Raw genomic sequence first — 55,396 nt, forward strand, 5'->3', positions numbered from 1 at the left:
GAGCTGGAGATCCCGGCCGACTCGCCCTTCCACCCCGGCGAGCGGTGGACCCCGGAGCTGGGCCATGCCTTCTTCGCCGCGCACAGCGGCAGCCCGGCGACGCTGATCGACAGCGAGCTGATCCGCTACCTGGGCATGCCCGCGCAGGCGATCGGCTACAAGATGGGCGAGCGCACCTGGCTCGCCGGGCGCGCGGCCGCGCGCGCCGCGCACGGCGACGCGTTCGACCTCAAGGCGTGGCACATGGCGGCGCTGTCGCTGGGGTCGCTGGGGCTGGACGACCTCCTCGCGGAGCTGTCGGCGCTCTGATCGGCACGCTGACCGCCACGCGCGGGGCGGGGGCCGTCCGCGGCGTCCGCCCCCACGTGCCGCGGCGGCGCGGGCGCGGTCCGAAGTGTGCCTGCCGGGGCGGGTGACCAGGGCGTAGGGTTCGGGACAGGGGGGGCCGGTGCAGGCGTGCCGGCTCCCGCTTCCCTGCGTTTGGCGACAAGGCGGTCCGGTCCGATGACTCTGCACGCTTCCCACGACGGCGGGAGCCTGGTGCTCACGCAGGGCCGGCTCGTCCTGCGCGAGCAACTGCCCGAGGCCGCCGCGGTGCTCGCCGAGGGCAAGCCAGGCGACTTCACCTGGATCGACAGCGTGCCCGGCGACGGCACGTCCAGCGCGGCCACCATGACGGTCGTCTCGGCGAGCGCCGGGGTCTACCGGCCCGGCTGGGGGCTCTTCGTCATCCAGCGGGCCGACGACCTGACCGCGCTCGGCGGGGTCGGCTTCCACGGGCCGCCGGACCGCGGCGCCGTCGAGATCGGCTACGACCTGTCGCCGTCCGCCCGCGGCCGCGGCTGGGCCACCGAGGCGGCCCGCGCGCTGTGCCAGTGGGCGCTCGGCCAGCCCGACGTGATGGTCGTCCTGGCCACCACCGAGCCGGGCAACGCCGCCTCGCAGGCGGTCCTCGCGCGCGTGGGCTTCACCCGGGTCGCGGACCGCGGCGAGCTGTGGGCGTACGAACTGACGGCGCCGCCCGGGTAGGGCCCACGGCTACGGAAGGCTTACGGGTTACGGGTTACGGGTCACGCGGTCCCGGGGTCCGATTCGGGGCGCCGTTGGTCCGGCGCGGGGCTCAGCCGGCGGCGGAGCGCATGCGGACGCTGGAGCCGTCGCGGCCCTTGTCGACCTCGAGCTGCGCGGGGATGCGGTGCCGCAGATCGGCGACATGGCTGACGATGCCGACGGCCCGGTCCCGTTCGCGCAGCCCGTCGAGGACGTCGAGCACCTCGTCCAGGGTCCCCTCGTCGAGGCTGCCGAAGCCCTCGTCGATGAAGAGGGTGTCCAGCCGCATGCCGCCCGCCTCGTCGGTGACGACGTCGGCCAGGCCGAGCGCCAGGGCGAGCGACGCGAAGAACGTCTCGCCGCCGGAGAGCGTCGAGGTGTCGCGTTCGGTGCCGGTCCAGGCGTCCACGACCACCAGGCCGAGGCCGGACTTGGCGCGGTTGCCGGCCCGGGCGTCGCTGTGCGCGAGCGTGTAGCGGCCGGCCGACATCCGGTGCAGCCGCACGCCCGCGGCCGCGGCGACCTGCTCCAGGCGTGCCGCCAGGACGTACGTCTCCAGCTCCATCCGGTAGCGGTTCTCCGCCGAGGTGCCCGCCGCGAGGTCCGCCAGCCGTCGGAGCCGATCGAACTCCGCCCGGGCCGGGGCGAGTTCCCGCACCCGCGCGGTGGCCAGGCGGCTCAGCCGGTCCAGTTCCCGGCAGCGGGTCGCGGCGGCCGACTCCGCGGCCGAGGCCGTCCGCAGCCGCCGCTGCGCCTGTTCGGCGGCGTGCTCGGCGCGTTCGGGCGCGGCGGGCGGCAGCGCGGCGGCCGCCGCGGGTTCGGGTGCGGCCAGGCCCTCCTCGACCGCGGCCTCCTCCCGTTCCCATGCGGCCATGTCCCGTTCGGCGCGGGCCACTTCGGCCGGTGGCAGCAGCGCCGCCGCCGCCTCGTCGGGCGACGCGAACCCGGCCTCGCGCACGGCCGCAGCGAGCGCGGCGCGTGCCTCATCGAGCTGCCGCCCGCACTCCGCCCGCTCCCGTGCGGCATCGACGGCGCGGTCCAGCAGGCCGATCCGCGCGGCCAGGTCGCCGCGCCGGGCCCGTACGGTGGCGTGGCCGCCCCGCGCCTTGGCCAGCTCGGCACCCAACTGCCGGTGCTGCTCGTCCAGTTCCTCCCGCCGGGAGGTGCGGGCGGCGGTACGGCTGAGGGCCTGCTCGCGCTGGGCGGAGCGGCGCTCCTGCTCCTCCTGCGCGCGGGCGAGGTCGCGGCGCGCCTCGGCCAGGCCCCCGGCGGCGCGCACGGCGGCGGCGTGCTCGGCGGCCGACTCCGCGTGGGCGGCGACGAGTTCGGCGTAGGAGGCGGTCCCGGCGGCGGCCGCGGCCGCCTCGTGGGCGGCGCGCAGGCGGGCCGTCGCCTCGCCCGCCGCCGCGTGGGCCGCACGGCTCCGCTCGTAGGCGGCGTGGGCGGCGTCCTCGTCGGCGGAGGTCACCCGGCGGCCGGCCTCGGGCCGTGCGGGCGCGGGGTGTTCCGCGGCGCCGCACACCCGGCACGGCTCGCCGTCCACCAGGCCGTCGGCCAGCTCAGCGGCGATCCCGGCGATCCGGGCCTCCCGTGCGTCCTGCCACGCCTCGCGGGCCTGCGCGGCCCGGTCCCGCGCGTCCCGTCCGGCGTCCTGCGCGCGGGCCAACTGCGCTGCCAGCCGGTCGCGTTCGGCCGCCGCGTCGCGCCGGGTCAAGGCCGCCTCCACCCGCCCGGCCAGGCCCTCCGCCCGAGCGGCAGCCTCCGCGGCGGCCTCCACCCGGCCCTGGAGCCGGCCGCGCTCGGCCGCCCACCGCTCCAGCCACGCCTGCGCCTCCCGTACGGCCCCCTCGTCCGCGCGCTCCTCCCGGGCCAGCGCCTCCCGGCGGCGCCCGATCTCCTCCAACCGCGCCTCCGCCTCCCCGGCGGAGGCCAGCCCGCCCAGCTCCTCCCGCAACTCCCCCACCCTGTGCGCCATGACGGCCACGCGTGCGTCCTCGGCGCCCTCCGCCGCGCCGAAGCCCGCCTCCCCGGCCGGACGGCCACCGCTCCGCCCGGCGCCGAGCGCCTGCGCCAACTGCCGTTCCACCGGGGCCGACAGCGCCTGTACCGCGGCGTCACCGGTCCGCTGGGCCGGGACCTCGCCCGCGTCCGCGACGTGTTCGCCCGCGGCCCGCAACCGGTCCGCCGCTTCCTCCTCCGCGGCGCCTGCCTCCTCGTAGCGGGCGGCCGCCTTGGCGTGGCGGGCGAGGGCGGGGTCGACGGCCAGGGCCCGCCGGGCGCGGTCGAGGCGGGTCCGGGCGGCGTCCCGCGCCGGGCGCTGCTCCTCAAGGGCCCGCGCCCGGTCGCGGGCTTCGCGGTGCCGGCGCTGGAGGGCGGCCACCTCGCGTGCCGCGGTGGCCGTCTCGGCGGCGGCGCGGTGCCCGTCCTCGGCGAGGCGTACGGCCGTACGCGCGATGTCATACCGCTCGCGGGCGTCGCAGCGGGCGAGCGCGGCATCGGCCAGCAGGGCGGCGTCGAGGGCGGCTTCGGGGGCCGCCGCCGGGGGGCCGGCGCTGTCGTCCCCCGCGGCCTGCCGCATCCGGGCGGCGATCTGCCGCAGTTCGTCGTCGGCCGCGGCGAGCCGCCGGTCCGCCTCGTGCCTGAGGTCGCGCAGCCGCCGCTCGACGGCCTTGAAGCGGCGCGTGTCGAACAGCCGCCCGAGCAGCGCGGCGCGCTCGACCGCGCCCGCGCGCAGGAACGTCGCGAACTCGCCCTGCGGCAGCAGCACCACCTGGCAGAATTGCTCGCAGCTCATCCCGACGAGTTGCCGCACCTCCTCGCCGATCTCCTGGTGCGACTTGGACACGCCCTGCCATGTGCCGCCGACCTGCTCGCGCAGCAGCGTGACCGCCTTGTCGACGGTGGTGCCGGTGCCGCGCTTCTTGGCGCGTGTCTGCTCCGGGCGCCGGGTGATCTCCAACCGGCGCCCGGCGAGGGTGAGTTCGAGGACGACCTCGGTCGGGGTGCCGGCCGCGGCGTGGTCGCTGCGCAGCCGGTTCGCCGGCCGGGCGCCGGGCACCTGGCCGTACAGGGCGTAGCAGACCGCGTCGAGCACGGAGGTCTTGCCCGCGCCGGTGGGGCCGTGCAGCAGGAACAGCCCGGCGGCGGACAGCTCGTCGAAGTCGACGTGCTGGGTGCCCGCGAAGGGGCCGAACGCGGTGAGTTCGAGGCGGTGCAGGCGCATCAGTCGGCTTCCGTCCGTACGGCGTCGGCCCGCACCTCGTCCAACGCGGCGCGCAGCACGCCGGTTTCGGCCGGGTCGGGGGCGGTGCCGCGGACGTGGGCGACGAAGTCCTCGGCGATCTGCTGGTCGGTGCGGCCGCGCAGCCGGCGGGCGTAGGAGGCGAGGTCGTCCTCGTCGGCGCGGTCGGGTGCGAAGGCGAGCGCGAGGACGTGCGGGAAGCGCTCCGCGAGCGCGGCCATCGGTTCGTGCGGGCGGTGGGCGTCGGTGAGGGTGGCCTCGACGAAGGAGCCGGTGTGCGGTTCGAGCGCGGGGTCGGCGAGCAGGTCGTCCAGGCGGCCGCGCAGCCGGGCCAGCGGGCGCGGCACGGGTGTGTCCAGCCGCCGGGCGCCGACGGCGCCTTCGGGGTCGAGGTCGACCAGCCACATGCTCTTCCGGTGGTGCTGCTCGGAGAAGGAGTAGGCGAGCGGCGAACCGGAGTACCGTACGCGGTCGTTGACCGTCTGGCAGCCGTGCAGGTGGCCGAGCGCGACGTAGTGGACGCCGTCGAACAGCTCGGCGGGCACCGCTTCCACGCCGCCGGCGGTGATGTCGCGCTCGCTGTCGCAGGGGGCGGCGCCGGTGACGAAGGCGTGCGCGACGACGACGGCGCGGGTGCCGGCGGGCCGGGTGGCCAGATCAGCGCGCACCCGGTCCATGGCGGCGCCGAGGACGGCGGTGTGGTCGGCCCGTTCGGCGTCGAACTCGGCGCGGACCAGGGCCGGTTCGAGGTAGGGCAGGCCGTAGACGGCGACGTCGCCGTGCGGCGGGTCGGGCAGCAGCACCGGCCGGTGGCAGGTCGCGGGGTCGGTGCGCAGGTGGACACCGGCGCGGTCGATCAGCCCGGCGCCGACGCCGAGCCGCCGGGCCGAGTCGTGGTTGCCGGAGGTCAGCACGGTCGGCACGCCGAGGTCGGCGAGGGCGTGCAGGGCCTGGTCGTACAGCTCGATCGCGGCCAGCGGGGGCACGGCGCGGTCGTAGACGTCGCCCGCGACGAGCACCGCGTCGACCTGCTCGGCGCGCACCGTGGCCACCAGGTGGTCGAGGAAGGCGCGCTGGGCGCCGAGCATGCTCACCCGGTGGAAGGACCGCCCCAGGTGCCAGTCCGAGGTGTGCAGGAATCTCACGCCGCCACCGCCGCGAACCGCACCTGTTCCCCTCCCCTTCCCGGGCGTCCGCCCGCCGACCTGCACCGTACTACCGATCTCCGTCGATCTCCGCGCGGTCCGGCCGCACACCCCGGTGGGCCGCCCGCGATCGGCCGGGGCGCGGCGGTGTCAGCCGGTGCCGGGCGGCGTCGGCCCGGCGTCAGGTGACGTCCACGTAGGCGCTGCCCTCGGCGGTGCAGGTGGCGGCGCCGGAGGTGGCGTCGGCGAGCCAGGACCGGAAGGCGGCGACATCGGCTTCGGGCACGCCGAGGTGGAAGGTGACGGCGGCGCCGTACTCGACCTCGCGCACGGTGTGCCCGGCGGCGCGCAGTTCGTTCTCCAGGCGTCCGGCACGCTGGTGGTCCGCGGTGACGGTGAGCAGCGTGAGCAGCCGCCGCTGGAGGGTGCCGACGGTGTCGAGCGCGGCGGACACGGCGCCGCCGTAGGCCCGGGCCAGGCCGCCCGCGCCGAGTTGGACGCCGCCGTAGTAGCGGGTCACGACGGCCACGGCGTCGCGCACCTCGCGGCCGAGCAGCACCTGGAGCATGGGGGTGCCCGCGGTGCCGCCGGGCTCGCCGTCGTCGCTCGCACGGTGCAGGCGGCCGTCGGGGCCGATGACGTAGGCGAAGCAGTTGTGCGTCGCGGCCGGGTGCTCCTTGCGGACCGCGCGGACGAACTCCTCGGCGGCTTCCTGGCTGGCGGCCGGGGCCAGCGCGCACCGGAACCGCGAGCGTTTGATCTCACTTTCGTACACGCCCGGGCGCGCCACCGTCAGATACCGATCTACCACCCGTTCAGCGTAGTGCGGCGGGAATCGGGGCGTGGGGCGGGGCGTTGATCAGGGCAGGACGCGCGGGAAGCGCGCGGGCGGTCGGGAGTTCGAGGCGAGAGGGCCGGTGAGCGGTGTGAACGGGGACGGGTTCGGCAGCGGGTACACGGACTATGAGGACAGGGCCAGGGCGCGCAAGATCCTGACCGACAGCGGTGACACCTGGGCGGTGGTCGGGCTGTCGGGCAACACCACCCGCCCGGCCTACCAGGTGGCGGCGGTGCTCCAGCGGTTCGGCAAGCGCGTGGTGCCGGTCCATCCGAAGGCCGAGACGGTGCACGGCGAGCGGGGGTACGCGAAGCTGGCGGACATCCCCTTCCCCGTCGACGTGGTGGACGTCTTCGTGCACCCCGCGTGGGCCGGCGCGGTGGCCGACGAGGCGGTGGCGGCCGGCGCGAAAGCGGTGTGGTTCCAGCTCGGCGTGATCGACGAGAAGGCGTACGAACGGGTGCGCGCGGCCGGGGTGGACATGGTCATGAACCTCTGCCCGGCCATCGAGATACCGCAACTGCCGCGCGCCTAGCGCCCGCGCCGCGGACGGTGCGGTCCCCGGTCCGCGGCGGGCGGGCGGCAGGTGCCTCAGGTGGCGGTGGGGGTCTCCAGGCCGGGCAGGTCGAGGCGTTGTTCGGGCGGCACGCTGTCCGGGCCGGGCGCTGCGGGGCCGGGCGCTGCGGGGCCGGGCGCTGCGGGGCCGGGGGTGCGCAGCGGTGGCTGCCAGCCGGTGTCGGGTGCCCAGCGGCGCACGATCCGGGCGGGGGCGCCGGCGACCACCGCGTGGTCGGGGACCTCGCCGCGGACCACGGAGCCGGCGGCCACCACCACGTTGCGGCCGAGCCGGGCGCCGGGCAGCACCACGCTGTCCACGCCCAGCCAGCTGCCCGCGCCGATCTCGACGGGCGCCGCGTGGGGCCACTGCTCGCCGATGGCCTGGTCGGGGTCCTCATAGGAGTGGTTGGTGCTGGTCACGTAGACGTTGGGGCCGCAGTAGACCTTGTCGCCGATGACGATCGGGGCCAGGGCCACGATGTGGCTGTCGCGGCCGATGACGACGCCGTCGCCGATGCGGATGACCGGGTCGGGGCCGTAGTCGAGGTCGGCGGGGGCCAGGCCGACGGTGAGAGTGACCTGTTCGCCGATGATGCAGCAGGCGCCGAGGTGAATCCAGGGTTCGCCGAAGACGGTGCCCTGGGGGAAGGCGAGGCGGGTGCCCCAGCCGATCCGGCCGAAGCGCAGCAGCCCGGGGCGCTCCGCGGTGACCGCGCCCGCGTTCTGCACCCGTCGCCAGGCGCGGTGCACCAGGCGGGTGGTGGCGCGCCGTCGCCAGGCCGCGGCGCCGGACAGCAAGGAGAAGAACACGTTCTTGTTCTCGGGCACACGGCCACCGTATACGGTGCTGCGGGGCCGTGGTGGAGCGGCGCGGGATCGGACGGGAGCGGGCATGGCGGAGTCGCAGTCGGCGTCGGAGTCGGTGGAGCACGCGGGTTCGGCGGCCGGGGCGCCCGGGGCGCTGGTCGCGGGGGTGGCGGGCCGGCAGCCGCGGCTGGACCCGGGGGCGTATGCGGCGCCGACGTCCGTGGTGCTCGGTGACGTGGTGCTGGGCGAGCGGGCGAGCGTCTGGTACCACGCGGTGCTGCGCGGCGACTGCGAGCAGATCCGGATCGGCGCGGGCTCCAACATCCAGGACAACTGCACGGTGCACGCCGATCCGGGGTTCCCGGCGGTCGTCGGCGCGGATGTCACGGTCGGGCACAACACGGTGCTGCACGGGTGCGTGGTGGAGGACGGGGTGCTGATCGGGATGGGGGCCACGGTGCTCAACGGAGCGCGGATCGGCGCCGGTTCGCTGGTGGCGGCGGCCGCGCTGGTGCCGCAGGGCATGGTGGTGCCGCCGAACTGCCTGGTCGCGGGGGTGCCGGCGAAGGTCAGGCGGGAGCTGACCGAGGAGGAGCGGGAGGTGCTGCGGCTGAACGCGGCGCACTACGTGGAGTTGGCCCGGGCCCACCGGGAGGCGCTGGGCTGACCGGTGGGCCGGGCGGGGTCACCCGCGGGAGGGGGTCACTCGCCGGAGGGGGCGACGGCCACTTCGCGTTCGGCGGCCGCCTCGTGCTCGGCCTGCACCTTGGCGGCGCGGCGCCGTACGTAGAGGAAGGAGCCGAGGCCGACCAGGACCGCGATGGCAAGGCCCACGTAGCCGAAGCGGGTCAGCCAGGGCTCGGCGACGACGCCCACGTAGTAGATGATCGCGGTGATGCCGCCGGCCCAGACCAGGCCGCCGAGCGCGTTGGCGATGAGGAACTTGTGGTAGGGCATCTTCAGGACGCCGGCGAGCGGCCCGGCGAAGATCCGCAGCAGGGCCACGAAACGGCCGAAGAAGACCGCCCACATGCCCCAGCGCTGGAAGGAGCTTTCGGCGGTGGCGATGTGGCCGGGTGAGAAGTGGCTGGGGAAGCGGCGGCCGAGCCAGTCCAGCAGGGGTCGGCCGCCCTTGTGCCCGATGGCGTAGCCGATCGAGTCGCCGACCACCGCGCCGAAGATCGCGCACGCGCCGACGATCCAGGGGCTGACGTGGCCCTGGGAGGACAGCAGCGCCGCCGTCATCAGCACGATCTCGCCGGGCAGCGGGATGCCGAGGCTCTCCACCCCCACCACGAGACCGACCATCAGATAGACGGCGACCGGCGGAATGCCGTCCAGCCAGTCCTGCACGTGCACAGCAGGTCCCTCCCCGGGGTGGCGGTCGAACGCGCGCCCGCAGCGCGCTTCCTGGAAGCCTAACCGACCGGGCGCACGTCCTGTCCGCTCAGCGGTGCGCTTCCGGTCGGCCGGCCGCTCCCCCGCCGCGGCGGGGACGTCAGCTGTTGGGGCGCAGCGTCCAGACGACGGTCATCCGGCCGGTCTCGGCGCCGTCCTCGCGGGTGAGGACGACCTCGACCGGGAACTCCGGGCGCCGCCCGGTGTCGAGTTCGGCGACGACGTCGGCGGCGGGGCGGCCGAGAGTCGCGGTCGCGCGCACCTGCCCCCGGGCGATCTTGGTGTAGGTGACCTCGACCCGCACCGGCAGCGGGACGGCGCGGGAGAGCTGGTCGCCGAACGCGCCGATCACCACGGCGCCGGAGGCGGACTCCCCGGCGGTGAACATCGCGCCCGCGTGCGGGCCGCCGACGTGGTTGCGGTACTCGGGCCGGTCGGGCAGCGCGACGACCGCGCGCTCGGCGGTGGTCTCCAGGTATTCCAGGCCGAGGGTGCGGACCATGGGCACGGTGGAGCTGAGGATTTCGCCTATGGGGGGCAACGTGTCTGACATGGCCGCATGTTACCAGTCAGTATCCTGGTCCGGCGTGGAACCCGACGGGCCTCTCCCCTAGTGTTTCGAGCCATGTGGCCAGGAGACCAGCAGCACGGGGGAGAGCAGAACCCGCAGGGCGGCCCCCCGCAGCACCCGCAACAGCCGAACACGCAGCAGCAACCGCAGCAGGGGCAGCCGCCGCAGTCCCCGCAGGCCCCGTACGGGTATCCGCCCAACCCGTACGCGCAGCCCGGTTACCAGCAGCCGCCCACCCCGCCGTACGGGCAGCCGCAGCAGCCGCCCACACCTCCGTACGGCCAGCCCCAGCAGCCGCCGGCGCCGCCCTACGGTCAGCCGCAGCAGCCGCCCGCACCTCCGTACGGCCAGCCCGCGCCCGGCGGCCCCTATCCGCAGTCCGGCTACCAGCAGCCCGGGCAGGCTCCGGCCGGCGGCTACCCCACTCCCCAGAGCTGGGGCCCGGCGGTGCCCGGCGGCCCTGGTGGACCCGGCGGCCCCGGCCTGCCGCCGGAGAAGGACAACCGCAGGCTGACCATTGCGATAGCGATCACCGCCTCGCTCGCGGTCATCGCGGCCGTGGCGGTCGGCGCGGTCTACCTCACCGGCGACCACGGCAAGAAGGACGACGCGAAGGGGCCCGCCACGCCCACCGCGACGACGCCCGCGAAGCCCACCGCCACCCCCTCCCCCACCGACACCTCGACCGGCGGCGCGGACGACAACGACAACCCGCGCAACGGCGGCACCGAGATCAAGGCGGTGATCCCCGGCTGGCAGGTGGTCCGCCGCGACCAGCGCAACGTCGCCTTCGACGTCCCGCCGGGCTGGACGGTCGACAGCGAGGGCATGAGCGTCGGCTTCAGCAACGACAAGGGCGACCCCGAGGTCATCATGAGCGCCCCCGCGTACTACAAGCACGCGTGGTGCAAGTCCTCCGACGGCGAGGCGGACCGCGCGGCCGTCGGCACCAAGGGCGGCAGCGGCGCGAAGAGCCTGAAGGACGCCGCCGACAACGAGGCCGAGGCGTGGGCGTACTGGGCCTACCAGGTCAAGGGCAAGGGCACCTTCTCCAAGGCCCAGGACAGCAAGGCGTTCTCCAACAGCTACGGCATCACCGGCTGGCAGGCCGAGGCCACGGCCACCAACGTCGTCAAGGCCAACAAGTGCGAGCCGCCGAGCGGTGTCGCCTACACCGTGGCCTGGACCGACCCCTCCCAGACGAAGCCGACCCCGGTGGTGTGGGTGCTGTACGCCGACACGGGCGTCTCCGACGCGCTCACCAAGGCCACCGTGGACAAGATCAAGAGCACCATCCGGCCGATCAAGAAGTAGCGCGGCGCGGCCGCGAGCCGATAACGGTTGGCGCTTCACCCGGTCCTTCCTGGATAGTGCCCGGGTGAAGCGCACCGCCCCCGGCTCCCGTCCCCGCCCCGGCACCGCCCGGAAGCTGCTCGGCCGGCTGCCGGCCCTGCCCGAGCCGCCCGCGTGGGCCGGGCGGGACTTCCGCCTGCTGGTCAGCGCATCCCTGGTCGCCAACATCGGCAACGCCGGCGCCACGATCGCCGCCGCGTACGCGGTCATCGACCAGGGCGGCAGCGCCACCGACGTGGGCCTGGTGGTGGCCGCCCGCACTCTGGCGCTGGTGGTCTTCCTGCTGCTGGGCGGCGCCATGGCCGACCGGCTGCCCCGGCAGCGGGTGATGGTCGGCGCCAACCTGCTCAACGCCACCTCGCAGGCCGCGTTCGCGGTCCTGGTGCTCACCGGCTCGCCCGCGCTGTGGACGATGGCCGCGCTGGCCGCGGTGGGCGGCACCGGGCAGGCGTTCTTCTCGCCCGCCTCCGAGGGCATGGTGCTGTCCACGGTGGACTCCGCCCACGCGGGCAAGGCGTTCTCCGTCTACCGGCTGACCATGAACGGCGCGATCATCGGCGGCTCGGCCCTGGGCGGCGCGCTGATCGCCGCGATCGGCCCGGGCTGGGTGCTCGCGGTCGACTCCGCGGGGTTCCTGTGCGCCGCGGCGCTGCGCGGCCGGCTGCGTGTCCCGGCCGCTCCGCGGGCCGCCGGGTCGGGCAGCAGCATCGTCGGCGAACTGCGCGAGGGCTGGCGGGAGTTCGCCGCCCGCCCGTGGCTGTGGGGCATCGTGATCCAGTTCGGCATCGTCAACGCCGTGGTCACCGCAGCGGAGACCGTCTACGGCCCGCTGGTCGCCCGCGAGCACCTGGGCGGCGCCGCGCCCTGGGGGCTCGCGGTCGCCGCGGGCGGGGTCGGCACCTTCTGCGGCGGCCTGCTGATGGTCCGCTGGCGTCCGCGCCGGATGCTGCTCGCCGGCACCCTCGGGATCTTCCCGATGGCGCTGCCCGCGGCCGCGCTCGCCGGCGCCGTGCCGGTGCTGCCGCTGTCGACCGCGACCTTCGTCGCCGGGGTCGGCGTGGAGGTCTTCGCGGTCGGCTGGATGCTGGCGCTGCACCAGGAGATCCCCGAGGACAAGATGTCGCGGGTGTCGGCGTACGACTGGCTGGGCTCGATCTCGCTGACCCCGATCGCCACCGCGCTGTCCGGTCCGGCCGCGAACGCCTTCGGCCGTACGAACGCGCTGTGGGGCTGCGCGGCCATGGTGCTGCTGCTGACCGGCGCGGTGCTGCTGGTGCCGGACGTACGGCGGCTGGAGCACCGCCCGAAGACGGTCACGGTGCCGGTCGGACCCGCCGGCGCCGCGCCGGTACCGGCCGGGCAGGCCGCCGCACCTGTCGCGGACGGGCCGGACGCCGCACCCGTCGCGGACGGCCCCGCAGGGGCGCCCGGCGCGAGCTGAGCCGGCGTCCGCGCGCCGCCGGCCCGCGACGCCGGCCGGGCCCGGCAGCTCGCCGAGGAGTTCGACGGCGCGCACACCGTCGTCGGCGACCTCGCCGTGTCGGCCTCCGCTCAGCCGACCGTGAACGCCCCGCCCGGCGGCTCGGGCGAGTCGGCCGCAGCCGCGTCCCGCACCGGCGCGCCCGGGAACGCCCGCACCGCCTCCGCCGTCCCCAGCACCCGCGCCGGGAACGGGTCGGCGGCGCACCGCCGCGCCACGGCGGCCAGCGGCAGCTCCCCGCGGGTGGCCGCGAGTACCGCGTTGCCGTACCGCCGCCCGCGCAGCACCCCCGGCTCCAGCAGCACGCACACCTCCGCGTCCGCACCGAACGCCGCCCGCAGGGTGGCCAGTTGGGAGCCGAGGAAGGTGAACGGCGCGGCGTCGGCGAGGTTCGCCACGTACAGCCCGCCGCCGCGCAGCACCCGGGCCGCCTGCGCGGCGTACTCGAGCGTCGTCAGGTGCGCGGGGACCCGCGAGCCGCCGAAGACGTCCGCCACGAGCACGTCGGCGCTCGCGTCCGGGCGCGCGGCCAGCCACTCCCGCGCGTCCGCGACATGGGTGCGGACGCCGGGCGCGTCCAGCGGCAGGTGCTCCGCGACCAGCCCGGCAAGGCCCCGGTCCGCCTCGATGACGTCCTGCGCCGCGCCCGGCACGGTCCGGGCGAAGCGGCGCGGCAGGGTCAGCGCGCCGCCACCGAGGTGGACCACGTCCACCGGCGCGGCCCGCGTGTCGCACACCGCCTCGACGACGTACGCGACACGCCGTACGTACTCGAACTCCAGGTGCTCGGGGTCGGCCAGGTCCACGTACGACTGCGGGGCGCCGTCCACCGTCAGCAGCCACGCGTCCGCGCGGTCCACGTCCGGCAGCAGCTTCGCCACCCCGAAGTCGACGGTCCGCATCACCGCCACAGCTTCGCCTTCCACTCCGCCATCCTCCCGCACCCCGCGCCCGCGCACCGACCGCCCCGCCCCGCCGCGCTCCCCCGTCCGTTGCTCACCCGCTCCCCCGCTCTCCCCGCTCTCCGTCGGGTGACGCAACCGTCGACGGTTCTTCATCCTCCGGTGACGTACGGGAATTCAGCACGTGGGAGACTTTGTTCCGTTGGTAAACTTAAAGTCCGTCCCCACCCCCGTTCCGTAAAGGACCCCTCCATGCCCCTGGCCATCCTCGCCCTCGCGGTGAGCGCCTTCGGCATCGGCACCACGGAGTTCGTGATGATGGGCCTGCTGCCCAACGTCGCGGGCGACCTCGGTACCTCCGTGCCCACCGCCGGTTACCTCGTCTCCGCCTACGCGCTCGGCGTCGTCGTCGGTGCGCCGCTGCTCACCGCGCTCGGCTCCCGTGTCCCCCGCAAGCGCATGCTGCTCCTGCTGATGGGGCTGTTCACCGTCGGCAACCTCGCCTCGGCCTTCGCGCCGGGGTACTGGGCGCTGCTGGGTGGCCGGTTCCTGTCCGGGCTGCCGCACGGCGCGTTCTTCGGCGTCGGCGCGGTCGTCGCCTCGCGGCTGGTCGCCGAGGAGCGGCGGGCGCGCGCGGTGGCCGCGATGTTCCTCGGGCTGACCGTCGCCAACATCGTCGGGGTGCCCGCCGCCACCGCGCTCGGCCAGCACCTCGGCTGGCGCGCGACGTTCGTGGTGGTCTCCGCGGTCGGCCTGGTCGGCCTCGCCTCGCTCGCGCTGCTGGTGCCGCGGCTTCCCGTCGAGGAGCACGTCGGTGTGGGCCAGGAGATCCGGGCGCTGCGCGAGCCGCAGGTCGTACTCGGCCTGCTCACCGCGGTGTTCGGGTTTGCCGGGGTCTTCGCCGTCTACAGCTATCTGGCCTCGATGATGACCGAGGTCACCGGTTTCGCGGACTCCTCGGTGACGCTGCTGCTGGCGCTCTTCGGCATCGGCATGACGCTCGGGGCGCTCGCCGCCGGTCCGCTCACCGACCGCGCGCTGCGCCCGACCCTCTACGGTTCGCTCGCCGCGCTCGCCGTGGTGCTGGTCGGCTTCCACTTCGCCGCGCACTCCAGGATCGCCGCGCCGATCGCGGTGGTGGTGCTGGGCGGGGTGGGCTTCATGACCACCACGCCGCTTCAGATGCTCGTCATGAACAAGGCCCGGCACGCCCCGACCATCGCCTCCGCCTCCAACCACTCCGCGTTCAACCTCGCGAACGCCGGCGGCGCCTGGCTCGGCGGCGTGGCGATCTCGGCGGGCTGGGGCTGGACCTCGCCGACGCTGGTGGGCGCGGTGCTGGCCGTGGCGGGACTCGGGATCGCGGTGACCGCCGGGCTGCTCGACCGCCGGGCCGGGGCGGCAGCGTACTCGACGTCCTCGGCGTCCTCGGTGGTCGCAGGCGGCGGGCCGCGGGTGCGGCAGGACGTGCAGGAGCACGCGTAAGGCGTGTCCTCGACGGGGGGAGCCGGCGCCCGGCTCCCCCGCACGGGCCCGCCTCGGCCCCGCCCGGCCCGGGAGCACACGTCGAGAGCCGCACGCGGTCGGCACGCGGTGCGGACGCGGCGCGCGGCGGGCGACCGGCGCTAGTCGGGGCGGACGGAGTACAGCAGCGGGGTGTTGCGGGAGGCGAGGAATGCCTCCAGGGACTCCCCGCGCATCGCCGCGTAGATCTCGGGGTTGGAGACGCCGACGACCGCGCCGAGCTTCTCCAGCATGAAGAAGATGACGCCGTAGTGGATCAGGCCGCTCCAGTCCCGGCGGCGGACGAGGTCGCGTTCCTCCTCGGTGAGGGCCGCCGCCTCGAACGCCGCCTCCTCGTCGGCGAGGAACCGTTCGCGGTACTCCCGGTCCACCATGCCGTGCAGGAACTTGTTGAGCCGGTACGCCTTGACGCCGGCGGCGATGTCGTAGGGGTAGGTGCCCGGCAGCCGCTCGATCCCGGCCAGTTGCTCGGCCATCCGCGCCCGGTGGCGCTCGGCGGCGGCGCTTTGCAGCCCGATGTCCCCGTTCTCCAGGACGAGCGTCGCGACGCCGGTCATCGAGGGCAGGTCGTAGGAGCTGTACACCCGGCGCACGTCGGCGGACAGGGCGCCGCGCATGACCAGCCACATGATCACCTCGGCGCCCTCGAGCCCGCCCAGGGTGGCGTACTCGGCGTGCGTCATCCCGGCGAGCGCCTGCGGGTCGGAGGTGACGGCGTCGAGGAAGCGGCGGTCCCACTCCGGGTTGTTGAAGCCCGCGCGCTCGCCGTGCACCTGGTGGGACAGCCCCCCGGTCGAGATCACCGCGACCGACATGTCCTGCGGGTAGCTCTCGACGGCCCGCCGGATCGCCTGCCCGAGCTTGTAGCAGCGCGCCGCCGTGGGGATCGGGAACTGCAGCACGCCGATCTGGAGCGGCACCACGGGCACCGGCCACGCGTCGCCGGGCCGGTCGAAGAGCACGGACATCGGTGAGAAGAACCCGTGGTCGAGCGGCTTGTCCTGGAAGAAGGCCATGTCGAACTCGTCGGTGACCAGGCTGGAGGCCATGTGCCGGGCCAGCGCCGGCTCGCCCGGCACCGGGGGCAGCCGGCGCGCGCCGCCGCCCTCGTCGGCGACCGCGTACCGGGCACCGACCCCGAGCGTGAAGGCCGAGTAGTGGTCGAAGAAGAACGAGGTCATGTGGTCGTTGAAGACGTAGACGACCGCGTCGGGCCGCTTGTCCTCGAGCCACTGCCGGACCGGGGCGAAGGCGTCCAGCAGCTGGTGCGGCGCCCCGTCCTCGACACCGCGGTCGTGGGCGAAGCCGATGGTCGGCGTGTGCGACGTGGCGATGCCGCCGATGATGCGGGCCAAGGCGATCTCCTCCGCTGGAGCTGGGGTGGAGCCGAGCCTATGGATGACCGCAGGTCATGTGAATTGACGAAATCGGCCCGGTTGAATAACTTCCCGTTATGGAAGAGCTGCCCGGTACCGATGCGCTCCCGGACACCGCGCTCTCCCGGCTCCGGCTGCGGCATCTGACCTGCTTCGTCGCCATCGCCGAGGAGCGCACGCTCGCCGGTGCGGCGGTACGGCTGGGGCTCAGCCAGCCGGCCGTGTCCAAGACGCTCGCCGAGCTCGAACTCGTCGCCGGGCGCCGCCTGGTCGACCGGGGCCGCTCGGGCGCCGCGCTCACCGACGCCGGGACGCGCTTCCTGCGGCACGCCCTGGAGGTGACGCGGGCGATGGCCTCGGCCTCCCAGGCACTGGTCCGCGAGAGCGCCCCGGGCCTGGCGCCGCTGCGGATCGGCGCGCTGCCGACCGTCGCCGGCGGGGTGCTGGCCCGGGCGCTCGCCCGGCTGCACCGGGAGCGTCCGCACGCCTGGGTGCAGGTGGTGTCCGCGGCGAATCCGGAGCTGGTGGCCGCCCTGACCGCCGGGCGGATCGACTGCGCGGTCGGCCGCATGGCCGAGCCGAGCACCATGCGCGGGATCTCCTTCGAACTGCTCTACACCGAGTCGCTGGCCGTCGTCGCCCGCCCGGGGCACCCGCTGGCCGCGGCCGGCGCCGACCGGCCGACCGACCCGGCCGCGCTGCGCGGCTACCCGCTGCTGGTACCCGAATCCGGCACCGCGCCGCGGCTCCAGGCCGACGCGCTGCTGCGGTCGATCGGCCCCGGCACCGCGACGCGCTGCACCGAGACGCAGTCGCTCACGGTCGCCCGCGCGGTGGCGGTGCAGTCCGACGCGGTGTGGATCACCTCACGGCACGCGGTACGACTCGACGTGGAGCAGGGGTGGCTGACGGCGCTGGACGTCCCGGTGCCGCAGAACGCGGAGCCGGTCGGCATCCTGCGCCGCAGCCGCGCCCGCCCCACGGACCTGGCCGAGGAGGTCTTCGAGCTGATCAGGGCGTCGATCTGAGCGGTGCGCCGGTACGTCCAAGGGCGCCGGTACGTGCAGGGGCGCAGGTACGGAAAGGGCCCGGCCGGGGCCGCGGGTCAGGCCGCGAGGGTGTGCAGCGCCGCCGCGCCCAGCGCGAGCAGCGCGAGGACCTTCACCGACTCGGTGGCCACGTAGACGTGGTGGGCGCGGGAGCGGAGCAGCTCCTCGCCCGCAAGGACGCGGTCGGAGCGCCGGTTCAGGCCCGGCCGGATCGCGAGGAGCTGTGCGGCCAGCGTCGCCGCCGCGACCGCGGTGGGCACCGCGACCGCGACCGGCGGGCCGCCGGCGGCGACGGCCGCGACCACCCCGGCGGCGAGCACCGCCTCGATCCGGTTGAGCACCCGGAAGACGATCCGCCCGATGCCCAGCCCGACGGGCACCGTCACACCCGGGGCGCGGAACTTCAGCGGCGCTTCCAGGAACGAGATCCCCAGGACCATCCCGCACCAGGTGAAGGTGAGCGCGGCGGCCACCGCCGCCGAAGTGGCGTTCATCGTACGGGCTTTCCTCTGCTTTCCTCTGGTTACCTCTGCTTACCTCGGCTTGCCGTCTTCCGCCGGCGTGCCGGTTACTCCTGGCCGAGCCAGAGGTCCGGGCCGAAGACCTCGTAGTGGACGTCCCTGGCCGCAACCCCCGCGCGCAGGAGGTCGCCGCGGATGGCGCGCATGAACGGCAGCGGCCCGCACAGGTAGGCGGTCAGCCCCGCGGGCAGGTCCAGCGCGGTCAGGTCGGCGCGCCCGGCCGCCGCCTCCGGTGCCTGGTCGCCCGGCTGCTCGTACCAGACGTGGAAGGCGGCGTTCGGCAGCGCGCGGACCAGCTGCCGGTGCTCCTCGCGGTGAGCGTGGTCGGCCGGGCCGCGGTCGGCGTGCACGACGGTGACCTGGCGCTTGCTGCCCTGGGCGGCCAGCCGGCCGAGCAGGGACAGCATCGGGGTGCTGCCGATCCCGGCGGACGCCAGCAGCAACGGCCCGTCGCTGCCGGTCAGTTCGAGGTCGCCGAACGGCGCGGAGACGGTGAGCACGTCACCGGCAGCCGCGTGTGCGTGCAGCCAGGAGGAGACCTCGCCCTCCGGCGCGGCGCCGCCCCGCACGCGCTTGACGGTGATCCGCCACTCCTGGCCGCCGGGCGCGCCGGACAGGCTGTACTGGCGTATCTGGTGGGCGCCGTCGGCCAGTTCGACCCGCACGCTGACGTACTGCCCGGGGCGGAAGTCGCCGGCGGGCGCGCCGTCGGTACGGCGCAGGGTGAAGGAGGCGGTGTCGGCGGTCTCCTCGCGGCGCTCGACGATCTCCATCGGCCGCCAGGTGCCGCCCTCGGGCACGCCGGCCTCGCGGTAGAGGCGGGCCTCGAGAGCGATCAGCGCGTTGGCCATCAGCCAGTACACCTCGTCCCAGGCGGCGGCCACCTCCTCGGTGACCGCGTCGCCGAGCACCTCCACGATCGCCGCGAACAGGTGCTGGTGGACCAGCTTGTACTGGTCGGCGGTGATGCCGAGCGAGGCGTGCTTGTGGGCGATCCGGCCGAGCATCGCGTCGGGCCGGGCGTCGGGGTGCTCCAGCAGCATGCCCGCGAAGGCGGCGATGGAGCCCGCCAGCGCCTTCTGCTGCTCGCCGTTGGCCTGGTTGCCGCGGTTGAACAGGTCGCGCAGCAGCTCCGGGTGGTCGGCGAAGAGCCGGACGTAGAAGCGTTCGGTGATCTCGCCGATGGCGGCGCCGACGACGGGGAGGGTGGCGCGTATGACGGGGGTGGACTGCTCGGAGAGCACGGTGACTCCTCAGGAGAATACGTATCTGCTGTGCGCGTTTCAGGTGGACGGATGCCGCCTGCGGCGGCGGCGCCTCACGGAGCCCGGTGGCCGACCAGTCCGATGAGGACCGGTCCGGTGGGCGACTCCACCAGGTCGTCCACCGTGAGCGGGTCGAGCGTGGCGTAGAAGGCCTGCTGAGCCGCGCGCAGCGCCTGCCGGAGCAGGCACGCGGCCCGCAGCGGGCAGGGCGGGCCGGACGGGCCGCCGTCGCAGGAGACCACCTCCTCCTCGCCCTCCAGCTCCCTGACCAGCCATCCCACCGAGGCGCGGCGTCCGAGGGCGGTCAGCTCCAGCCCCCCGCCGCGCCCGCGCCGGGTGTCCAGCACGCCCAGGTGCCGCAGCCGCGTGATGGCCTTCGCCATGTGGGCGTGGGGTACGTCCACGGCTTCAGCCACCTCGCGGGTGGTGAGGTTCTCGGCCGGCCCGGCGGCGGCCAGCCGCATGACGGCGCGCAGCGCCAGGTCCGTGAACTTCGTCAACCGCATGACCCGAAGCTATCAAAGACGCATGTAAGGTTCGTATTCAGGGGGGTCGGAACCGGCCCGGCCCGGACCCTCAGGCGCCCCGGCGGCGCACCCACCCACGCATCGGACGGACGAGCACTCCATGGCGGACCCGACCACGGACCCCCGCAGTTCAGGCGACCCACACGGCGCTGACGTGCCCCGGGTGCTGTGCGACCTCGGCGCGCTGTCCGCCGCGGCCGAGTCCGCCGGGGCCGACGGGGCCAACGGAGCCCACGACGCCGACGGGTCCGACGAGGGCGCGGCCGCACCGGCCGGGGCGCTGTGGCGGCTGACCGAGCCGGGCCGCCAGCTCGACGCGAACCTCGTCCATCTGCCGCCGGACGCGCGGGTCGAGGCCCACACCGAGAGCGACCTCGATGTCCTACTGGCGGTCGTCGCCGGCGGCGGCACCCTCGGCGGTGCGCCCGCCCCGCAGCCGCTCGCGCCCGGCAGCCTGGTGTGGCTGCCGCACGGCGCCGCGCGCTCCCTGGCGGCGGGCGCGGCGGGCCTGTCGTACCTGACCGTCCACCGCCGCCGGCCGGGTATGAAGATCGGGCGCCGCACGGACACCTGACAGCCGCCTGCGCGTGCGCGGCAGTTGACGCGCGGCGGCCGCGCTGCGCGGCCTGCCGGCCGGCTCGGTTAGGCTCGGCGGATGGCGAAGCCCGGGGCCGACCTGACGCCCGAACCGCCGGGCCCGCGCGCCCGTGGCATCCGTGACGTCCGCGAGCTGCGGGACCTGCGGGGCCTGCGCCGGGCCGCGGCGCGCACCCTCGTACGCTGCTCGCGCGGGATGATGGCGCCCTGGACGCGCTTCGGGCTGCTCGTCGCGGTCCTCGCCGCCGGGATCGCCCTGGTGCTCGCCTGGCACCCGCAGCAACTGCTCACCCACGGCTGGCCGCCGCGGACCTCGGGCGCCACCGCTGTCCTGGTCTTCGCGGTGGCGTACGGCGTCGCGACCGTCGTGTTCGTGCCGCGCCCCCTGCTCAACGCCGCAGCCGGGGCGCTCTACGGCATCCACGCGGGGCTGCCGGCGGCGATCGGCGGCACCGTGCTCGGCGCCGGGCTCGCCTTCCTGCTCGGCCGGTTCCTCGGGCGCGACGCCGTACGGCCACTGCTGCGCGGCCGGTTCGTGCTGTCGCTGGACCGGCAGCTCAGCCGGCACGGCTTCCGCAGCACCCTCGCGCTGCGGCTCTTCCCCGGGGTGCCGTTCGCCGCCGCGAACTACGCGGCGGCGCTGTCCCGTATCCGGCTGGCGCCCTTCCTCACCGCCACGGCCGCGGGCAGCGCCGCGAACACCGCCGCCTACGTCGTCGCGGGCGCCCGGGCCGCGTCGCCGACCTCGCCGGCGTTCCTGCTCGCGCTGGGCTTCCTCGGGGTGACCGCGGTCGCGGCCACCGCCTTCGCCCGGCGCCGCACGCGCGGCGCCCCCGCGCCCGCGGACGGGCTCGGCGATGCGCTCGGCGACGGGCTCGGCAAGTGGCCGGACGAGGCGCCCGGCGACGAGCCCTGCGAGGTCAGCGGCCCTGCGGACGCTGCCACTCCTCCAGCGGAATCCGCTTGATCTCCAGGATGTCGCCGAGGGCGCCCCACTCGTCCTTGCCGAGCCGGGCGAGCGGCCGCAGCGCGCGGATGTCCGGCAGCCCGTCGGCCATCACCGCTTCCGAGACCGCCGCGTACACCACGCGCCCGAACACCACGGTCGAGTCGCCCAGCCGGACCGTGCTGTGCAGTTCGCACTCCAGCGCCACCGGCGACGCCGCCACCCGCGGCGGCTTCACCCGCGCGCTGGGCTCGCGGGCGATCCCCACCTCGTCGAACTCGCTCACCCCGTGCGGAAAAGCGGTCCCCGTGGCGTTGATCTCCTCGAAGAGGTGCTCCGGCGCGAGGTTCACCACGAACTGCCCGGTCTGCTCGACGTTGCGCACCGAGTCCTTCCGCCCCACCGACGTGAACTGCACGATCGGCGGGCTGACGCACGCCACCGTGAAGAAGCTGTGCGGTGCGAGGTTGTCGGCCGTACCGTCCCGGTTGGTGGTCGACACCCAGGCGATCGGCCGCGGCACGACCACCGAGGTCAACAGCCGGTAGAACGCATTCCGGTCCGTCTGGGCAGGATCGAAGTCGATACGCATGCGGCCAGTATCCACGCGTTCGGCGTCGCCCCTACCAGGGGATCGCGCCGCGACCAAACCTTCGGTTCTCCGGACAGTGCCCGGTATCGGACGACTGCTGGACCAAAAGCCGAGCCCGTGACCACCACCCCACCGCCCCCTTGGGACGATCTCACCATCCCGCCCCATACCCGCCAGCGCGGCGTCAGCGCAGCCCGCCGGAGGCGAAAACAACGTCGCCCGTGATCCATGCGGCGTCCTGGGAGGCAAGAAGAGCCACCACGGAGCCGACATCGCCGGCTTTTACGACGCCGACCCACCCATCCCGCCCGCGGTGGCGAACCACCGACGATAGGCCCGGTCTCCTTCGAGAAGCGCCTTGCGGCCACGAGATCGGGGCTGTAAGACGTTCGGGTCTGTTCCGTAGTCGGTGGTGACGGCGAGTGCTCGCCTGTGATCATCGTGCGTGCATGATGCGAACACACTTGTGGGAACGGTGTTTTCGGGCTTGTCCGCGTTGGTCATCGAGGATGTGGCGGACGGCGGCGAGATGGTCCGGGTTTCGGCCCGGACCCGGGATGTTCCCGTTCCCTGTCCGGCGTGCTGGGTGCTGACGGGGAGGGTCCATGGGTATCACGGCCGGACGGTGCGGGACGTGCCGGTCGATGGCCGGCAGGTCGTGGTCCGGGTGAGGATACGACGGCTGGTCCGCCCGGTTCGTGGCTGCGGTCGGCAGACCGTCCGAGAGCAGGTCCCCGGGCTCCTGGAGCGCCAGATGTACGGCCGCGCGAGCTTCCCCCTCCTCCGCCACCGCATCCTCCTGGGCTGACCACACCCGCCGTCACCACCGACTACGGAACAGACCCGAACGTCTTACAGTCCCGTTTCCGGAGAGTACCGGGTGGCGCGCACCGGCTTGAGGGTCGATCAGGTGACATCGCGGGTGTGCTTGACGCCAAGGCAGCGACCACGGAGCAGCATGGTGACCTCATGCAGTCGTCTCATCATCGTTGGTGAACGGGAGGGAATGCCCGATGCGCGAGGGTCCGCTGGCTGGTCGCTATCCGGTAGTGGCGGCCATGGTGGTGCTCGCCCTGGTGCCTTACCTGGCCCTGTCGGCGGCGCTGGGGCCGCTCACCCCGCATATCGCCGAAGAGCTGGGTATGAGCGTGCAGGCGATGAGCGTGACGACGGGCATGGCCAATGCCGGTTACGCGGTGGGGACGGTGCTGGCTGTGCAGTTCGCCCAGCATCTGCACCAGCGGCGGATGCTGATCGTCTACGGCACCCTGCTGGTGATCGGTTCGGTGCTCACCGCCGCGGCCGTCGACCCCTCGATGTTCATCGTCGGGCACCTCCTGCAGGGCCTGTGTACGAGTCTGCTGCTGATCGCCGCCGCGCCGCCGCTGATCATCGGCTATCCGCCGGACAAGTTGCGCGGGACCGTGGTGATCCTGAACGTGTGCATCTTCGGGGCGGTCGCGCTCGGTCCGGTGCTCGGCGGCATCCAGGCGAACGCGCACGGCTGGCGGCCGCTGTTCTGGATCATCGCCGGCATCGCCTTCGCGGCGCTCGTACTGTCCTTGCTGACATTCCAGGACACGCCGCCGGTGAATCCCGGGGCTCCGATCGACTATGTCGCGCTCGGGCTGGCGACACTGGGCTGCGCGGCCTCGTTCTTCGGCGCCTCGTGGCTGCTCACGCACCGGTTCCTCGATCCCACGGCGTGCGGGCCGCTGCTCGGGGGGCTGCTGCTGATCGTCGCCCTCCTCGTTCACGAGTACACGGCGAAGTATCCGCTGCTGTGCGTCAGGAGCCTGGCCAGCACACTCCCGGTCGCCGGCATCATCGCCGCGATCTGCGCGGCGGCCGCGTCGGTGTCGGCGATCTCGCTGACCCTGGCCTCGCTCGCACCCCGCCACAGCCCGCTGCACCTGGGGCTGCTCTACCTTCCCGAGTTCGGCGGCGCGGTGGTCACCGCGGCCGCCTTCAGCGTCATCTTCCGCACCCGCGCGCTGCACTACTACGTCCTTGTCGGCATGGGCTTCCTCATTGCGGGCATCGTGGCCATGAACGCCGCCGCCCCGCCCACTGCCGTGCTCACCGCTGTCGGCTCCGGACTGGTCGGCATCGGCGTCGGCGCCTCGGTCGTCCCGGCGCTGTTCATCGCCGGCTTCTCGCTGCGCTCCAACAACGTGCAGCGCGTGTTCGCGATCATCGAACTCGTCCGGGCGGTCGCGGCGTTCCTGATCGCCCCGATCCTGCTGTACATCGCCGCCACCGTCGGCCCCGACCTCGACGCGGGCACCAGGACGGCCCTGTGGATCTGCTTCGGCATCTCCGTCGCGGGCGCGGCGATCGGCGTCGCCCTGTACGTGGCCGGCGGGGTGCGCCACCCGCCCACGCCGGCGGTGGACGAGTGGATGGGCGGTCAGCAGCCAGGATGGAACTCCCCGCCGCTCTTCGCCCGGTTCCGGGAGGGCATCAACCCGGACGACTACTGCCCCTGACAGGTGCGCAGGTGGGTCGTTGATGTTGTCGTGGGTGGAGATCCGCACAGCAGTTCCTGGGCAAGGGGTCAGCAGCACAAGCGGGGAGTTGACCGTCCGGTTCCTGCTTGCCGCAGCTCAGCCGCCCGCTACGATCCCGGACATGCTCGGCTCCCGGGCTGCCGGAACGGATCACCGCCCGACGCCACTGGGCCGGCGCAGCTGGATCAGGTCCCAGCGGTTGCCGTACAGGTCCTGGAAGACGGCAACCGTGCCGTAGGGCTCCTGCCGGGGCGCTTCTTCGAAGACGACCCCGGCTGCCCGCATCCGCTCGTAGTCGTGCTCGAAGGCGTCGGTGCTCAGGAACCAGCCGACCCGGCCGCCGGTCTGGTCTCCGATGCGCGTCTCCTGCCCGCCGGTCACGGCCCTGGCCAAGAGCACCGCGGTCTCCCGCGCGCCCGGCGGAGCGACCACCACCCACCGTTTGCCCTCGTCGATCCGGGTGTCTTCCAGGAGCTCGAAGCCGACGATGTCCCGGTAGAAGGCGATGGCCTCGTCGTAGTCCCGCACGACAACGGTCACCAGTCCGAGATGAGTCATCAGGCGATCTTGCCTGCTGGCCATACGGACGCGCCAGCCCAACCCGGCAGCCCTTCCCGGTCAGAGCACCGGCTCCGTTACCGCCTTTCCCCGGGCAGGCCAATCCGTGGTCGTCCGCATCCTCTTGCCCACGCACACCTCCGCGAGAAGCTCACTGCCTTGACCTTCAGAAGAGGCCCGCGCGGGCACCGACGCCGGCGTGCCGCCCGCTCTTCTCCCCGCCCCGGCCCATCGGATGGGTCCCTAGGCGACCCCGGGCTCCGGGAGGAAGCGGGCCGGGTCGAAGTGGCTCAGGTCGGTGGCGGTCCCACCCCGGACGGTGAGTTCGGCCATCAGGTGTCCGATCGCCGGGGCCATCTTGAAGCCGCGGCCGGAGAACCCGGCGACGACGACGACCTCCGGTGTGCCGGGCAGCGGGCCGAGGACGGGCTGTCCGTCGGGGGTGAAACCGTCCATGTAGACGTTGAGGCGGGTGGGGTGGGCGAGCAGCCCCGGGAAGTGCTCGGTGACCAGGTCCGGCAGGCCGCCGAGTTCGAAGGCGCAGAGCCTGCCGGTGGGCGACCCGTTCGGCGGCGACGTCGCTCTGGGGCCGATCATCGACGCCGGTCAGCGCGACAAGATCCACCGCCTGGTCACCGGAAGTGTCTCGCAGGGAGCCAGGCTCGCGGCGGGCGGCACCCACGAGGGCCTCTTCTACCGGCCGACGGTACTGGCGGACATGGCGCTGACGGCGCCGGCCTTCACCGAAGAGGTCTTCGGCCCGGTGGCGCCGGTCACACGCGTCGGGTCCGTGGAGGACGCGGTCAGGATCGCGGACAGCGAGTACGGGCTGTCGCTCGGCATCGTGACCAGGGACGTGATGCGCGGTCTGGCGGTGGCCGAGCAGATCCCCACCGGGATCGTGCACATCAACGACCAGACGGTGAACGACGAGGCGGTGGCGCCGTTCGGCGGGGTGAAGGCATCGGGTACGGGCTCCCGTTTCGGCGGTGCGACCGCGAACATCGAGGCATTCACCGAGACCCGCTGGATCACCATGCGCGGTAGTGCCGCTCGCTACCCCTTCTGACCGGGTGTCCCGGCCACCCGGCGCAGCCCGCCGCCGGGTACGTCGAACCGGCCCGGGACGCGACGACGCCGGCCAGGTCCGCCTGTGCCGGCGTCGTCTTCCGTTCGGTGGGAGGTCCGGCCGCGGGGCGCGGTCAGTGCAGTTCGATGTCGAGGCGTGCGCGCAGTTCGTCGACGGTCAGGCCGTAGGTCCTGAGCACGTGGACGCCGTCGGGGCGCAGGTCGAAGGTGGCGACCTCGGTGTAGACCCTGCTGACGCAGGCGACGCCGGTGAGCGGGTAGGTGCAGCGCGGGACCAGCTTGGGTGCGCCGGACTTCGTGAAGAGCGTCATCATCACGTAGACGTCCTTCGCCCCGATGGCGAGGTCCATCGCTCCGCCCACGGCGGGGATGTCGTCGGGCTTGCCGGTGTGCCAGTTGGCCAGGTCGCCTCGTTCGGAGACCTGGTAGGCGCCGAGCACGCAGACGTCGAGGTGGCCGCCGCGCATCATGGCGAAGGAGTCGGCGTGGTGGAAGTACGCGGCACCGGGCAGTTCGGTGACGGGGGCCTTGCCGGCGTTGGTGAGGTCGGGATCGATCAGGTCGCCCTCGGCCTTGGGCCCCATGCCGAGCATGCCGTTCTCGGTGTGGAGGACCACGCCGAGGTCCGCGGGCAGGTGGTCGGCGATCCGGGTCGGCTGGCCGATTCCGAGGTTGACGAAAGCCCCGGCGGGGATGTCCCGGGCGATCACGGCGGCCAGTTCGTCCACGCCGAGCGGGCGGTCCGCGGCCACCGGTACGCCGCCTGTGGTGGACGGGCCGGTCGCGGCGGTGGCGTCGGTGCTCATCGTGCCCCCTGGACGGTGTAGTGGCGGGACGGCACCGGGACGATGCGGTCGACGTAGAGGGACGGTGTGACGACGGCTTCCGGGTCGAGGCCGCCGAGCGGGACGACCTCGTCGACCTGGACGACCGTGGTCGCGGCGGCGGTCGCCATGACGGGTCCGAAGTTGCGGGCGGTCTTGCGGTAGACGAGGTTGCCCACCGGGTCTGCGCGGTGGGCGGCGATCAGGGCGTAGTCGCCCTTGATCGGGTATTCCAGGAGGTAGTCGCGTCCGTCGATGGTGCGGGTCTCCTTGCCCTCGGCGAGCGGGGTTCCGACCGCCGTCGGGCAGTAGAAGGCGCCGATCCCGGCGCCGGCGGCGCGCATCCGCTCGGCGAGGTTGCCCTGGGGCACGACCTCCAGCTCTACCTTGCCCTCGCGGTAGAGAGCGTCGAAGACGTAGGAGTCGGTCTGCCGCGGAAAGGAGCACAGGACCTTGCGGACCCGCCCCGCCGCCAGCAGGGCCGCCAGGCCCACGTCGCCGTTGCCGGCGTTGTTGGAGACGATCGTCAGGTCCTTGGCGCCCTGCCGTATGAGGGCGTCGATGAGGTCGAACGGCATGCCTGCCAGGCCGAAGCCCCCGACGAGCACGGTCGAGCCGTCCTCGATCCCGGCGACGGCCTCGTCGGTCGATTCCAGCACGACGGCGCGGCTCACTTCGACACCTCCGGGTTCTCCAGGACGACGGCCAGCCCCTGGCCGACTCCGATGCAGATCGCTGCCACGCCGTACCGCTCGCCGCGCTCCTTCAGGACCGCGGCCAGCGTCGCGAGGACCCGGCCGCCGGAGGCGCCCAGCGGGTGCCCGATCGCGAGGGCCCCGCCGCGCTGGTTGACGACGCCGGGGTCGCGCAGGCCGTCCTTCAGCCAGGCGTCGACGCAGGCCAGCGACTGGACGGCGAATGCCTCGTTGAGTTCGACGGCGCCCACCTGGTCCCAGGTGATCCCGGCGCGGGCGAGCGCCCGGCCGGCGGCCTCGACCGGCGCGTAGCCGAAGTCCTGCGGGTCCAGCGCGGCCGCGCCCCTGCCGGCGATCCGGGCGAGCGGGTCGCGGCCGACAGCCGCTGCCGCCGCCTCGCTGCCCAGCAGCACCGCGGAGGCGCCGTCGGAGAGCGGGGAGGCATTACCCGGGGTGATGGTGCCGTCCGGCCGGAACGAGGGTTTGAGGGAGGCGAGCTTCTCGGTGGTCGAGTCCGGACGGATGCCCTCGTCGCGGAAAAGGCCGGCGACCGGGGTGACGAGTGTGTCGTAGAAGCCGTCCTGCCACGCCTGGTGCGCGAGCCGGTGGGAGCGGACGGCGAACTCGTCCTGGCGCTCGCGGGAGATGCCGAAGCGCTCCCGGAGCTGCTCGTTGCACTCCCCCAGCGGGACCGTCCACTCCTTGGGCATCCGCGGGTTGACCAGCCGCCAGCCCAGCGTCGTCGACACGGCGGTGACGTCGCCCGCCGGGAAGGCGCGTGACGGTTTGGGCAGCACCCACGGAGCCCTGGTCATCGACTCGGCCCCGCCGGCGAGGACGACTGCGGCGTCGCCGGTCTCGATCGCCCGGGAGCCGATCATCGCGGCGTCCAGACCCGAGCCGCAGAGCCGGTTGACGGTCGTGGCGGGCACGCTCGTCGGCAACCCCGCCAGCAGCGCGGCCATCCGGCCGATGTTGCGGTTGTCCTCGCCGGCGCCGTTGGCGTTGCCCCAGACGACCTCGTCGATCGCGGTGGGGGCCAGCGACGGCGCCTGCGCGAGCACCGCGTTGACGGCGGTGGCGGACAGGTCGTCGGGCCGTTCGTCGGACAGGGCGCCGTTGTACCTGCCGAAGGGCGTGCGGACGGCGGCGTAGAGGAATGCGCTGCTCATGGCTCGACGCTAGACGCCCACGCCGATATCCGGAAGTATCAGTTCCGTCGTTGATTGAGATGCTGAGGATATGAATCTACGCCAGCTCCGGTATTTCGCCGCGGTCGCGGAAGAACGCCACTTCGGGCGCGCGGCCGCCCGGCTCCACATGGCCCAGCCGCCGCTGTCCCAGGCGATCCGGCAACTCGAGGGCGAGCTCGGGGTCGAGCTCTTCCACCGCACCACGCGCCGGGTGGACCTCACGGACGCCGGCCGCGCCTACCTCGACCGGGTGCGGGCGGTCCTCGCCGGGATCGACGAGGCCGCCGACCACGCCCGCCGGGTCGCCGCCGGCGTGGTCGGCCACCTCACACTCGGCTGCGTGGGCTCGGCCACGTACAGCCTGCTGCCGACGCTGTCGCGCCACCTCACCGCCGAACTGCCGGGCATCGACTTCGCCTTCCGCGGCGAGATGCTCGTGCCGGACCAGGTGGGGGCGCTGCACAGCGGCGCGATCGACGTGGCCCTGTTGCGTCCGCCCGCCGCCGATCCCGCGCTGTCGGTCCATGTCCTGCGCAAGGAGCGCCTGGTGGCGGCGCTCCCCGCCGAGCACGCGCTCGCCGCCGAGTCCCGGGTGCGGGCCGCCGACCTCGCCGGCGCCGACCTGATCGTGCACCTGGCGGACCGGCACTCGGTGATGCACGACGTCGTGCTCGACCTCCTGCGGGACGCCGGCGTCGAGCCCTGCATCCGGCACGAGGTCGGGGAGACGTCCACCCTCGTCACCCTCGTCGCCGGCGGCCTGGGGGTCGCGGTCGTGCCCGAGCCGGTCACGGCACTCGCACTCAGCGGTGTGGTCTACCGGCCCCTCGCGGGATCGGCGTCGATCGAACTGGCCGTCGCGCACCGTGCGGACCGCCGAGAGCCGCACCTGGCCCGGGCGGTGGAGGTCATCCGCGGTCTGTTCTGAACCCCCCGGCGGGCGTCAGCCCTCGGCCAGGACCCGTGCGGCGACACCGAATGCGGTGTTGGCCGCCGGCACCCCGACATAGACCGCCGACTGCAGCAGCACCTCGACGATCTCCTCCCGGGAGAGCCCGTTGGTGAGCGCGGCCCGCAGGTGGAACTCCAGTTCCTCGAAGTGGCGTCCGGCCACCAGCGCGGTCAGCACGGCGATCGAGCGGTCCCGCCGGGCCAGGCCCGGGCGTGTCCAGACCGACCCCCACGCGTACCGCGTGATGAACTCCTGGAAGTCCCGGGTCACGTCACCGGTCCGCTCGATCGCGCGATCGACGTGGGCGTCTCCGAGGACCGCGCGGCGCACTTTCATGCCGGCCTCGTGCACGGGGTCGCGGGCCGGTACGCAGACGAAGAAGTCGGTGAGCAGGTCGGCGACCGTGCGCGGCGCCTCGGCCGGGGCGAGGTGGGCCACGCCGTCGAGTTCCACGAACCGCCCGCCGGGTACGGCCGCCGTCTCCTCCCGGAGCACCGCGGCCGGGGTCGCGGCGTCGTGGCTGCCTCCCAGGGCGAGGACCGGCACGCCGATCGCGGACAGCCGGCCGCGGATGTCGAACGCGGCCAGGGCCTCGCAGACGAGGGCGTAGCTTTCCCGGTCGGTGTCCTGGAGCGAGCGCAGCAGGGCCGTGCCGGCGTCGGGTTCGCGCTCCAGGAACCCCGGGGCGAACCAGCGCTTGGCGGACATCTCCACCACGGCCGGTGTGCCCATGGAGCGCACCCGCGCCGCCCGCTCGTGCCACGACCGGTCGCTGCCGATCCGCGCACCGGTGCACAGCACCGCGGCTCCCGTCAGCCGGTCCGGTGCGTCGAGGGCGAGTTGCAGTCCGACCGCGCCGCCGACCGAGTCGCCGGCGTAGCCGAAGGTGACCGCGCCCAGCGTGCGGTCGACGGCCTCGACCACCCCGGCGGCCAGATCGGCGATGGTGAAGGGGTCCTGCACGGGCGTGCCGCTGCCGTGGCCGGGCAGTTCCCAGCCGACGACGTGGAACCGCTCGCCGAGATGGGCGGCGGCACGGCTCCACAGCGCGGTGACGGAGGTGCCGAGCGACGGCCCCACCACGAGGGTGGGGCGGCCCTCGGCGCCTGCCAGCTGGACGAGGGAGAGCTTCACGGGAGGTCCTTCCACAGGCGGCGGGCGCGCCCGAGTGCTGCGTCGGTGAGGGCGTCGGCCGCGCCGAGGTAGGGGCCCTGACCGCCGCCCATGCTGCGCTGCTCGGCGGTCAGCTGGGAGGCTGCCTGGCCGGCCCGCGCGGTCATCCGGTCCGCGTCGACCACGAGACCCTCCACCAGGACGGCGGCCTGCGAGGCGGCCACGACGGTGCGCCGTGCCAGGAGCCGCAGGGTGTCCCACTCGGCGTGCCAGGCGCCGTCCGGCCGCTCGTCGACGTAGCAACCGGCGGCGGTGTGCAGGGTCGCGGCCAGACCGGGCGCCGCCAGGGCGTGCCGTCGCAGCAGGACGGACAGCACCGGGTTGCTCTTGCCGGGCATGGTCGAGGAGCCGCCGCCGTCGGCCTCGCGCAGTTCGCCCAGCTCCGGGCGGGACAGCAGGGCCACGTCCCCGGCGATCCGGCCCCAGGCGTCCGCGCAGGCCACGAGCGCGTCGGCGTGCTCCGTCAGGACGGAGCGCTCGGTGTGCCACGGCGCCGACACCGGCAGACCCAGCCGACCGGCGGTGTCCTCGACCAGCCGCAGTGCCCCGTCGGGGCCGCCGGCGAGGGCGTCCGGCGCGGCCAGGGTGCCGGCGGCGCCCCCGAGTTGCACAGGCAGCGGGGCGCACCTGGTGAGCCGGTCGGCGGCCGCGGTCACCCCGTTCAGCCAGGTGGCGGCCTTCAGCCCGAAGGTGATCGGCACGGCGTACTGCGTCAGGGTGCGCCCGGCCATGACGGTCGCTCGATGGGCGCGGACCAGTCCGGCCAGTGCGGCGGCCTGGCGGGACAGCTCCCCTTCGACGGCGCGCACGGCGTCGCGCAGGCACAGCACGAGGGCGGTGTCGAGCACGTCCTGCGACGTCAGGCCCCGATGGACGTCGCGCGATTGCCGGCGCAGCGCCGACACCAGGGGGATGACCGGGTTGCCGCCCGACTCCGCGCCGGCCGCGACGACGTCGGCGTCCGGCGCGACCAGGGACACCGGCGCCGCGAGCCCGGCGCCGGCCAGCGCGTCCAGCCAGGCCTGCTCGACACGGACCATGGCGGCGAGGAACGCGGCGTCGGTGAAGATGTCGCCGGCTCGCTCGCCGCCCGGCCACAACAGATCAGCCATGGGTCAGGAAGACCGTCTCGCGCTCGCCCTGGAGGTGGATGTCGAACCGCAGTCCGTCGGGTTCCTTCACGGCGACCAGGGAATCACGTTCTCCGGCCGGCAGCGACGACAGCAGCGGATCGGCCGCGTTGGCGGGGTGGCCGGGCAGGTAGACGCGGGTGAAGAGGCGGTCGAGCAGCCCGCGGGCGAAGACGGTGACCGCGAAGAACGGGGCCCTGCCCTCGTCGGTGGCGCCGGGCAGCACCGTGGAGAACGAGTAGTGGCCGGTCCGGTCGGCCTCGCACCGGCCCCAGCCGGTGAAGGTCCAGCCGTCGCGGTGCAGCGAGCCCGGCTCCCGCGGGACGTTGCCCTGCGCGTCGGGCTGCCAGATCTCCACGAGCGCCTCCCGGATCGGCTCACCGGCGCCGTCGAAGAGCGTGCCGTGCAGCCGGACCGCGTCGGCGCGGCCGGCGGGCACGAGTTCGCTGTCGCCGTCGTAGGGAAGCGCGTAGCCGAAGAAGGGGCCGACCGTCTGTCCGGGGGTGATCACTGCGCAGCCTCCTCGGGCTCCATCAGGGTGCGGCCGCTGCCGGTGAGGACGACGTCCCAGCGGTAGCCGGTGCTGAACTCGGGCACCGTCAGGTCGTGGTCGTAGGTGGCCACGAGCGCGTCGCGCGCCTTCTGGTCGGTGATCGACTGGTAGATCGGGTCGAGCGCGAAGAGCGGATCACCGGGGAAGTACATCTGGGTCACGAGCCTCTGGGTGAACGCGTTCCCGAAGATCGAGAAGTGGATGTGCGCGGGCCGCCAGGCGTTGCGGTGGTTGCCCCACGGATACGGTCCCGGCTTGATGGTCAGGAAGCGGTAGGACCCGTCCGCTCCGGTGAGGCAGCGGCCGACGCCGGTGAAGTTGGGATCGAGCGGCGCCGGGTGCTGCTCGTGCTTGTGGATGTAGCGGCCGGCGGCGTTGGCCTGCCAGATCTCGACGAGCTGGCCGGCGACCGGCCGCCCGTCGCCGTCGACGATCCGGCCGGACACCGTCATCCGCTCGCCGATCGGCTCGCCGGAGAAGTCCGGCTCGGGCCCGCGGCCGGCCCCGATGGTGAGGTCGGCCTCCAGCGCGTGCACGTCGCGGTGGCCGAAGCAGGGAGCCCAGCGCTCGATCGTCTCGGGGTCGGCGTGCCGGGGGTTCTTGGTCGGGTGGCGCAGGACGCTGGAACGGTACGGCGGATAGTCGATCCGCGGCTGCGGCACGGCGTCCTGGCCGGGGGCCGCTGCTATCTCGGCGATCTCGGCCGAGATCTGCGCTTGCGTGGTGAAGCTCATAGCCGTCACCCTGGCGCCGCCGCGGTGTCCGCATCCACTCTGGACTTCCACTGAGCGGAAGGAGGCCCCGATGTCGACGCCTTCCGTCACCGCGCGCGTCTTCGCGCTCCTGGGGGCCTTCGGCGAGCGCCACCGGTCCCTGCGGCTGACCGACATCGCGACCCGGTCCGGCCTGCCGCTGAGCACCACGCACCGGCTGGCCGCGGAACTGGTGGCGTGCGGAGCCCTGCGCCGTCTCGACACCGGCGCGTACGTCGTCGGCCGGCGGCTGTGGGACCTCGGCATGCTCGCCCCGGTCCAGACCGGTCTGCGCGAGGCCGCCTCGCCGTTCCTGCACGACCTCTACGGGGCGACCCTGGAGACCGTGCACCTGGCGGTCCGCGACGGGACCGAGGTGCTGTACGTCGACCGGCTCGCGGGCCACGCGTCGGTCCCGATCGTGAGCACCATCGGCTCGCGCCTGCCCCTGTACTGCACCGGGGTCGGTAAGGTCCTGCTCGCGTACGGGCCCGCCGAGGTGCGGCAGACGGTCCTGGGCGAGCGGCTGCGCCGGTTCACGCCGTACACGGTGACGGCCCCGGCGCGGCTGCGGCAGCAGCTCGACCGGGTGCGCGCCGACGGCTTCGCCACGACCGTCGAGGAGATGTCGCCGGGCGCCTGCTCGGTCGCCGTACCGGTCGTTGTCGCCGACCGCGTCGTCGCCTCCGTCGGCTTCGTCGTGCCCGACCTGCGGCGCACCCGCCCGCGGCTGGTGGCGGCCCTGCGTGTCGCCGCCCGGGGAATCGCCCGCAGCCTCGCCTGACGACGCCGCAGCACCCTGAGTCGGGGGCCGCGCGCGGCGGTGCCTGCGTTCGGGACCCAGCGCGGCGCGGCCGGCGAGCGCTCCGAGGCGTGCGGCCGGTCCGGCGTTTCCGGTCGCCCACCGCAACGGCTGTCCCGCCGGGACGGCGCACGGATCGTCGTCCTCCTGCTCCAGCTCGCCGGCGGTCCGTCGCCGGCGGGGTTTCGGTCACGCCGGCGGTGTCGGGTCCGTGGTCGTGTGGAGGCCGTTCAGGAGCATGTCGAGGCCGGTGACGAACTGGTCGCGGTCGTCGTGGCCGCGCAGGTCCTCCACGGCGCCGGCCAGGAAGGGGTACTCGTCGGGGTCGAGGCTGCTCCAGCGCTCGCCGGCCCGGGCGAGGAAGTCCTCCCGGCTGGTGACCGCGCCGACGGTGACGGCCGGCGCGATGATGCGGGCGCCGACTCCGGTGACGTAGTAGAAGATCACCGTGGAGACGGCGAACTGCCGCTCCGCGGGCAGCCCGGTGCGCGCGACGAGCGTGCCGATGCGATCGAGCAGGCGCAGCCCGTGGTGCAGGGCGGTGGGCGCGGTGAGGTGGGAGGCGGCCCACGGGTGCCGGTCGAGGCCGTCGAAGACGGCGATGCCCAGCGCGCGCAGCGCGGAGCCGGCGCCTTCCGCGGGGAGCTGAGCCGCGGCCATGGCGTGGCCGAGCACCTGGTCGGCGGCCAGCGCCACGAGCTCGTCCTTGTTCGCCACGTGCCAGTACAGGGCGCCGGTGCCGGTCTGCAGCCGTTCGGCCAGCAGCCGGAAGGTGAGTCCTCGCTCGCCGAGTTCGTCCAGCAGGGTGATCGCCGCGCCGACGACGACCTCCTGTGAGAGGGCATCGGCGCGCCCTCCGGCGGGTGCTCTTCCTCGTGTCCGTGGCATGACCTCATTTTGACACGCCTAGAACGGCGTTCCATAATCATTATGGAACGTCGATCCATAATGGCTCGGTGCAGCCCAGTGCCGCCCGTGCGGAAAAGAGGAAGCCCATGAACACCGCCCACCCCCCGATCGCCATCGTCGGCGCCGGCCTCGGCGGCCTGACCCTCGCCCGGGTACTGCACGTCCACGGCATCCCCGCGACCGTCTACGAGGCCGACCCCTCCGCCGCATCCCGCACGCAGGGCGGCCAGCTCGACATCCACGAGGAGGACGGGCAACGCGCGTTGGCCGACGCCGGCCTCACCGAGGAGTTCCGCTCGATCATCCACGAGGGCGCCGAGGCGATGCGCATCCTCGACCAGCACGGCAAGGTGCTCTTCGACCAGCCGGACGACGGCACGGGACGGCGCCCCGAAGTGCTCCGCGGAGACCTGCGCCGCATCCTGCTCGACTCCCTGCCCGAGCAGACGGTCCAATGGGGACGCAAGGTCACCGGCGTCCGGTCGCTGGGCGAGGGCCGGCACGAGCTGGCGTTCGCGGACGGCACGACCGCGACCAGCGCTCTGCTGGTCGGCGCCGACGGCGCCTGGTCGAAGATCCGCCCGCTGCTGTCGGACGCCGAACCGAGCTACACCGGCACCACCTTCATCGAGACCTACCTCCACGACGCCGACGAACGGCACGCCGCGACGGCCGAGGCGGTCGGAGCCGGCGCGATGTGCGCGCTGGCACCGGGTACGGGAATCGCCGCGCACCGCGAGGCGGGGAACGTCCTGCACACCTACGTCGAGCTGAACCGATCCGCCGAGTGGGTCGCCGGCATCGACTTCACCGACGCCGCCACCGCCACCGCCCGCGTCGCGGCCGAGTTCGACGGATGGGCACCCGAACTCACCGCACTGATCACCGACGGCGAGACCGCGCCGGTCGCGCGCATGATCCACACGCTCCCCGACGGACACCGGTGGGAACGCGTCCCCGGCGTGACGCTCCTGGGCGACGCCGCACACCTGATGCCGCCGTCCGGCGACGGCGCGAACCTGGCGATGTTCGACGGCGCCGAACTCGGCAAGGCCGTCGCCGCCCACCCCGACGACATCCAGGCGGCTCTCACCGCCTACGAAGAGGCCCTGTTCGCCCGCACCGAACCCTTCTACGCCCAGGCGCACGCCATGCTGGACCTTCTGCTCGGCGACCGCGCACCGTTCGGCTTCGTCGAACTGTTCACCGCCGCCGAGCAGACCCAGTGACCTCCGCACCCGGGTGCTCGGGGGGGTGGCGAAGACGTCCCGGCCGCTGAAGGATTTGAAGGAGCCGCTCGGGGTGCCGGAGATGCTGGACGCCTTCAAGCTGCGGCTGGACGGGAAAGCGGCTCTCGGAGCGACGGCGACGCCGCAAGCGCAAGACCTTCGTCGCGGCCTTGAACTACGCCGTGCACCGCTGGACTTCGCAGAGAAGCCGGTGAGCACGGTGAAGTGGGAGAACCCAAGGTGGCCGCCGAGGCCCACCCGCGCGCGGTGGCGCCCCTTGCAAGCTCCTCGGCTCTCATCCGGCTTGAGTTGGAGATGTCCACCACCACGGCGCCTGCGAGGTCGCCGTCGAGCTCCCGGACGGGAGGCGACTTCGCGCTGCTGACCGCGGTCGGCTTCCGCTCCCCCACCGCCCTGGTACGCCGATCACCGGCCATCCCCGCGGACCGGTCCCGGAGCGGCACGATGTCAGCCCGGTCATCGGGCAGGGACGGGAGCCATGGGCGCGCCGCACCAGGGCGCTCGCCGGGCTGCTCGCCGAAGGCCGCGACACACTCCCGCGGCGCCCCTCCCCTGCCGGCAGGGCCACGGCGCCCGCTCCTGGCGGCGGGGCGGGCGGGACGTATCCGATCAACTGGGTCGGCTCGTCAGAGCGACGCCCCCTCACCAGCCGGGGAACCGAACCCGGCGGACTCATCGCCGAGTTCGTCGACCAGGGCCAGGCCCTTCTCGGCCCAGGCGATCTCGGCATCCGCGCGCTCGGCCAGACCCTGGTAGACGTGCACCTTGTAGCGGACGATGGCCTGGTGCCGCCCTGGAGGGGCCTGGTCCAGCCGGGCCCGCAGGAGATCGCTCTCGTGCCGTTCCAGGCGGCGCGCCTCCTGCCGCCAGTACTCGCCCATCCGCGCGTAGTGGTCACGGTGCAGACGGAAGTGGCGCCGGGCGCCCTCCGGGTCGGTGTACTCCAGGTACGTGGTACGCAGCAGGCCGGAGTCGCGCAGGGCGGGGGGCTCCTCGGGGGCGCCGACCCAGGCCGCCAGCTCGTCGCGCCCGGCACCGGTCAGCCCGTAGGCGCGCTTGACCGCGCGGGCCTCCGGGCCGCCGCGCGGCTGCTCCTCCGCGGTGACCAGGCCGTCCGCCTCCATCTTGCGCAGCTCGGTGTAGACCTGCGGATGGGTGGCGTGCCAGACGCGATGCGCGGAGGCGTCGAAGAGCCGGGCCAGTTCGTAACCGGTCCTCGGCCCCGAATCGAGCAGGCCCAGCAGTGCGTGGCGCAGCGACACTCCGACTCCATCTCCCGCGGCCTTCTGTACGTAAGGCGTTACGTAAGCGTTGACATAAACATTGGGGCACGCCTAGCGTACGCGGCACCCACCGCTCCTTCAATGAGGAGGGACATCCCCATGGCAGCTCCGAATACTGTCAATGGCCGGTTGGCCGTGGGCACGCTGACCTATCTCGGCTTCGCCCTGCAACTGGTGCAGGTCGGCCTGATCCCGCTGCTGCCGTCGATCGGCCGCTCGCTGCACGCCTCGGCCACGGCGACCTCCTGGGTCCTCACCTCGGGCCTGCTGTCCGGCGCGATCTTCCTGGCGGTGCTGTCCCGGCTGGCCGACATCATCGGCAAGAAGACCGCGATCCTGATCGCCATGGCCCTGGTCGTCGTCGGCTGCACGCTGTGCACGTTCGCGGAGAACCTGCCGCTGCTGATCACCGGCCGCGTGCTGATCGGCGCCCAACTGCCCATGCTCGCCCTGCCCGAGGCGGTTGCCGGCGACACCCTGCCGCCCGCCCGCGCGCACACCGCGATCAGCGCGATCCACGTCGGCACCGGCCTCGGCATCTCCGGCGGCCTGCTGCTGGGCGCGCTGACCGGCCGGCAGGAGAACGGCTGGCACGTCTACTTCGCCGTCGGCGCGGTGGCCGGGCTGATCGGCCTGGTGGCCACCGCCCTCACCGTCCGGGACTCGCCGCTGCGCGCCGCCGGCCGCCTCGACGTGCCGGGTGCGCTGCTCCTCGCGGTCGCGCTGGGCGCGTTCCTGCTGGGCCTGAGCGAGGGCCCCACCTGGGGCTGGTCCTCGGCGGCGGTACTCGCCCTGCTGGTGGGCGGCGTCGCGGTCGGCGCGGTCTGGTGGCGCTACGAACGCTCCACGCGCACACCGCTGATCGACGTCGGCTATCTGACCAGACCGGCTGTGGCGCTCCCCTACCTGATGACCTTCCTGATCGCGGTGGGCATCTACGGCTCGCTGTCGGCCGTCACCCGCCTCGCCCAGACCCCGTCCGCCACCGGTTTCGGCTACGGCTGGAGCGCGCTGGCCGCCGGCTGGTTCGCCCTGCCGCAGGCCCTCGGCAGCGTCGCCGGCATCGTGGTGCTGCGCCGGCTGCGTCCGCGCGGACTGGTGCTGACCGCGGCGGTGGGCTTCGCCGCCATCTGCGTCGGATTCCTCGGCTTCGCCGCGGGCCACGCGGTGCCGCTGGTCGAACTGGTCGCACTCGGCTTCGACGCCATGGGGCTCGCGGTCACCCTGGCCGCCACCCAACTCCTGGTGCTGCGCGCGGTGGCGCCGGCGGAGTCCGGCGTGGCCCTGGGCCTGTCCGTCGTGATGTACGCGGTCGGCAACTCGGCCGGCAGCGCCATCGCCGGCGTCCTGTTCACCTCGCTCACCACCCCCGCCGGGCTGCCCGCCCTCGCGTCCTACCTGACCGGATTCGCCGTCTGCGGGGCCTGCGCCCTGCTCGCGCTGCTGCTGTGCGTGCCCCTGGCCCGCCGCACCGGCGCGCCCCGCACCGGCCCCACCATGGAGGTGTCCTACCCGTGACCCACCGACTCCGCCTCTCCTTCGCCTGCGGCGACTACGACCGGATGCGCGCCCTTCAGGACGGCCGGGTGCGGCCGGAAGGCATCGACCTCACCTTCCTTCCGCTCGGCGTCGAGGAGACCTTCTACCGCCAACTGCGCCACCGCGAGTTCGACGTCAGCGAACTCAGCCTCTCCAGCTACGCGATGACGCTCGATCGGGACGACCCGCCGTTCGTGGCGCTGCCGGTCTTCCCGTCCCGCTTCTTCCGCCACCAGTCCATCTACGTCAACTCCCGCAGCGGTATCGAGTCTCCGGCCGACCTGGTCGGCAAGCGGGTGGGCATCCCCGAGTACCAGATGACCGCGGCCGTGTGGCAACGCGGGATCATGGCCGAGGAGTACGGCGTCCCGGTCGAGTCGGTGCACTACTTCACCGGCGGGATCGAGCAGCCGGGCCGGCCGGAGAAGCTCCCGCTCGACCTGCCGGACTCGGTCCGGATCACCCCGCTCGGAGCCGGCCAGACGCTGTCCCGGATGCTGGCGGACGGCGAGATCGACGCGATCTACAGTGCCAGCCAGCCGTCGTGCATGGGCCGCGAGCCCCATATCCGCCACCTCTTCGAGGACTTCGCGGCCGAGGAGCGCGCCTACTACGCCCGCACCGGGATCTTCCCCATCATGCACGTCGTGGCCGTACGCCGGGAGATCGCCGAGCGGCACCCCTGGGTGGCCCGCTCCCTGACCAAGGCGTTCGAGGAGTCGCTGGACATCGCCTACGCGGACCTGCGCTACCGCAGCGCCCTGAAGGTCATGCTGCCGTGGCTGCAGGAGCACCTCGCCGCCACCGTGGAAGCCCTCGGGGAGGGCTGGTGGGACTACGGCCTGGAGCGCAACCGCAAGGCACTGGAGACCTTCGCCCGCTACCAGCACGAGCAGCACCTGGTGAAACACCGGCGCACCGCGGAGGAACTGGTGCTCGCCGCCGCCTCCGACACCTTCGTCCTGTAGCCGCCCGGCTTGGTGGTCCCGACCTGCGGCGAGCGGCGTCCGCCCGCGCCGCCCCGCTCGCCGGCAGGCGACCTCCGCCGAAACGATACGTACACGCCACCCCGACGCGAACTACTTCTTCAACCAGTACGACACCGCCCTCCAGCCCACCATGTCCGGCGCCGGCGTGGCCGCCTTCGGGCCGGTGGCCCGCCTCGACAAGGCCGCGTACGAGCGGACCTACCCCTGCCGGATCACGGGGACCGGGGCCGCGCGCAGGCCGGTCGGACGGCGGCGGCTGCCCGCCACATACGGTGGCTCGGGCACCAGACGCAACAGCAAGTCACCGAAGCCCAGGACTGACCGAGGCGGAGGGCCTCGGGGAGAAAGTCCTGCAGTTCTGCAAGGGAAGGCCCATGACCACCGCAGCACCCGATACCGCGCCCGATACCGTAGCCCTCGGCTGCCGCATCCTCGCCTTCCGGGGCCTGGCCGCCGACATCCTCGGCCACATCTCCGTACGCACCGGCGACGGCGACGGCCTCCACGTCCGCTGCCGCGGCCCGCGGGAACGCGGTCTGCTCTTCACCGAGCCGGGGGACGTCCACCCGGTGGCGCTGTCCGGGGAACCGGAAGTGCCCGAGGGCTACCGGGTGCCCAACGAACTGCCCATCCACCGTGAGGTCCTGCGGGCACGGCCGGACGTGTCCGCGGTCGTCCACGTGCATCCGCCCCACGTGGTCGCCGCAGACCTTGCGGGCCTCCCGCTGCGTCCGATCGTCGGCGCCTACGACATCCCCGCCATGCGGATGGCCCTGGACGGTATCCCGGTCTACCCGCGCGGTGTGCTGGTCACGCGGCCGGAACTCGGGCGGGAGGTGGCCGAGGCGCTCGGAGACCGACCGGTGGCGATCCTGCGCGGCCACGGAATCGCCGCCACCGGGACCAGCGTCGAGCAGGCGGTGGTCCGCGCGTTGGCCGTGGAGACCCTGGCGGTGATGACGCTCCGCAGCGCCGCCGGCCCGCGGCTGCCCGAAGTGCTGCCTCCCGAGGACATCGCCGAACTGCCCGACCTGGGCTCCGCGTTCTTCGACACCCTGGTCTGGAACAGCCACCTCGCCGCCCTCGATCACGCAGGGCTGTCCTTGAGCCGCGAGCCGGACACCGGCAGGGGTTAGGTCTTCGCCGTGCGCGTCCCGGTGGTCGCGCGTTCGGTCGGCCGAGTCGGCCGGCAGAATCAGGATACGTGCAGCTCAGCGCGCACGTCGGCGCGATGGCCCGCTGCGCCGACGCCGCTGACCTGCCCGCCGACGGCTACCCGCGGCGGCGACCACCGGGAGGCTACGGCGCCAGCAGCGGGAGCAGGACCTCGTCGACCACGGCCCTGACCTCCTCGTCCGGGACGGAACCGCGGTCGATCGACTCGGCCACGATCAGCCGCGGGCCCACCGAGGCGGTGCGGACGGTGGCCCGCTCCGGGGCGGCCTGGCCGCGGTCGACGGCGGCGCGGATGCAGTCCAGCAGCAGCGCCCGGTGCGGAAGCACGACCTGGTCCATGATCTGGCCGAACAGCTCGGGGTGGCGCGGGCGCTGGGTCAGCAGGGGCCGCAGCGCCCGCCCGCGCGGCTCGTCCAGCACCCGGGCGAACCTGGTGAGCAGGAACAGCAGGTCGCCGCGCAGGGTGCCGGTGTCCGGCGCCGTGAGCCGGCCGAGTCCCGCGTCCTCGTCCTTCAGCGCGTCCAGGACGAGTTCCGCGGTGGTGCTCCAGCGGCGGTACAGCACGGACTTCCCGGTGCCGGCCCGCGGCGCGATCTTCTCGAAGCTCAGCTCCTCGAAGCTGCTCGCGGCCAGCTCCTCCAGCGTCGCCCGGTAGATCGCCCGGGTCAGCTCCGCGCCGCGCCGGCGGGTTCCCGGGGCCCTGCCGCCGGCCGGCGGCGGGGTGGGGGCTGCTGGAGAGGCGGTCACCCTCCCCGTTATAGCCCCTGACCTCTGCGCGCGTCGATCGGCAGCGGGGTGTAACGTGGCTTTAAGAAACCGAATCGTTCTCTATTTACAGGAGCAGCACCCCATGGGCACACGCCTCGAGGACCGCGCGGCCATCGCCGATCTGATGACCGGCTGGATCCACCGCGACCTGAGCGAGTGGGACCGGTTGCGCGACCTCTTCCACCCGGGCGCCACCGTCGAGATCACCTGGTTCGACGGGCTGGCCACCGACTTCGTCGACGGATCGGCGCGCATGGGCGCGTCCGCCCTGCGTACCAAGCACGTCATCGCGGGGCCCTCGATCACCTTCAACGGCGACCGCGCCCTGGTGGAGACCAACGCGATGGTCCTCGCCGAGAACACCGACCTGGAACTCGGCGCCACCGCGCACAACCGCTTCTGGGACCAGGTGGAGAAGCGCGACGGCGAGTGGCGCATCGCCAAGCGCCAGAGCTTCTACGACATGAGCTACTTCAACTTCCTGACCAAGGTCCACGAGATCGACGAGGAGGCGGTACGCGGCTTCCCACGCGAGTACGCCGCACTGGCCTACCTGCTGGTGAAGTCCGGCTTCCCGATCGTGCGGGAGTTCCCCACCCGCGGCAGTGCCCTGGAGGCCGACATCAAGGCCGCCGGCCACGCCTGGCTCGACGCGTCCTGATCCCCCGCACCCGGCCCCCGGAGGGCTCCCGCCGGCCCCCGACCGGCCCCGGGGGCGTACGCCGGAGGACGCGGGCGGTCGGGCAGGAGGTACAGAAACCGCCGGATGCGCCCGCCCGCGCCGGGGTGGCCTGCGTCACAACTCGGCCACCGGTGAGCGCTGTTGAGCGGCGGGCGGCCACCGCGGACCGGCGAGCGGCCCGCCGGCACCGCGCCCGCGCCCGCCGGTGCCGCCCGCGGCGGCGGCGCGGGCCGGGCGCGGCGGTGTTCCCGCCGCGACGGGCGGGCCGGAGTGCTCCCGGGGGGTGACCACGCCGTTTGGCTCCTGCGGCCCCCGCGCGGCCGGCCGGCACCCGGGGCCCGGTGCCGGCGCCCCCGGCGCCCCGGAGATCGATTTCCGGAAACACGCGATCACCGCGGCAGTTGATCGAATTCACGCACCGGAATCCGGAATCTCTCCCTAGGCCACTACCGGCCATTCACGCAACGACCGGAACCTGCGGGAATCGGTTTTCACTTCCCCCGGGCTGGCTTATGTTGGGTGCCGTCCCGCCGACTTTATCGATTCAGTCGCGCGCTCTGATCAGTATTTCTCCGGCCGACACGGAAGAGCATCTTGCGGACGGGACCGACCGTTTGAGGGGGCTGCCCTCGGCAGCGATACGCCCCCGACCGTCCTGAGACGCGGGAGGAATTGATGAACGATTCCCGAGCGACCTTCTGCCGGCGCGCGCACAGCCACCCGCGCCCTTTGTTCCCGCCCTTCCGCGCGGCGTGTTGTCCCCGCACCCGGGCGTGACCGCCGCGCGCCCGGACCGGGCCGCGTCAGGCCCGCATCCTCAGCTGCCCTGACCTCGTCGGCAGCCGTACTCCGCACGTTCCGGTTGCCGCTGCGCCGTGCCCGCCGAGGGCGCGGCCGCCGGCCGCGTACCGGACGCGGGAACCCGCGGCGCACCGCCGCCCCTGTTGATCCCCCTGGAGCACCACGAAGGAGTGTGCTCGACAGCATGACCGACTCCGTGCAGAACAGTCCCGCCGCGGGGGCCGCCGCGGACCTCGCCCCGCCGGACAGCGCCGACCACGCCGACGGCACCGACAGCACCCCTGCCTGGTCGTCGCCGTCCGCCCGGCTGGCCCTGGCGTCCTTGCAGACCAGGGCGTGGGAGCTCAGCCGCCTGGCCGAGGAGACCGCCGAGGCGCTGGCCCGGGCCGGGACGCCGCAGTCCGACGGCTTCACCGACATCGCCCGGCGCTCGATCCCGCGCTGGCACTTCCCGATGCTGAATGACACCGAGCGGAACGAGGCGCTGGCCCTGGCGCTGCACAAGCAGATCCCGTCCGGGTCCCTGGTGCTGGAGATCGGCACCGGGACGGGGTTCCTGGCGATGGCGGCGGTCAAGGCCGGCGCCGGACACGTCGTCACCTGCGAGGAGAACCCGCTGATGGCGGAGATCGCCCGGCAGACGATCGCGCGGCACGGCATGTCCGACGCCGTCACCGTGGTCCCCCGGCGCTCCACCGCGCTGTCGGTCGGCGGGGAGCTGCCGCGCCGCGCGGACGTGCTCATCTCGGAGATCGTCGACTGCGGGCTGGTCGGCGAGGGGCTGTTCCCCGCCGTCCGGCACGCGCGCGAGCACCTGCTGGCGCCGGGCGGACTGATGCTGCCGGCCGGCGCGCAACTGCACGGCCAGCTCATCGAGAGCGCCGCGGTGGCCGGGCTGAACCGGGTGCGGTCCGCCGCCGACTACGACGTGTCCTTGATGAACACGGTCGCCACCCCGGGCCACTTCCCCGTACGCCTGAACACCTGGCCGCACCGTACGCTGTCGCAGCGGGCGCCCCTGGCGCGGTGGGACCTGCGCGCGGCGCCGCTGCTGCCCGGTTCGCGGCGGGTGTCGCTGCCAGTGACGGACGGCGGCCGGGCCGACGGGCTCGTCGTGTGGTTCGCGCTGGACTACGGCGAGGGCATCGTGCTCGGCAACGAGCCGGAGAAGACCGCCTCGCACTGGTCCCAGGCCCTCGTCCCGCTCGACGGGAGCGCGGTGCTGCGCCCGGGCGGGCTGTTCGACCTCGAACTGTCCTGGTCCGACAGCCGCCTGACGGCCCGCTAGCCGCTGTCCCCGCACCTGCACCCCGCACACCGCACACCCCGCATCCGCCCGCCCCCTTGAGAGGAGCCCGCGATGAGCCACTCCCTGCCCGCCTACCGGCCGTTCGCCCTGGAAGGCGACGAACTGCGCGACGCCGTCCTGCGGTACGCCACCAACCCGCTGTACCTGGACAACGAGGACTGGCAGAACCACGACAACCCCTACCGCCGCCAGCTGCGCCCGCAGGTGCTGCGGCACCTGGACTTCAGCAAGCCGCCCGCCCGGGCCGACATCCTCAACTACTCCAGCCTGGCCGCCGGGCGGCTGCTCACCAGCATCTACGAGGCCGACCTGGTCTTCCTGCCGAAGTCCGGGCTCGGCGACCGCGCCGAGGACTTCCACCGCTACTACGACCCCGGCAACCGGGCGCTGGGCGAGGCGATCCGCCCGGCGCTGGAGCGCTACGCCTTCGGCTTCCTCGACGAGGAGGTCGACGTCTCCGGCCCGTGGACCAAGGAGTCCTTCCTCGCCTACGTGGAGTCGCTGGACGCCGGTGCGGCCACCGGGCCGTCGCGGACCGAGCAGGCGATCCTGTCGTCCACCGACCGCGAGCGCGCGGCCCGCATGTGGCTCATCCAGCTCGCGCCCGACTTCCTGTCCGAGGCGTCGCCGATGATCCGCAACGTCCTGGGCAACTACGGCGCCGCCCAGTCCGAGTGGTTCAAGATCATCATCGACGAGTACGGGTACGGCGTGCACGCCACCAAGCACAGCCGACTGTACGAGCAGACCCTGGAGTCGGTCGGCCTCGGCTCCGACCTGCACCGGTACTGGCAGTACTACCTCAACAGCAGCCTGCTGATGAACAACTACTTCCACTACCTGGGCAAGAACCACGAGCTGTTCTTCCGCTACCTCGGCGCGCTCTACTACACCGAGTCCAGCCTCGTGGACTGGTGCCGGCACGCGGTCAGCACGCTCACCGAGGTCTTCGGCGACCGCGTCGACACCACGTACTTCACCGAGCACGTGCACATCGACCAGCACCACGGGCGGATGGCGCTGGAGAAGCTGCTGCTGCCGGTGCTGGAGGAGCACGGCGAGAGCGTGATCCCTGAGATGGTCCGCGGCATCGAGGAGTACCGCGCCCTGCTGGAGGTCTCCGACCAGGACTTCGCCGCGCAGATCGCCTGGATGGACGGGCAGCCGGAGTGCCGCAAGCTGCACGCGCCGGTCCACGAGGCGATCACCAGCGGCCGGATCAACCCGCCGCTGGCCGACATCGTCGAGCCGTTCGGCGAACTGTCCAACACCCACTGCCACGACGGCGACGAGCTGTGCCACATCGTCTCCGGGACGATGAAGTTCGTCAGCGGCTTCGACTCGCACGTGATCCTGGAGGCCGGCGAAGGCGTCGTGATCCTGAAGAACCGGCTGCACGGCGCGATCATCGAGTCCGACGAGTGCGTCTACCAGATCTACTCGGTGGGGGATCACACGTCGTGCTTGTCGTGACCTTCGCCGCGACGGGCGCCGGCAACTGCGTGGAGGTCGCGGACGCCCCCTACGTGTACGCCCGCACCGCGTCCGGCGGCTTCGTGATGGGCGCCGCCTGCCCGCACCGCGGCGGCCCGCTGCACCTGGCCGACGTCTCGGCGGACGGCAGGCAGGTGCGGTGCCCCTGGCACGGCGGCCGCGTCTCGGTGGCCCGGCTGCGCCGCCAGGTGGCGTCGGTGCGGCGAGGGGGCAGCGTGACCGCGGTGTTCAGCGTGCCGCCCGGCACCCCGACCCGGGTGCGCCACGTCCCGGTGGCGGCGGCGCTGTGCGCGGCGGGCGGCGGAGGACCGGCGTGCTGACCACCGTATCGCCGTACTTCCTGGCCACCTCGCTGCTGGTGATCGTCTCGCCGGGGCCGGACGCCGTGCTGGCGGTGCACCTGGTGCTCCGCAGCGGGCGCCGCGCCCCGGCGTTCGCGGGCGCCGCCGGCATGGTCACCGCCGGCGCGGGGCACGCCCTGCTGGCGCTGACCGGGGTGTCGGTGGTGATGCGCGGCAATCCGGCGGTGTGGACGGCGATGCGGTGGACCGGCGCGGCGGTGCTGCTGGTGTGGGGGGTGCGGGCGCTGGCCGCCGCGTGCCGGCCGGCCGGCGGCCAGGACGGCCCGGCCGGTCCTGACGGTCCTGGCGGGCGGTTCTCGCTGCGCCGCAGCTACGGCCTGGGGCTGCTGTCCACCGGCAGCAACCCCAAGGTCGGCGTGTTCCTGCTCGCCTACCTGCCGCAGTTCGCCGGCCGGCACGACCCGGCGCAGCGCACCGTGGCACTGCTCGCGGCGGTCTACCTGGCGCTGGCGGCCGCCTGGCTGACGGTGCTGATCGTCTCCACCGACCTGCTGCGCACCCGCGGCGCCCGGCGGCAGGAGCGCGACGCCGGGCGCCGCGGCCGCTGGCGGCAGGCCGCGGAGGGGGTGCTCGGCGTGCTCTTCCTCGGCTTCGCGGTGCGCCTGGCCTGGGCGGGCTGACGCCTGCCGCCGGGTGGGGCGGTCAGCTCTCCAGGTCGATCAGGAACTGCTTGGCGTGGGCGCCGCCGGCATAGCCGGTGAACCTCCCGGCGGCGCCCACCACCCGGTGGCAGGGCAGCACCACGCACAGCGGGTTGGCGCCGAGCGCGGTGCCCACCGCCCGTGCCGCGCCCGGCCGGCCGATGCCCGCGGCGAGCGCGCCGTAGGTGGTGGTGGCGCCGTAGGGGGCCAGGGTGTCCACGGCGAGGACGACCTCGCGGCGGAAGGGGGTGGCCAGCCGCATGTCCACCGGCAGCTCGAAGCCGCGGCGCCGCCCGTCGAGGTACGCGTCGAGCTGCGCCCGGGTGCGTTCCAGCACCTGCCCGGCGGCTGATCCGGTGGGGGCGGCCGCCTCGTCGGTGGTGGTGCGGCAGACCGGGGCGAGCAGCCGGAGCAGCTGCTCGGGCGGGGCGAAACCGCAGTAGAGCAGGGCCTGTTCGGAGGCTGCGAGCGTGAGGCGGCCGATCGGGGTGGTGTGGCAGGCCGTCACGACGCTGTCGAGCCGGTCCGGGTTGTCGCTGGTCATCGTTCTCCTGGTGGTCGCCCGGGGGCGGTGGGAACGGTCCGCACGCGGGGGCGGTGCGGACCTGGGAAGGGCCCGGGACGTGGTCATGCCGCCGGCCGGCAGCTCTTGCACGGACGGTAGCCCGCGTGCCGGGCCTGGCTCGCGGACCGGAAGGGCACCTGGTGCCGCTCGGTGATCCGCCGGGCGTGGGCGCAGGTCGGGTGGCAGTAGATACGGGTGGTGTCGCTGCCGAGGAAGACCGTTTCCCGCCGGGCCAGTTCCGCGACCCGGTCGGCGTCGATCGCCTCCGCCGCCCGCAGCGCGGCACCGGCCGCCGTACCGTACCCGATGTCGTGCGGCAGCCCGCGCTCGTCGGTGATCCGGTAGGTGGGGACGAGGACGCTGACGGGGTTGGCGGCCAGGGCGGCGAGCACGGTGTGCGGCGGGAGGCCGCCGGCCTCCCGGGCGAGCCAGGACACCGGCCGCAACTGGCCGCGCGGCACCGTCCGTACGGCGGCGAGGACCGCGTCCACGGGTGGCGGCACCGGGCCCCACGCCAGCGGCAGCCGGGCGAACCGGCCGGTGCGCAGCGCGGTGCGCAGCCCGGGCGGCGCCTGCTCCACCGGCACCGCCGAGCGTCCGGTCCGCGCCCGGTGCGCCTCCTCGAACGCGATGGCGGCGAGCGGGCCGCCCGCCCCGGGCCCGACGCCCGGCCCGAACCCACCGGCCGCATCCGGCACTTCGGTACCTCCCGCGTCAGGGCCGGAGACATCCGCCGCACGTCGTCCCGCTGCCGAGCCGAACCCACCCGCCGGGCCAGACACTTCGGTACCTCCCGCGTCCAGGCCAGGCACGTCCGCCGCACGACGTCCCACTGCCGAGCCGAACCCACCCGCCGGGCCAGGCACTTCGCCGCCCTCCACGACCGCGTCGAACTCACCGTCAGCCCCCGGCCGTTGCGCCCCGTACCCGCGGAGGGCCCCCGCCAGGGCGGCGCCGGTGATCACGCCCGCGCGGTGCGCCACGTACAGCGGGCCCGCCGCGGTGGGGACGGCGGTGTAGCCGTCGTAGCGCACCGGAGCGATGCCGGCCGCGCGCAGCACGCCGGCCGCGAAGCCCGCCGGGGCCGGCTCCGCCAGGCCCGCCAGCGCGCGCTCCAGGCGGTCGGCGCCCTGCTCAGGGGGCCGCTCCCCCATGCCGTTCACGGTCTCGTCACCTCCTGCGCCTGCGCCGTGTCCGGGGGCACGATGCCCCGTAGTCTCGCCAGGCCGCGCGAGACCTGGGCCTTCACCGTCCCGACCGGGCAGCCGACCACCTCGGCCGCCTCCTGGTAGCTCATGCCGATCACGTGCCGCAGCACGACCGCGGTCCGCTGCTGCTCCGGCAGTTGGAGCAGCGCGGCGGTCAGCACGCCGCGGTCCAGGGCGTTGGCCGCGCGCTCCTCCGGCCCGGGGTCGCCGTCGGGCCAGGTGGTGCACGACTCCTCCGCCGGGAAGGGCGCGACCGGGTGCCGCGTCGCGGTCCTGACGTGGTTGCGCCAGGTGTTCGCGGCGATCGCCAGCAGCCAGGAGCGCGGCCGCAGGGCCCGGCGGCGCTCCGCGGAGTACCCGCGCAGCGCGGTGTACGCCTTCAGGAACGTGTCCTGCCCCAGGTCGTCGGCGACCGCCGCCGACCCCGACACGCGCAGCAGGAAGGTGCGCACCGGGGTGGCGTGGCGTCGGACCAGCTCCACGAAGCCGCTCTCGAGATCCTCCGCCAGCAAGTCCCCGGTGCCCGCCGTCAGTTCCACCGTCGCGTCCATCGTCAGTAGAACACCGCCCGGCCGCGTTCGGTTGCCGGTGACCGGCGCGGGCCCGCGGCCCGCGGTCCGCCGGTCGGGCAGCCCGTGCCGGTGATCGGCAACCGAACGCGGCCCGCCGGTGTTTCCCTTCGGAACACCCATGGTGCCCGAAAGCGCCCACCGGCCGCCCGGCCGCCGGCACGGCCGGCGGTGACGGCGGTGACGGCGGGGACGAGGAGATCGCAGAACATGACGGACGACATCCGGACGCGCCCGGCCGCCCCTCCCGGCGGGAAGGCGCGCACCTCCGGACAGGACTTCGCCCGCCTGTGGTTCGGGCAGTCGGCCAGCCTGGTCGGCGACCAGTTCATGGTCGTGGCGCTGCCGCTGCTGTCGGTCACGGTCCTGCACACCTCCCTCGCCCGGGCCGCGCTGCTGCCGTTCGCGCTGTACGCGCCGTTCCTGCTGGTCGGCCTGCCGGCCGGGGCGGTCGTGGACCGGATGCGCCGCCGTTCGGTGATGCTGCTGTGCGACAGCGTCCAGGCCGCGACCTTCCTGGCGGTCTTCGTCTGCGCGAAGGCGCATGTGCTGTCCTTCTGGGGTTTGGCCGGGCTGGTGTTCGTCGCCGGGACGATGACGGTCTTCTTCCAGGTCGCCTGTACCTCCTACCCGCCGGCGCTGTTCACCGACGAGGCGGAGCTGCACCGCCGCAACTCGCAGCTGTACCTGTCGGACTCGGTGTCCAAGGCGGCCGGGCCGGTGGTGGCCGGCCCGGTGATCGCGTTCCTGAGCGTGGCCGGCGCGGTGGCCGCCAATGCCGCGAGCTTCCTGGTCTCGGTGCTGGCGGTGCTGTCGATCCGGCACCGGGAGCCCGCGCCCGAGCCGGCCCGCCGCAGCCGGGGCTGGCTGCGCCGGGACATCTGGGAGGGGCTGCGGTTCGTCTTCCGCCACCCCGTGCTGGAGCCGGTGCTGACCTGCGGGATGACGTACACGGTCTTCCTGACCATGGTCGAGTCGATCCTGGTGCTGTACTGCCACAGCGTGCTGGGGCTCGGCCCGGTCGGCACCGGCATCGTGGTGGGCGCCTCGGCCGCCGGCTTCCCGGTCGGCAACGCGCTGTCGGTGCGGCTGGCGGCGTGGCAGGGCGTCCCCCGCACCTGCGTGATCGGCACCGTCGTGTCGGTGACCGGGCTGATCTGCATGCCGGTGGCGGGGCACCTGCACTCGACGGTCGGCCTGGTGGCCGGCTGCGTGGTGCACTGCGTCGGCGAGGGGGCCTTCGGCCCGCTGTCGCTGACGTTGCGCCAGACCGAGACCCCGCCCGCCCTGCTCGGGCGGGTCAACGCCGTCCAGCGGTTCCTCGTGTGGGGGATGATCCCGCTCGGCAGCCTGCTCGCCTCCCTGGCGATCTCGCTGTGGAGCCTCCAGGCCGCGATGGCCATCGGCGCGGTCGGCACCGTGCTGTGCGTTCCGGTTCTGGTCCGCCGCGGCATCCGCGGCGGCATCGCCGTACGGGGTGAGCTGAGCCCCCTCCCGCAAGGCTGAGCCCCTCCCGCGGGGCCGACGCACCCCGACCGCACCCCGAAGGGAAAGGCGCCATGAAGTACCCACCCGGAACCGGCGGTCTGGCAGGTCTCGTGCGCGAGCGCCTCGCCGGAGCCGGCCGCCCGCCAGGCGAACAGTTACCGAAGGGACTCCACGTGACGTACGCGCCGGGAATCGAAGAGTTCATCAACCGCAGCAATGACGCGATCCCGCTGGACTTCTACAAACTGCCCCTCGACGAGCAGCGCGCGATGTACACCGGGCTGAAGGACGTCTTCCCGTTCGAGATTCCGCCCGGCGTGACCGCCACGGAGGAAGTGATAAACGGCTGCCGTATTCGGCTGTACCGTCCGAAGGAACTCCGCGGCAGCGGGGTGGTCTGCTATATCCGGGCCGGCGGATTCGTCGTCGGGTCGCTGGACTCCCACCACAGCGTCGGCGCGGAGATCGCCGACAAGACCGGGCTGCTCGCGGCGTCGCTGGACTTCCGGCTCGCGCCCGAACACCCCTACCCGGCCCCGCTGGAGGACTGCTACGCGGCGCTGTGCGGTCTGGTGGAGAACGCCGGGCGCCTCGGCTTCGACCCGGACCGCGTGGTGCTCACCGGTGAGAGCTCCGGCGCGAACATGGCCGTCGTGCTGTGCATGATGACGCGCGACCGGCAGGGCCCGCCGCTGCGCGGCCACGCCCTGATCAGCCCCGTGCTCAACTTCGCCCGCTGGCGCACCGGCGGGGAGGACGCGCCGCTGCTGACCGGCGGTGAGATGGAGTACTACACCGCCTGCTACTGCCCCGATCCCAAGGAGGTGGAGGGCCCCTACGTCTCGCCGCTGCTGCACGGCGAGTTCCACGGCCTGCCGCCCGCGTACGTCATGGGCACCGAACTGGACTCGCTGCTGGTCGACTCCGAGCAGTACGCCGAGCGGCTGCGCGAGCACGGCACGCCGGTCACCCTCGTCGTGGAGCCCGGTCTGGTGCACTCCTCGATCCGGGCCCGCGGTCTGAGCCCGCAGGCGGCCGACGCCTGGCGGCGGTTCTGCGCCCACGCGGCGCGCCTGGCCGGGGAGAGCGCGGCGTGAAGGTGGCGGTGGTCGTCGACCCGTACTCCTCCGGGAACATGTTCGCCCCCGCCTTCCGGGCCGCCGGGTTCACGCCGGTGGCGGTCACCTCCGCGCCGAAGCCGTCGGCGGTCTACGCGCCGTCCTACCGGCCCGGGGACTTCGCCTCGGTGGTCACCCACGACGGGGACCTGGCGGCGACCCGCGCGGCCGTGGCCGCGCTCGACCCGGTGTGCGTGGTGGCCGGCACCGAGAGCGGGGTGGCCCTCGCCGACCGGCTCGCGCCGCTGATCACCCCCGGGCGGGCCAACGACGCGGCGTCGGCGCGGGTGCGCCGCCACAAGGGCGCGATGCGCGAGGCGCTGGTCGCGGCCGGGGTGCCCGCGGTCCGGCAGATCTGCACCGACTCCGCGGACGCGGTCGCCGGCTGGCTGCGCGCGCAGCACCTGGAGGGCGCCGACCTCGTGGTCAAGCCGCCGACGAGCGCCGGGACCGACGGGGTGACCCTGGTGCCGGCCGGCGCCGACTGGCGGCCGGTCTTCGACGGGCTGCTGCACCGCAGGAACAAGCTGGACCTCGTCAACGACCAGGTCCTGGTCCAGGAGCGGCTGGTCGGCACCGAGTACGTCGTGGACACCTTCAGCCACGACGGGGTGCACACGGTGGTGAACCTGTGCGCGTACGGCAAGCGCGGGGTGGTCTACGAGAGCCTGGAGTGGCTGCCGTACGACCTCGACCGCTACGGGGAGCTGATCCGCTACACCCGCGACGCGCTGGACGCCCTGGGGGTGCGGTTCGGCGCCGCGCACTCCGAGGTGATGATGACCGCCGCCGGGCCGCGGCTGATCGAGACCGGGGTGCGGCTGCACGGCGGCGGGCAGCCGCGCTTCTGCCGGGTCGCGACCGGCGACAGCCAGGTGGACCGCACCGTGCGGTACTGCGCGGGCGAGGAGGTTCCCGACGCCTTCGAGCTGCGGCAGCACCTGATGGTGGTGTTCCTGATCAGCCGGGCCACCGGGGTCGTCCGCAACGTGCGGGAGGTCGTCGACCGGATCGGCGCGCTGCCCAGCCACCACCACACGTCGGTGCCGCTGCGCGACGGCGACCGGGTGACGGCCACGCACGACCTGTTCTCCACCCTCGCCCTGGGGTTCGTGGTCCTCGCCCACCCCGACCCGGCCCGGATACGCGCCGACCACGCCGCCGTGCGGGCCCTGGAGGCCGAACTGACCGTGGAGCCCGAACCGGCCGTGGCGTCCGAACCGGCCCTGGCGTCCGAACCGACCCTGGAGGAAGCATGATCGACCACCCCGCCGGCCGCCACCACGAGGTGCGCGGGCACCGCCTGTGGGTGGAGTCGGAGGGCGACGGCGACCCGGTGCTGCTGCTGGCCGGGCTCGGCCCGGCCGGCTCCCACGTGGTCTTCCACCCCTTCTTCTCCGCCCTCGCCGCGGACCACCGCGTGCTGTACCTCGACCTGTACGGGCGGGGCCGCTCGGACTCGCCCGAGGACCTGGCGCAGATCACGTTCGCGGAGGACGTCGCCGACGTCGCCGCGCTGATCGGGGAGCTCGGCGCCGGCCCGCTGCACCTGTACGGCTTCTCCTACGGCGGCCTGGTCGCCCAGGCGCTCGCGCTGGACCACCCGGCGCTGGTGCGGACCCTCACCCTGGCCAACACCCTGCACAGCCCGGAGATGTGGCAGCTCAACCACGCCAACATCAACCGGGAGATCGCGGCGCAGTACCCCGAGACGTGGGAGCGGATCACCGCCCTCCATGACCAGGGCGTGCCCTCCACCGACCCGCGCCTGCAGGCGGAGTTCGCGGTGGCGACGCCCCTGGTGCGGTTCTACGACCCCGACCACGCGGGGCTGCTCGCCACCGAGCCGGGGGCCCGCAACACCGCCCTGTACCCGCTGTTCTGCGGCGCGGACGTGGACTTCACCGTCGGCGGCCAGGTGGCGGCCATCCCGGACTTCCGGCCGCGGCTGCGCGAGCTGACCGTGCCCGCGATGGTGCTCGCCGGCCGCTACGACCGCGCGCTCTACCCGCGGTTGCAGCGGGACTTCGCCCGCCACGCGCCCGGGATCGACTTCCGGATGCTGGAGCGCAGCGGCGCCTTCGGGCACGTGGAGGAGCCGGCGGTGGTGCACGCGCTGCTGCGCGACTTCTGGAAGGGGCGCTGAGCGTGGCGCCGGAGGTGGTCGGCTCGGTCGCGCTGCTGCGCCGCTTCCCGGTCAAGTCGATGCTGGGCGAGCGCCTTCCGTCCCTGGTGTTCGACGAGCGGGGAGTGGCCGGCGACCGGCTGTGGGCGGTGCGCTTCGCCGACGGCAAGCACGGCGCGGGCAAGCACACCCCGCGGTTCCGGACGGTGGAGGGCCTGCGGTACTTCTCCGCCTGCTACGAGGAGGGCGGCGAGCCGGACGGGCAGGCCGGGCCCGGCGCGGCGGTGCCGTGCGTGGTCTTCCCCGACGGCACCCGCTGGCGGGGCGACACGGACGGCATCCACCGCGCGCTGTCCGACACGCTCGGCCGGGAGGTGACCCTCGCCCGGGAGGCGGGGGTCTCCCTGCTGGACGCGGGCCCGGGCATCGTGCACCTGCTGACGACGGCGACGGTGGCGTACGTACGCGGCCTCCTGGCCGGTTCGGACGTCGACGAGCGGCGCTTCCGGCCGAACCTGCTGCTGGACGTGGACGATCCGCCCGGGCCGGTGGAGGACGCGTGGGTCGGCCGGTCGCTTTCCATCGGCACGGCGCGGTTCACGGTCGTGGAACCCACCGAGCGGTGCGTGATGGTCAACCACGACCGGGACGGCATGCCCTACGACGGCCGCATCCTCAAGGCCCTCTACCGCGCGACGGCCATGCACGCGGGCGTCTACGCCAAGGTCGTCACCCCCGGCACCGTCCGCGCCGGCGACAAGGCGTGGCTGTCCGCGTAAGGGCCCCGGCCCGGCTTTCTCCGCCTCGGGGGCGTCACTCCCGGCGCCACAGCAGCCACACCAGGTGGACGCCCCCGAGCGCTCACCGGGCAGGCCGACGCGCTGCTCACGCGGGGCATCGTGCCGGTCGCCTCCACCCGCGGCGACGGCGCCGACCTCGTCCCCGCCTACCTGGAGAAGGGCTTCCCGCAGGACGCGCGGCAGCCGGCGTCGGTGGCCGTCGACGACGACGTCTTCTCCCTCGGCGCCGGCCCCGCCGCCGCCTCGCCGGCAGCTGAGCCCGGCCGGGCCGCCTGGTGCGCAACTGCCCGACTGGCGGCGGTAGTTGCAGGCGATCCGAGGGGCAGCGTTTCCCCGCGGCACCCTTTCC

At 73.9% G+C, this 55,396-nt stretch carries 54 protein-coding genes and 2 pseudogenes (1 of these 56 only partly in view); 29 read left to right on the plus strand and 27 right to left on the minus strand.

Translation table 11 applies throughout. From position 1 onward, the window contains the following. Together WA788_RS06370 and WA788_RS06375 are read left to right on the plus strand one after the other, a co-directional pair. On the plus strand, window positions 1–309 hold the 3' end of the coding sequence (locus WA788_RS06370; RefSeq protein WP_335972377.1) for a DUF885 domain-containing protein. Its footprint begins 1,380 nt before the window's first position; 309 of the gene's 1,689 nt are visible here — the last part of the coding sequence; its start codon lies off the left edge, out of view; it ends in the stop codon at window positions 307–309. A gap of 195 nt (window positions 310–504) precedes the next feature. Next, window positions 505–1,029 (plus strand): GNAT family N-acetyltransferase, encoded by a 525-nt coding sequence (locus WA788_RS06375; RefSeq protein ID WP_335972378.1) that lies wholly within the window; start codon window positions 505–507, stop codon window positions 1,027–1,029. 91 nt (window positions 1,030–1,120) lie between these two features. Here WA788_RS06375 and WA788_RS06380 read toward each other — a convergent pair whose 3' ends face one another. The 3 genes from WA788_RS06380 to WA788_RS06390 form a co-directional block, all read right to left on the minus strand. After that, window positions 1,121–4,273, minus strand: coding sequence for an SMC family ATPase (locus tag WA788_RS06380; RefSeq protein ID WP_335972379.1), 3,153 nt, complete (start codon window positions 4,271–4,273; stop codon window positions 1,121–1,123). Next, window positions 4,273–5,436, minus strand: a complete 1,164-nt coding sequence (locus tag WA788_RS06385; RefSeq protein ID WP_335972380.1) for an exonuclease SbcCD subunit D — start codon at window positions 5,434–5,436, stop codon at window positions 4,273–4,275. Before WA788_RS06385 ends, WA788_RS06380 begins: the two co-directional genes overlap by 1 nt. A gap of 181 nt (window positions 5,437–5,617) precedes the next feature. Continuing rightward, the gene (locus WA788_RS06390; protein WP_335972381.1) at window positions 5,618–6,247 is read right to left on the minus strand and encodes a YigZ family protein; all 630 of its coding nucleotides are present in this window, start codon (window positions 6,245–6,247) and stop codon (window positions 5,618–5,620) included. A 115-nt stretch (window positions 6,248–6,362) separates the two neighbouring features. On the opposite strand from WA788_RS06390, the gene WA788_RS06395 reads away from it, so the two are divergent. Beyond that, entirely contained in the window at window positions 6,363–6,809 is a 447-nt protein-coding gene (locus WA788_RS06395) for a CoA-binding protein (RefSeq protein WP_335973022.1), read from the plus strand. 56 nt (window positions 6,810–6,865) lie between these two features. Here WA788_RS06395 and WA788_RS06400 read toward each other — a convergent pair whose 3' ends face one another. Then, window positions 6,866–7,660, minus strand: a complete 795-nt coding sequence (locus WA788_RS06400) for an acyltransferase (RefSeq protein ID WP_335972382.1) — start codon at window positions 7,658–7,660, stop codon at window positions 6,866–6,868. Window positions 7,661–7,724: 64 nt separating this feature from the next. Between WA788_RS06400 and WA788_RS06405 the strand changes: the two genes are divergently transcribed. Continuing rightward, complete coding sequence (locus WA788_RS06405) at window positions 7,725–8,306, plus strand: gamma carbonic anhydrase family protein (protein WP_335972383.1); 582 nt, start codon at window positions 7,725–7,727, stop codon at window positions 8,304–8,306. A gap of 35 nt (window positions 8,307–8,341) precedes the next feature. Here the strand turns inward: WA788_RS06405 and WA788_RS06410 are convergent, their stop codons facing one another. Both WA788_RS06410 and WA788_RS06415 read right to left on the minus strand, forming a co-directional pair. Beyond that, window positions 8,342–8,998: a DedA family protein gene (locus tag WA788_RS06410; RefSeq protein ID WP_335972384.1), complete on the minus strand. Its 657-nt coding sequence runs from the start codon at window positions 8,996–8,998 to the stop codon at window positions 8,342–8,344. Between the two features lie 139 nt (window positions 8,999–9,137). After that, complete coding sequence (locus WA788_RS06415; RefSeq protein WP_335972385.1) at window positions 9,138–9,590, minus strand: DUF4442 domain-containing protein; 453 nt, start codon at window positions 9,588–9,590, stop codon at window positions 9,138–9,140. 72 nt (window positions 9,591–9,662) lie between these two features. On the opposite strand from WA788_RS06415, the gene WA788_RS06420 reads away from it, so the two are divergent. Next, window positions 9,663–10,922: a hypothetical protein gene (locus tag WA788_RS06420; RefSeq protein ID WP_335972386.1), complete on the plus strand. Its 1,260-nt coding sequence runs from the start codon at window positions 9,663–9,665 to the stop codon at window positions 10,920–10,922. Window positions 10,923–11,037: 115 nt separating this feature from the next. Beyond that, window positions 11,038–12,402, plus strand: coding sequence for an MFS transporter (locus tag WA788_RS06425; protein ID WP_335973025.1), 1,365 nt, complete (start codon window positions 11,038–11,040; stop codon window positions 12,400–12,402). Between the two features lie 110 nt (window positions 12,403–12,512). Here WA788_RS06425 and WA788_RS06430 read toward each other — a convergent pair whose 3' ends face one another. Beyond that, entirely contained in the window at window positions 12,513–13,343 is an 831-nt protein-coding gene (locus tag WA788_RS06430; RefSeq protein ID WP_335973028.1) for a spermidine synthase, read from the minus strand. Between the two features lie 252 nt (window positions 13,344–13,595). Here WA788_RS06430 and WA788_RS06435 point away from each other — a divergent pair, with 252 nt between their 5' ends. Further along, window positions 13,596–14,828 (plus strand): MFS transporter, encoded by a 1,233-nt coding sequence (locus WA788_RS06435; protein ID WP_335972387.1) that lies wholly within the window; start codon window positions 13,596–13,598, stop codon window positions 14,826–14,828. A gap of 140 nt (window positions 14,829–14,968) precedes the next feature. On the opposite strand, the gene WA788_RS06440 is transcribed toward WA788_RS06435, so the two are convergent. Beyond that, the gene (locus WA788_RS06440; RefSeq protein ID WP_335972388.1) at window positions 14,969–16,222 is read right to left on the minus strand and encodes a gallate dioxygenase; all 1,254 of its coding nucleotides are present in this window, start codon (window positions 16,220–16,222) and stop codon (window positions 14,969–14,971) included. Between the two features lie 98 nt (window positions 16,223–16,320). Here WA788_RS06440 and WA788_RS06445 point away from each other — a divergent pair, with 98 nt between their 5' ends. After that, the gene (locus WA788_RS06445; protein ID WP_335972389.1) at window positions 16,321–17,271 is read left to right on the plus strand and encodes a LysR substrate-binding domain-containing protein; all 951 of its coding nucleotides are present in this window, start codon (window positions 16,321–16,323) and stop codon (window positions 17,269–17,271) included. Between the two features lie 77 nt (window positions 17,272–17,348). Here the strand turns inward: WA788_RS06445 and WA788_RS06450 are convergent, their stop codons facing one another. The 3 genes from WA788_RS06450 to WA788_RS06460 form a co-directional block, all read right to left on the minus strand. After that, complete coding sequence (locus WA788_RS06450; protein ID WP_335972390.1) at window positions 17,349–17,786, minus strand: hypothetical protein; 438 nt, start codon at window positions 17,784–17,786, stop codon at window positions 17,349–17,351. Between the two features lie 74 nt (window positions 17,787–17,860). After that, window positions 17,861–19,057: a globin domain-containing protein gene (locus WA788_RS06455; protein WP_335972391.1), complete on the minus strand. Its 1,197-nt coding sequence runs from the start codon at window positions 19,055–19,057 to the stop codon at window positions 17,861–17,863. A gap of 74 nt (window positions 19,058–19,131) precedes the next feature. Further along, window positions 19,132–19,584, minus strand: coding sequence for an RrF2 family transcriptional regulator (locus tag WA788_RS06460; RefSeq protein WP_335972392.1), 453 nt, complete (start codon window positions 19,582–19,584; stop codon window positions 19,132–19,134). Window positions 19,585–19,705: 121 nt separating this feature from the next. Here WA788_RS06460 and WA788_RS06465 point away from each other — a divergent pair, with 121 nt between their 5' ends. Together WA788_RS06465 and WA788_RS06470 are read left to right on the plus strand one after the other, a co-directional pair. Then, on the plus strand, window positions 19,706–20,179 hold the full coding sequence (locus WA788_RS06465) for a hypothetical protein (protein ID WP_335972393.1): 474 nt from the start codon (window positions 19,706–19,708) through the stop codon (window positions 20,177–20,179). An 81-nt stretch (window positions 20,180–20,260) separates the two neighbouring features. Beyond that, complete coding sequence (locus tag WA788_RS06470; protein ID WP_443033982.1) at window positions 20,261–21,169, plus strand: TVP38/TMEM64 family protein; 909 nt, start codon at window positions 20,261–20,263, stop codon at window positions 21,167–21,169. Here WA788_RS06470 and WA788_RS06475 read toward each other — a convergent pair. Then, window positions 21,123–21,740 carry a flavin reductase family protein gene (locus WA788_RS06475; RefSeq protein ID WP_335972394.1) on the minus strand — a complete coding sequence of 206 codons (618 nt, stop codon included), beginning with the start codon at window positions 21,738–21,740 and terminating at the stop codon, window positions 21,123–21,125. The two genes, WA788_RS06470 and WA788_RS06475, sit on opposite strands and share 47 nt — an antisense overlap. Window positions 21,741–22,185: 445 nt before the next feature. Here WA788_RS06475 and WA788_RS06480 point away from each other — a divergent pair. Both WA788_RS06480 and WA788_RS06485 read left to right on the plus strand, forming a co-directional pair. Further along, window positions 22,186–22,491, plus strand: a pseudogene (locus WA788_RS06480) (transposase family protein); the annotation flags it as partial. Between the two features lie 262 nt (window positions 22,492–22,753). Next, the gene (locus WA788_RS06485) at window positions 22,754–24,229 is read left to right on the plus strand and encodes an MFS transporter (RefSeq protein ID WP_335972395.1); all 1,476 of its coding nucleotides are present in this window, start codon (window positions 22,754–22,756) and stop codon (window positions 24,227–24,229) included. A 171-nt stretch (window positions 24,230–24,400) separates the two neighbouring features. Here WA788_RS06485 and WA788_RS06490 read toward each other — a convergent pair whose 3' ends face one another. Both WA788_RS06490 and WA788_RS06495 read right to left on the minus strand, forming a co-directional pair. Continuing rightward, the gene (locus WA788_RS06490) at window positions 24,401–24,808 is read right to left on the minus strand and encodes a VOC family protein (protein ID WP_335972396.1); all 408 of its coding nucleotides are present in this window, start codon (window positions 24,806–24,808) and stop codon (window positions 24,401–24,403) included. Between the two features lie 243 nt (window positions 24,809–25,051). Further along, a complete protein-coding gene (locus tag WA788_RS06495; RefSeq protein ID WP_335972397.1) occupies window positions 25,052–25,405 on the minus strand; it encodes an FAD-dependent oxidoreductase in 354 nt (117 codons plus the stop codon). Between WA788_RS06495 and WA788_RS06500 the strand changes: the two are divergent. Next, a pseudogene (locus WA788_RS06500) lies at window positions 25,338–25,877 on the plus strand (aldehyde dehydrogenase family protein); the annotation flags it as partial. The gene WA788_RS06495 and the pseudogene WA788_RS06500 sit on opposite strands and share 68 nt — an antisense overlap. Window positions 25,878–26,010: 133 nt before the next feature. Here WA788_RS06500 and WA788_RS06505 read toward each other — a convergent pair. The 3 genes from WA788_RS06505 to WA788_RS06515 are packed head-to-tail and all read right to left on the minus strand — an operon-like array spanning window position 26,011 to window position 28,588. Beyond that, complete coding sequence (locus WA788_RS06505; RefSeq protein WP_335972398.1) at window positions 26,011–26,703, minus strand: 3-oxoacid CoA-transferase subunit B; 693 nt, start codon at window positions 26,701–26,703, stop codon at window positions 26,011–26,013. Beyond that, entirely contained in the window at window positions 26,700–27,395 is a 696-nt protein-coding gene (locus tag WA788_RS06510; protein WP_335972399.1) for a 3-oxoacid CoA-transferase subunit A, read from the minus strand. Before WA788_RS06510 ends, WA788_RS06505 begins: the two co-directional genes overlap by 4 nt. Further along, complete coding sequence (locus WA788_RS06515; protein WP_335972400.1) at window positions 27,392–28,588, minus strand: thiolase family protein; 1,197 nt, start codon at window positions 28,586–28,588, stop codon at window positions 27,392–27,394. The genes WA788_RS06510 and WA788_RS06515 overlap by 4 nt, the downstream gene beginning before the upstream one ends. Before the next feature lie 70 nt (window positions 28,589–28,658). Here WA788_RS06515 and WA788_RS06520 point away from each other — a divergent pair, with 70 nt between their 5' ends. Further along, the gene (locus tag WA788_RS06520) at window positions 28,659–29,537 is read left to right on the plus strand and encodes a LysR substrate-binding domain-containing protein (RefSeq protein WP_335972401.1); all 879 of its coding nucleotides are present in this window, start codon (window positions 28,659–28,661) and stop codon (window positions 29,535–29,537) included. A 15-nt stretch (window positions 29,538–29,552) separates the two neighbouring features. Here WA788_RS06520 and pcaDC read toward each other — a convergent pair whose 3' ends face one another. The 4 genes from pcaDC to pcaH are packed head-to-tail and all read right to left on the minus strand — an operon-like array spanning window position 29,553 to window position 33,151. Next, a complete protein-coding gene (pcaDC, locus tag WA788_RS06525; protein ID WP_335972402.1) occupies window positions 29,553–30,695 on the minus strand; it encodes a bifunctional 3-oxoadipate enol-lactonase/4-carboxymuconolactone decarboxylase PcaDC in 1,143 nt (380 codons plus the stop codon). After that, window positions 30,692–31,846, minus strand: a complete 1,155-nt coding sequence (locus WA788_RS06530; protein WP_335972403.1) for a lyase family protein — start codon at window positions 31,844–31,846, stop codon at window positions 30,692–30,694. Before WA788_RS06530 ends, pcaDC begins: the two co-directional genes overlap by 4 nt. Then, window positions 31,839–32,375 carry a protocatechuate 3,4-dioxygenase subunit alpha gene (pcaG, locus tag WA788_RS06535; protein WP_335972404.1) on the minus strand — a complete coding sequence of 179 codons (537 nt, stop codon included), beginning with the start codon at window positions 32,373–32,375 and terminating at the stop codon, window positions 31,839–31,841. The genes WA788_RS06530 and pcaG overlap by 8 nt, the downstream gene beginning before the upstream one ends. Beyond that, window positions 32,372–33,151 carry a protocatechuate 3,4-dioxygenase subunit beta gene (gene pcaH / locus WA788_RS06540; protein ID WP_335972405.1) on the minus strand — a complete coding sequence of 260 codons (780 nt, stop codon included), beginning with the start codon at window positions 33,149–33,151 and terminating at the stop codon, window positions 32,372–32,374. The genes pcaG and pcaH overlap by 4 nt, the downstream gene beginning before the upstream one ends. 70 nt (window positions 33,152–33,221) lie before the next feature. Here pcaH and WA788_RS06545 point away from each other — a divergent pair, with 70 nt between their 5' ends. After that, window positions 33,222–33,953 carry an IclR family transcriptional regulator gene (locus WA788_RS06545; RefSeq protein WP_335972406.1) on the plus strand — a complete coding sequence of 244 codons (732 nt, stop codon included), beginning with the start codon at window positions 33,222–33,224 and terminating at the stop codon, window positions 33,951–33,953. A gap of 207 nt (window positions 33,954–34,160) precedes the next feature. On the opposite strand, the gene WA788_RS06550 is transcribed toward WA788_RS06545, so the two are convergent. Beyond that, the gene (locus tag WA788_RS06550) at window positions 34,161–34,859 is read right to left on the minus strand and encodes a TetR/AcrR family transcriptional regulator C-terminal domain-containing protein (protein ID WP_335972407.1); all 699 of its coding nucleotides are present in this window, start codon (window positions 34,857–34,859) and stop codon (window positions 34,161–34,163) included. A 107-nt stretch (window positions 34,860–34,966) separates the two neighbouring features. Between WA788_RS06550 and WA788_RS06555 the strand changes: the two genes are divergently transcribed. After that, on the plus strand, window positions 34,967–36,109 hold the full coding sequence (locus WA788_RS06555) for an FAD-dependent oxidoreductase (protein ID WP_335972408.1): 1,143 nt from the start codon (window positions 34,967–34,969) through the stop codon (window positions 36,107–36,109). A 647-nt stretch (window positions 36,110–36,756) separates the two neighbouring features. On the opposite strand, the gene WA788_RS06560 is transcribed toward WA788_RS06555, so the two are convergent. Beyond that, entirely contained in the window at window positions 36,757–37,392 is a 636-nt protein-coding gene (locus tag WA788_RS06560) for a PadR family transcriptional regulator (RefSeq protein WP_335972409.1), read from the minus strand. 120 nt (window positions 37,393–37,512) lie between these two features. Here WA788_RS06560 and WA788_RS06565 point away from each other — a divergent pair, with 120 nt between their 5' ends. The 3 genes from WA788_RS06565 (at window position 37,513) to WA788_RS06575 (ending at window position 41,077) form a co-directional block, all read left to right on the plus strand. Beyond that, window positions 37,513–38,931, plus strand: coding sequence for an MFS transporter (locus tag WA788_RS06565; RefSeq protein ID WP_335972410.1), 1,419 nt, complete (start codon window positions 37,513–37,515; stop codon window positions 38,929–38,931). Further along, complete coding sequence (locus WA788_RS06570) at window positions 38,928–39,920, plus strand: ABC transporter substrate-binding protein (protein ID WP_335972411.1); 993 nt, start codon at window positions 38,928–38,930, stop codon at window positions 39,918–39,920. Before WA788_RS06565 ends, WA788_RS06570 begins: the two co-directional genes overlap by 4 nt. Window positions 39,921–40,315: 395 nt before the next feature. Then, window positions 40,316–41,077: a class II aldolase/adducin family protein gene (locus WA788_RS06575; protein ID WP_335972412.1), complete on the plus strand. Its 762-nt coding sequence runs from the start codon at window positions 40,316–40,318 to the stop codon at window positions 41,075–41,077. A gap of 163 nt (window positions 41,078–41,240) precedes the next feature. Here the strand turns inward: WA788_RS06575 and WA788_RS06580 are convergent, their stop codons facing one another. Beyond that, the gene (locus WA788_RS06580) at window positions 41,241–41,864 is read right to left on the minus strand and encodes a TetR/AcrR family transcriptional regulator (RefSeq protein ID WP_335972413.1); all 624 of its coding nucleotides are present in this window, start codon (window positions 41,862–41,864) and stop codon (window positions 41,241–41,243) included. A gap of 103 nt (window positions 41,865–41,967) precedes the next feature. Here WA788_RS06580 and WA788_RS06585 point away from each other — a divergent pair, with 103 nt between their 5' ends. The 5 genes from WA788_RS06585 to WA788_RS06605 all read left to right on the plus strand — a co-directional run bounded on the left by WA788_RS06585 (window position 41,968) and on the right by WA788_RS06605 (window position 47,153). Further along, window positions 41,968–42,546 (plus strand): nuclear transport factor 2 family protein, encoded by a 579-nt coding sequence (locus tag WA788_RS06585; RefSeq protein ID WP_335972414.1) that lies wholly within the window; start codon window positions 41,968–41,970, stop codon window positions 42,544–42,546. Between the two features lie 1,006 nt (window positions 42,547–43,552). Then, window positions 43,553–44,656 (plus strand): 50S ribosomal protein L11 methyltransferase, encoded by a 1,104-nt coding sequence (locus WA788_RS06590; protein ID WP_335972415.1) that lies wholly within the window; start codon window positions 43,553–43,555, stop codon window positions 44,654–44,656. A gap of 72 nt (window positions 44,657–44,728) precedes the next feature. Further along, window positions 44,729–46,150: an iron-containing redox enzyme family protein gene (locus tag WA788_RS06595; protein WP_335972416.1), complete on the plus strand. Its 1,422-nt coding sequence runs from the start codon at window positions 44,729–44,731 to the stop codon at window positions 46,148–46,150. Next, complete coding sequence (locus tag WA788_RS06600; RefSeq protein WP_335972417.1) at window positions 46,138–46,491, plus strand: Rieske 2Fe-2S domain-containing protein; 354 nt, start codon at window positions 46,138–46,140, stop codon at window positions 46,489–46,491. The genes WA788_RS06595 and WA788_RS06600 overlap by 13 nt, the downstream gene beginning before the upstream one ends. After that, entirely contained in the window at window positions 46,485–47,153 is a 669-nt protein-coding gene (locus WA788_RS06605; RefSeq protein ID WP_335972418.1) for a LysE family translocator, read from the plus strand. The genes WA788_RS06600 and WA788_RS06605 overlap by 7 nt, the downstream gene beginning before the upstream one ends. Window positions 47,154–47,175: 22 nt before the next feature. On the opposite strand, the gene WA788_RS06610 is transcribed toward WA788_RS06605, so the two are convergent. From WA788_RS06610 to WA788_RS06620, 3 genes are all read right to left on the minus strand, one after another. After that, complete coding sequence (locus tag WA788_RS06610; RefSeq protein WP_335972419.1) at window positions 47,176–47,718, minus strand: methylated-DNA--[protein]-cysteine S-methyltransferase; 543 nt, start codon at window positions 47,716–47,718, stop codon at window positions 47,176–47,178. An 83-nt stretch (window positions 47,719–47,801) separates the two neighbouring features. Beyond that, window positions 47,802–48,893, minus strand: coding sequence for an Ada metal-binding domain-containing protein (locus tag WA788_RS06615; protein WP_335973034.1), 1,092 nt, complete (start codon window positions 48,891–48,893; stop codon window positions 47,802–47,804). A 5-nt stretch (window positions 48,894–48,898) separates the two neighbouring features. Then, window positions 48,899–49,498 (minus strand): RNA polymerase sigma factor, encoded by a 600-nt coding sequence (locus WA788_RS06620; RefSeq protein ID WP_335972420.1) that lies wholly within the window; start codon window positions 49,496–49,498, stop codon window positions 48,899–48,901. A 228-nt stretch (window positions 49,499–49,726) separates the two neighbouring features. On the opposite strand from WA788_RS06620, the gene WA788_RS06625 reads away from it, so the two are divergent. The 5 genes from WA788_RS06625 to WA788_RS06645 all read left to right on the plus strand — a co-directional run bounded on the left by WA788_RS06625 (window position 49,727) and on the right by WA788_RS06645 (window position 55,026). Further along, complete coding sequence (locus WA788_RS06625; RefSeq protein ID WP_335972421.1) at window positions 49,727–51,022, plus strand: MFS transporter; 1,296 nt, start codon at window positions 49,727–49,729, stop codon at window positions 51,020–51,022. A 155-nt stretch (window positions 51,023–51,177) separates the two neighbouring features. Beyond that, a complete protein-coding gene (locus tag WA788_RS06630) occupies window positions 51,178–52,101 on the plus strand; it encodes an alpha/beta hydrolase (RefSeq protein ID WP_335972422.1) in 924 nt (307 codons plus the stop codon). Then, window positions 52,098–53,381 (plus strand): ATP-grasp domain-containing protein, encoded by a 1,284-nt coding sequence (locus WA788_RS06635; protein WP_335972423.1) that lies wholly within the window; start codon window positions 52,098–52,100, stop codon window positions 53,379–53,381. Before WA788_RS06630 ends, WA788_RS06635 begins: the two co-directional genes overlap by 4 nt. Beyond that, window positions 53,378–54,268 carry an alpha/beta fold hydrolase gene (locus tag WA788_RS06640; protein ID WP_335972424.1) on the plus strand — a complete coding sequence of 297 codons (891 nt, stop codon included), beginning with the start codon at window positions 53,378–53,380 and terminating at the stop codon, window positions 54,266–54,268. Before WA788_RS06635 ends, WA788_RS06640 begins: the two co-directional genes overlap by 4 nt. A gap of 2 nt (window positions 54,269–54,270) precedes the next feature. Next, window positions 54,271–55,026, plus strand: coding sequence for an MOSC domain-containing protein (locus WA788_RS06645; RefSeq protein ID WP_335972425.1), 756 nt, complete (start codon window positions 54,271–54,273; stop codon window positions 55,024–55,026). Window positions 55,027–55,396 lie beyond the last annotated feature (370 nt).

The organism is Streptomyces sp. CA2R106, from assembly GCF_037034245.1.
Taxonomy (GTDB): Bacteria; Actinomycetota; Actinomycetes; order Streptomycetales; family Streptomycetaceae; genus Actinacidiphila.

Coding starts and splice junctions, on each gene's coding strand:
- WA788_RS06375 (WP_335972378.1), top strand. CDS start 505: ATGACTCTGCACGCTTCCCACGACGGCGGGAGCCTGGTGCTCACGCAG.
- WA788_RS06380 (WP_335972379.1), bottom strand. CDS start 4,273: ATGCGCCTGCACCGCCTCGAACTCACCGCGTTCGGCCCCTTCGCGGGC.
- WA788_RS06405 (WP_335972383.1), top strand. CDS start 7,725: ATGGCGGAGTCGCAGTCGGCGTCGGAGTCGGTGGAGCACGCGGGTTCG.
- WA788_RS06415 (WP_335972385.1), bottom strand. CDS start 9,590: ATGTCAGACACGTTGCCCCCCATAGGCGAAATCCTCAGCTCCACCGTG.
- WA788_RS06420 (WP_335972386.1), top strand. CDS start 9,663: ATGTGGCCAGGAGACCAGCAGCACGGGGGAGAGCAGAACCCGCAGGGC.
- WA788_RS06430 (WP_335973028.1), bottom strand. CDS start 13,343: ATGCGGACCGTCGACTTCGGGGTGGCGAAGCTGCTGCCGGACGTGGAC.
- WA788_RS06435 (WP_335972387.1), top strand. CDS start 13,596: ATGCCCCTGGCCATCCTCGCCCTCGCGGTGAGCGCCTTCGGCATCGGC.
- WA788_RS06445 (WP_335972389.1), top strand. CDS start 16,321: ATGGAAGAGCTGCCCGGTACCGATGCGCTCCCGGACACCGCGCTCTCC.
- WA788_RS06450 (WP_335972390.1), bottom strand. CDS start 17,786: ATGAACGCCACTTCGGCGGCGGTGGCCGCCGCGCTCACCTTCACCTGG.
- WA788_RS06460 (WP_335972392.1), bottom strand. CDS start 19,584: ATGCGGTTGACGAAGTTCACGGACCTGGCGCTGCGCGCCGTCATGCGG.
- WA788_RS06465 (WP_335972393.1), top strand. CDS start 19,706: ATGGCGGACCCGACCACGGACCCCCGCAGTTCAGGCGACCCACACGGC.
- WA788_RS06470 (WP_443033982.1), top strand. CDS start 20,261: ATGGCGAAGCCCGGGGCCGACCTGACGCCCGAACCGCCGGGCCCGCGC.
- WA788_RS06475 (WP_335972394.1), bottom strand. CDS start 21,740: ATGCGTATCGACTTCGATCCTGCCCAGACGGACCGGAATGCGTTCTAC.
- WA788_RS06485 (WP_335972395.1), top strand. CDS start 22,754: ATGCGCGAGGGTCCGCTGGCTGGTCGCTATCCGGTAGTGGCGGCCATG.
- WA788_RS06490 (WP_335972396.1), bottom strand. CDS start 24,808: ATGACTCATCTCGGACTGGTGACCGTTGTCGTGCGGGACTACGACGAG.
- WA788_RS06495 (WP_335972397.1), bottom strand. CDS start 25,405: ATGATCGGCCCCAGAGCGACGTCGCCGCCGAACGGGTCGCCCACCGGC.
- WA788_RS06505 (WP_335972398.1), bottom strand. CDS start 26,703: ATGAGCACCGACGCCACCGCCGCGACCGGCCCGTCCACCACAGGCGGC.
- WA788_RS06515 (WP_335972400.1), bottom strand. CDS start 28,588: ATGAGCAGCGCATTCCTCTACGCCGCCGTCCGCACGCCCTTCGGCAGG.
- WA788_RS06520 (WP_335972401.1), top strand. CDS start 28,659: ATGAATCTACGCCAGCTCCGGTATTTCGCCGCGGTCGCGGAAGAACGC.
- WA788_RS06530 (WP_335972403.1), bottom strand. CDS start 31,846: ATGGCTGATCTGTTGTGGCCGGGCGGCGAGCGAGCCGGCGACATCTTC.
- pcaH (WP_335972405.1), bottom strand. CDS start 33,151: ATGAGCTTCACCACGCAAGCGCAGATCTCGGCCGAGATCGCCGAGATA.
- WA788_RS06545 (WP_335972406.1), top strand. CDS start 33,222: ATGTCGACGCCTTCCGTCACCGCGCGCGTCTTCGCGCTCCTGGGGGCC.
- WA788_RS06550 (WP_335972407.1), bottom strand. CDS start 34,859: ATGCCACGGACACGAGGAAGAGCACCCGCCGGAGGGCGCGCCGATGCC.
- WA788_RS06555 (WP_335972408.1), top strand. CDS start 34,967: ATGAACACCGCCCACCCCCCGATCGCCATCGTCGGCGCCGGCCTCGGC.
- WA788_RS06565 (WP_335972410.1), top strand. CDS start 37,513: ATGGCAGCTCCGAATACTGTCAATGGCCGGTTGGCCGTGGGCACGCTG.
- WA788_RS06575 (WP_335972412.1), top strand. CDS start 40,316: ATGACCACCGCAGCACCCGATACCGCGCCCGATACCGTAGCCCTCGGC.
- WA788_RS06585 (WP_335972414.1), top strand. CDS start 41,968: ATGGGCACACGCCTCGAGGACCGCGCGGCCATCGCCGATCTGATGACC.
- WA788_RS06590 (WP_335972415.1), top strand. CDS start 43,553: ATGACCGACTCCGTGCAGAACAGTCCCGCCGCGGGGGCCGCCGCGGAC.
- WA788_RS06595 (WP_335972416.1), top strand. CDS start 44,729: ATGAGCCACTCCCTGCCCGCCTACCGGCCGTTCGCCCTGGAAGGCGAC.
- WA788_RS06610 (WP_335972419.1), bottom strand. CDS start 47,718: ATGACCAGCGACAACCCGGACCGGCTCGACAGCGTCGTGACGGCCTGC.
- WA788_RS06615 (WP_335973034.1), bottom strand. CDS start 48,893: ATGGGGGAGCGGCCCCCTGAGCAGGGCGCCGACCGCCTGGAGCGCGCG.
- WA788_RS06620 (WP_335972420.1), bottom strand. CDS start 49,498: ATGGACGCGACGGTGGAACTGACGGCGGGCACCGGGGACTTGCTGGCG.
- WA788_RS06625 (WP_335972421.1), top strand. CDS start 49,727: ATGACGGACGACATCCGGACGCGCCCGGCCGCCCCTCCCGGCGGGAAG.
- WA788_RS06640 (WP_335972424.1), top strand. CDS start 53,378: ATGATCGACCACCCCGCCGGCCGCCACCACGAGGTGCGCGGGCACCGC.